This window comes from Mycoplana sp. MJR14 (assembly GCF_029210525.1).
In the GTDB taxonomy this organism is placed as follows: Bacteria; Pseudomonadota; Alphaproteobacteria; order Rhizobiales; family Rhizobiaceae; genus Mycoplana.
In genome coordinates this window covers 55,856-111,668 of the sequence record NZ_JARGEO010000010.1, presented here as the reverse complement: position 1 = coordinate 111,668, position 55,813 = coordinate 55,856, and the positions used below count along the sequence as shown (strand labels likewise).

Here is a 55,813-nt window from a genome sequence, read left to right as displayed (position 1 = left end):
CTGTCGGCCCGCGACCGGGAGAGCGAGAAGATCGCCGCCCTCGACCTCGGGGCCGACGACTATGTCGAAAAACCCTTCGGCATCGGCGAACTCACCGCCCGCATCCGCAACGCGCTGCGCCGCCGCAGCCCGCACGAGCTGCAGCCGCCGCTGATCCAGGCGGACGGGCTGACGATCGACACCGTCCACCGGCTGGTGTCGCGCGGCGAGGAGGCGATCCACCTGACGCCGAAGGAATACGACCTGCTGACGCTGCTCGCGCGGCACGCCGGCCGCGTCGTCACCCACCGCACGCTTTTGACCTCGGTATGGGGACCGGCGCACGGCGAGGACCTGCACTACCTGCGCGTCTTCATCGGCCAGTTGCGGCAGAAGATCGAGCGCGACCCGACGCAGCCGACGATCGTGCGCACGGAACCGGGGGTCGGATACCGGATGCTCGCCGAGCACGACTGAGCGAAGCTCTCCCCCCGCCGCCAAAGCGGCTGCAGTCCTCAGGCCAGTCCGCCCTCGATGGTCAGGAAATCGACAATGCGCTCGACGCCCTCGCCGCGCTTCATGTCGGTGAAGACGAAGGGCTTGTCCTCGCGCATGCGGCCGGCATCGCGCGTCATGACGTCGAGATCGGCGCCGACGAAGGGGGCAAGGTCCTTCTTGTTGATCACCAGCAGGTCGGAACGGGTGATGCCGGGACCGCCCTTGCGCGGGATCTCCTCGCCCTGGCAGGTGGAGATGACATAGATCGTGATGTCGGCGAGATCCGGCGAGAACGTCGCCGCCAGGTTGTCGCCGCCGGATTCGATGAAGACGACGTCGAGATCGGGGAAACGGCGGTTGAGATCGGCGATCGCCTGCAGGTTGATGGTCGCGTCCTCGCGGATCGCCGTATGCGGGCAGCCGCCGGTCTCGACGCCGACGATCCGGTCCGACGACAGCGCCTGCATGCGCACCAGCGCCTCGGCATCCTCGCGGGTGTAGATATCGTTGGTGACGACGGCGACCGAGAAGCGCTCGCGCATCGCCTTGCAGAGCTTCTCCGTCAGCGCCGTCTTGCCCGAGCCCACCGGGCCGCCGATGCCGACGCGCAGGGGACCGTTTGCCGATTTCATGGAATGTCCTTTCGATTTTTCGCATTGCAACAATAGCGTCATGGGGTCGCGGCGCAATGGCGGGCGTGCCGCTTTGTCCTGCGCCCCTCTCAGCGTCGGAGCCCATCATCCGTCCCCTCCGGGCGCCAGCCTCCTGCCCTCACCCTAACCCTCCCCGCAAGCGAGACGAGGGAACCTGCCACGGGCATTGCGTCACGATCCGAATGACGCCCCCGCAAGGTCGCCGCCGTCGCCGGATCCGTCCCTCTCCCCGCCCGCGGGGAGAAGGTGCCGGCAGGCGGACGAGGGGCCGATGCCGTTGCGCCGCCCTACGACCGGAACAGCCGCGAATGCTGCGTCTCGTGCCGGAGCGAGGCGATGTCGGCGCGGACCGCAGCGCCGCCGAGGTCGTCGAGCGTGCCGGCGGCGGCGCGGGCCGAGACTGCGGCGATCGCCTCCTCCAGCCCCGCCAGGATCACCACGCCTTCCGCCTGCCCGCAGACGCCGAGCCGGATGCCGGCGGAGACGGACTGCGACAGGGCGGCATGCAGGTAGGCCGCGAGCGCTTCTTCCACCGGCACGCCATGGGCGGCGGCGATGGCGCCGGCGGCCACCGGATAGGGAACGTCCTGCGGCAGCCGCGCCAGCACGGCCTGCGGCCAGGCGGCGGCGGCGGAGACGAAGGCGCGGCCGAGCGACAGCGTCTCGGCATGACGCTCCGCCGAGCCGGCGAGCGCCAACCCGAGATCGGCCAGATCGGCCAGCCCCGCCTCGTCGTCGACCCGGCGCCAGGCTTCGGCGAAGAGAACCGCATCGTTCCACAGCGCGCCATGCGCGAGCAACGTCGCGAGCCATGCCGAGAGGCCGCCTGCATCCGTCACCATGCGGTCGGCGACCGCCCGCTCCAGCCCGCCGGACCAGGCGAATCCGCCGACGGGAAAGGCCGGCGACAGCCATGCCATCAGCCGCAGCAGCCCGCGGGTATCGATCCCCTCACCCATGCCGGTCAGTCGTGATGATGGTGATCGTCGTGGCCGTGCCCATGGTCGTGCCCGTGGTCATGGCCGCCATGGCCGTGATAGGCGCCGCGCGCCGGCTGGAACGGTGCCTCGACGTCGGCAACCGTCGCCCCAAGCCCCTCCAGCATCGTGCGGATGACGTGGTCACGCGGCACGAGGATGCGCCCTTCCTCGATCTGCGCCGTCAGGTGGCGGTTGCCGAGGTGCCAGGCGAGCTCGATCAGGTGCCGCGTATCGCGGCCCTTGACCTCCAGCAGCTTCTCGGGTGCCGCCTGGATCTCGACGGTGTCGCCGTTGTCCAGCACCAGCCGGTCGCCATGGTGGAACAGCACCGCCTCCTTCAGGTCGAGCATGATCATCTCGCCGTTCGACAGGTGCAGCACCTTGCGGCGCAGATGGCGCAGGTGCGACGGCAGCGTGACGGTGTCGACCGGCGGATCTAAGACCTCGCCGGCCGGGCGGTAGGAATGGACGTGTTGCATGGGATACTCCAGTCAATTGAAAAGTCTGAGCGAGACGGCAAGCGTCTGCGGGAGCGGGTTCCAGAGGCCGGTCCGCAAGCCCGCCGCCCGCAATGCCGCGGCCGTCCAGGTGTTGCAGCCGGCGAAGGCGTTGAAATAGCCGTTCGCCTCGAAGAACCGGTCGTAAGCACCATAGCCTGCATTGGGCACCGCTTCCACCTCGCCGCCGGCGCCTGCGAAACTCGCCTTGATGAACGCCTTCAGGCTCTGGAACTCGGCAGCGTCCAGCTGCAACGGCGTGACCGCCGGATGTGTCTCGTCGATCCGGCCGGCGATGTCGACATGCATCACCGAACGATCGAGGGTCAGGGCGCGCAGGACCGGCAGCGGCTTCAGATCCGCCCAGGTCGGAGTTTCCAGATAGAACGAGCGGCCGCCCCATCCGATCACCAGCCACTCCGCTGCCGAATCCTCCACGGGGATGCCCGACCCGGCCAGAAATGCGAAGGCGGTACGGGTTTCGTCCACCAGCGGAATGGCGATGTCCGTGTGGATGGGATTGGACAGCAACAGGATGCGTGTCGTCGCACCCGGCCCGTCAGTGGACGAAGCAAACAGCGGGCGCGGGACGAATGTCCCGATCGCCGCGGCGGCCGCAACCAGCAGGATCGCAGCAAGCAACCCGTAGGCCGTTTTCTTCATGGCTGTCCAGCCGGCGTCGATGTCAGAACAGGAAATAGCGCTGCGCCATCGGCAGCACCGTCGCCGGCTCGCAGGTGAGTAACTCGCCGTCAGCGCGGACTTCGTAGGTTTCGGGATCGACCTCGATATGCGGGGTCAGGCTGTTGTGGATCATCGAGGCCTTGGAGATGCCGCCGCGGACGTTGCTGACCGCCACCAGCTTCTTGTCAACGCCGAGCCGCTGCGACAGACCGCCGTCGAGCGAGGCCTGGCTGACGAAGGTGACGGAGGAATTGGTGCGCAGCTTGCCATAGGCGGCAAACATCGGCCGGTAATGCATCGGCTGCGGCGTCGGGATCGAGGCGTTCGGATCGCCCATCGGGGCGGCGGCGATCGAGCCGCCGAGCAGCACCATTTCCGGCTTCACGCCGAAGAAGGCCGGGTTCCACAGCACCAGGTCGGCGCGCTTGCCGACTTCCACCGAGCCGATCTCGTGCGAGACGCCATGGGCGATCGCCGGGTTGATCGTGTACTTGGCGATGTAGCGCTTGACGCGGAAATTGTCGTTGTCGCCGGTCTCGTCCTTCAGCTTGCCGCGCTGGCGCTTCATCTTGTCGGCCGTCTGCCAGGTGCGGATCGCCACTTCGCCGACGCGGCCCATCGCCTGGCTGTCAGAAGAAATGATCGAAAACGCGCCGATATCGTGGAGGATGTCTTCCGCCGCGATCGTCTCCTTGCGGATGCGGCTTTCGGCAAACGCGATGTCTTCCGGGATGGACGGCGACAGGTGGTGGCAGACCATCAGCATGTCGAGGTGTTCGGCGAGCGTGTTGACGGTGTAGGGCCGCGTCGGATTGGTGGACGACGGGATGACGTTCGGATTGCCGCAGACCTTGATGATGTCCGGCGCATGGCCGCCGCCCGCCCCTTCGGTGTGGAAGGCGTGGATGGTGCGGCCCCTGATGGCGGCGACGGTGTCCTCGACGAAGCCTGACTCGTTCAGCGTGTCGGTGTGGATCATCACCTGCACGTCGAAGGCGTCGGCCACCGTCAGGCAGTTGTCGATCGCAGCCGGCGTCGTGCCCCAGTCCTCGTGCAGCTTCAGCGACGAGGCGCCGGCGAGGATCATCTCCTCCAGCGGCGCGGGCAGCGAGGCGTTGCCCTTGCCGGCGAGCGCGAGGTTCATCGGGAAGGCGTCGAAGCTCTCGATCATCCGCTCGATGTGCCAGGCGCCGGTGCAGGTGGTGGCGAGCGTGCCATGCGCGGGGCCGGTGCCGCCGCCGAGCATGGTCGTGATGCCGCTCATCAGCGCTTCCTCGATCTGCTGCGGGCAGATGAAATGGATATGCGCATCCATGCCGCCGGCCGTCAGGATCTTGCCCTCGCCGGCGATCGCCTCGGTGGAAGGGCCGACGATGATCGTCACCCCCGGCTGCGTGTCCGGATTGCCGGCCTTGCCGATCGCGTGGATGCGGCCGTCCTTCAGGCCGACGTCCGCCTTGTAGATGCCGCTATGGTCGACGATCAGCGCATTGGTGATGACGGTATCGACCGCGCCTTCGCCGCGCGTCGCCTGGCTCTGGCCCATGCCGTCGCGGATGACTTTGCCGCCGCCGAACTTCACCTCGTCGCCATAGGTCGTGAAATCCTTCTCCACCTCGATGAAGAGCTCGGTATCGGCGAGGCGCACCTTGTCCCCGGTGGTCGGGCCGAACATGGAGGCATAAGCCTTGCGGGACATTGTGTAGGACATGGTTCAGGCTCCTTGGGAGGGAGAGAGCGAGGGAGGAAGCGAAGACGAAGGAGACGCCAGCAGGCGCAGGCGCCCCTCGGCCACGAGGCCGGCGACGAGCCGGCGCTCGGCGGCAAAGGGATGGCCGTCCCAACCCTCGTGGCTGAAGCCGGCGAGCACGATCTCGGCGCCGGCGAAGTCCGGCTCGGACAGGATGTGGACGAGCGTGACGAGCCCGCTGCTCGGGACCACGTAAGGGCCCGGCGCGTGGGCGGCGAGCGCGGCATCGGCGGCCGCATGCACGCGGGCGGGGATGATCCGGTGCCGCTTGCCGTTCTCCGCGGCGAAGCGGGCGAAGTCCGCCGTGCGGTCGTCGCAGAAATCGTCGAGCTCGGGATGGCTGACGGCGAGCTCGGGCCGGAGGCTTGCGAATTTCTCCGGGTCGCGCACCGACCAGATCTCGCGCGCCGCCCGGACCGGGGCGCTTGCACGCCAATCCGGGCCGTCCAGCATCTCGTTGGCGGGCCGGCCGGTGTTGCAGACGGCAACCGCATCGGTGCGGCTGCCGGAAACGTCGGCGTTGCGGCTGAGGTTGAAACGGACGACGAAGTCGGCGGCGTCGATCAGCGCGCCGGCGCCCTCCGCCACTGCCCCGTTGCCAATGATCATGATCCGCTGCGCCATGCCGGTCGTCAGTCCGCGAACTCTTTTGCCAGCTGGCCGAGTTCCTCGGTCCGCTTGCGGGTGAGGTCGGCCAGGCAATTGGAGACGACCAGCGGCTGTATCGATCCGCCCTCGAAGGAGAAGCCGAGCGCCTCGCACTGGCTGTCGCGATAGGCGAGCCAGGCGCGCTGGGCCTTGAGCAGCCGCTCCTCGGCGCCGCGCGCGCGTCCCTCACCCGCGACGACGTCGTCCCAGGCGGTGGCCGCCTTCTTCGTCGCCAGCCACTGCCGGTTCAGCACCTTGTCCGCCGCCTCGTAGTCCTGCGCGGCGCAGATGTTCATGTCGCTCTGCGTCTGCGCATCCTTGCAGTCGACCGACGGCGCCTCCTCGCTGGAGGCGGGCGCATCGACCAGAAGGACGCATCCGCACAGCATCGTCAGAACCACCGCCTTCATCATCGCCCTCTCCCCGGACCCGCTCTCAAGCCGATGCGCCGTCATGGGCATGGGGCGACAGCGCACGCGGGTTCACGCCCTCCAGGCAATTGACGTTGATCGCCACCATCGGCGTGCCGTCCGGTTTCTCGCCGTAGGAGAAACCCTGGATGCCGCGGGTCTTGCAGAACAGATGGCGGAGCTTCATCGTGTTGAAGCGGTATTCGGTGAGGTTGTCCTCGCCGGCGTTCAGGGTGAAAGCCTCGCGCGGGGCGAAGGCCAGCACCGAGCCCAGGCGCTGGCAGCGCGAGCAGTTGCAGGTGATCGTGTGGTCGAGGTCGGTATCGGCCTCGAAGGAGACGGCGCCGCACTGGCAGCTGCCGCGGTAGTGTGCGATCGCCATGTCAGAGCCCTCCCATCACCTTCTGGCGGAAACCGTAGATCTCGCGCTTGCCGGCAAAGGGGATCAGCCGCACCGTGCGCGTCTGGCCCGGCTCGAAGCGCACCGCCGTGCCGGCGGGAATGTCGAGCCGCAGGCCGCGGGCCCTGTCGCGGTCGAAGGACAGGCCGGCATTGGTCTCGTAGAAATGATAATGGCTGCCGACCTGGATCGGCCGGTCGCCGGTGTTGGAGACGTCCAGCTCGATCACCGGCAGGCCGGCGTTCAGTTCGATGTCGCCGTTTGCGGCAATGACTTCACCGGGAATCATCGGCTTTCTCCTCCGTGCCCGTCAGCGGATCGGTTCGTGGACGGTGACGAGCTTGGTGCCGTCCGGGAAGGTCGCCTCGACCTGGATGTCGTGGATCATCTCGGCGATCCCCTCCATCACCTGGTCGCGGGTGACGACATGGGCGCCGGCCTCCATCAGATCGGCGACGGAGCGGCCGTCGCGGGCGCCTTCGACGACGAAGTCGGTGATCAGCGCGATCGCCTCGGGATGGTTCAGCTTGACGCCGCGCTCCAGCCGCCTGCGGGCGACGACGGCCGCCATGGCGATCAGGAGCTTGTCTTTTTCACGAGGTGTCAGGTTCATGGAAGGCCCGTCCGTTGCAACTACAGAGTCCAGACTTTCGGCAGGCTCGCGCCTTTGCGCAAGTGCGAAATGACCGGGATCAGAATTTTCCGCAGGGCGAAGCCGTCCGCCGCGCTCACGCGGGCGACCAGCTTGTCCTGCCAATGGCTTGCGCCGGCCACGGCGTCGCCGAAAAGCGCCCGCATCTGCGGCAGCAGCGCTTCTGCCTGCGGGCCGCAATAGAGGAGCGTGGCGAAGGCGCCGGCACCGGCGAGAACGGCCTGTCGGGCCGTCAGATCGGCGACCTCGCCCTCGAAACGGGCCTCCTCGGCGTGGACCAGCCGGCCCTGCCGCCGGATACGCCAGCGGTCGCGGAACAGCCCCGCCGTCATCGCCTCGCCCATCGCCTTGCGGCCGAACAGCACCGCCTCGACGGCGAGGAACTCGGCGTCTTCGGCGAGCTCGACGTCGAGGCTGCGGGTCAGCGAGGCCCTGTCGAACAGGATCGTCTCCTGCGGCAGCCAGTCGACGCGGGCGCCGGCGGCCACGGTGATCGTCGTCGAGACGGTCGCCGTATCGGCGCTCGCCTTGTAGATCTTCTCGCAGGCCTGGGTGGTGAGCGTCAGGCGCGTGCCCTCGCCGGCGCCGAAGGACCAGTCGACGACATCGCCGCCGGTGAGCCCGCCGGAGGTGTTGATCAGCACCGCCTCCATGCCGGCCTCGAAGGTTTCGGGCAGGCGAATCTTGGCGCAGCCCTCCTGGTAGAAGGTGTCGAGTCGCGTCCGCCCGGCGCTGGCCTTGGTCCGGAGCCGGCCGACGCCGCGGGCGCGCTGGGGGCGGCCTGGCTGCATCTCGGCGATGATTGCTTGCGTCTTCACGTCGGCCTTTCGCTTGGCACCTTCGTTCCCGGCTCCGATCCGGCCCGCTCGACAGGCTGGCGGTGCCGCCACAGGCCGGACCATCGCCGCCGACCGATCACACGGTCAGGTGCCGCCGCGCCTCGGGCGTGTCCAGCGTCTCGGCCGGGCCCTCGTGCACGATCTCGCCACGATCCATGATGTAGACCTGATCGGCAAGCTCCCGGCAGAAGTCAAGGTACTGTTCCACAAGCAGGATCGCCATGCCGGTGGAATCACGCAGGTACTTGATCGCCCGGCCGATGTCCTTGATGATCGACGGCTGGATGCCCTCGGTCGGCTCGTCCAGCACCAGGATCTTCGGCCGCGTCACCAGCGCCCGGCCGATCGCCAGCTGCTGCTGCTGGCCGCCGGAAAGGTCGCCGCCGCGGCGGCCGAGCATCGACTGCAGCACCGGAAACAGGCTGAAGATGTCGTCCGGGATGAACCGCTCGGCCCGCTTCAGCGGCGCGTAGCCGCTTTCCAGGTTCTCCTTCACCGTCAGCAGCGGGAAGATCTCGCGGCCCTGCGGCACGTAGCCGATCCCCTGCTTGGCGCGGCCGTAGGGCGCCATGCCGTTCAGCGCCACGCCGTTGAAGCTGACGGTGCCGGAGGAGAGCGGGTGCTGGCCGGTCACCGCGCGCAACAGGCTCGACTTGCCGACGCCGTTGCGGCCGAGCACGCAGGTGATCTTGCCCATCTCGGCCGAGAGCGAGATGCCGCGCAGCGCCTGGGCGGCGCCGTAGTGGAGACTGGCTTTTTCGACTGTCAGCATGCCCGATCCTCGATGTCGTCCGTCCGGCGGGATGTCCCGCCCCTTTTGCACCTGCCGGCCCTCCTCCCCGCAGTCGGAGAGAAGGGCCGAAACGGCACCGCCGAGAACGCAACGCCGGCAGTGCCTCGTTTGGTCTGTCCCCTCTCCCGCGCGCGGCGGGAGAGGGTCAGGGTGAAGGAGGTCCGTGCCCCCGAACCCTCACCGCCCCAGATAGTTCTCGATCACCTTCTGATCGGCGCTGACGAAATCGATCGAGCCTTCCGCCAGGACCGATCCCTCCGCCAGGCACGTCACCTTGACGCCGAGGTCGCGGATGAAGCCCATGTCATGCTCGACGACGACGACCGAGCGCGTTTTGGCGATCTCCTTCAGGAGGATCGCCGTCTCGGCCGTCTCGGCGTCGGTCATGCCGGCCACCGGCTCGTCGACCAGCAGCAGCTCCGGTTCCTGCGCCAGCAGCATGCCGATCTCCAGCCATTGCTTCTGGCCGTGGCTGAGGCTGGCGGCGAGGTCGTTCCTGCGGTTCGACAGGCGCACGGTGGAGAGGATCTCCTCGATGCGGGCGTTGTCCTCCGCCGTCATCCGGTAGAACAGGGTGGCGAAGACGCCGCGCTTGCGGTTTAGCGCCAGTTCGAGATTGTCCCAGACGGTGTGGCTCTCGAACACCGTCGGCTTCTGGAACTTGCGGCCGATGCCGAGCTGGGCGATTTCCGCCTCATCGCGCTTGGTGAGGTCGATATCGCCCTTGAAGAACACCGCGCCGGTGTCCGGACGGGTCTTGCCGGTGATGATATCCATCATCGTCGTCTTGCCGGCGCCGTTCGGGCCAATGATCGCGCGCAACTCGCCGGGCTCGATGACGAAGGAGAGCGCATTCAGCGCCTTGAAGCCGTCGAAGGAGACGGAGACGCCGTCGAGATAGAGCAGGCTGGTCGGTTTCTTCTCGTTCATGGTCTCACTCCGCCGCCAGGGGTTCGACCGCAGCCATGGCCTTGGCCGCCTCGTCGTCGGCCGCCTTGCGATAGGCCTTGCGCTTCGCCCGCCAGGCTTGCGCCGTGCCGACGATGCCCTTCGGCAGGAACAGGGTGACGAGGACGAACAGGCCGCCGAGCGCGAACAGCCAGAATTCCGGGAAGGCTGCGGTGAAGATGCTTTTCCCGCCGTTGACGAGGATGGCGCCGATGATCGGGCCGATCAGCGTGCCGCGGCCGCCGACCGCCGTCCAGATGACCACCTCGATCGAATTGCCGGGCTCGAACTCGCCGGGATTGATGATACCGACCTGCGGCACGTAGAGCGCGCCGGCCACCCCCGCCATCATCGCCGAGACGGTGAAGGCGAAGAGCTTGAAGTGCTCGACGCGGTAGCCGAGGAAGCGCGTGCGGCTCTCGGCGTCGCGCACGCCGACGAGGATCTTGCCGTATTTGGAGCGGACCATGCCGGACGTCAGGACCAGCGAGAGCGCCAGCGCCACGGCGGACGCCGCAAACAGGGCGGCGCGGGTGCCGTCGGCCTGGATGTTGAAGCCGAGGATGTCCTTGAAATCGGTCAGGCCGTTGTTGCCGCCGAAGCCCATGTCGTTGCGGAAGAAGGCGAGCAGCAGCGCGAACGTCATCGCCTGGGTGATGATCGAGAGATAGACGCCGTTGACGCGCGAGCGAAAGGCGAACCAGCCGAAGACGAAGGCGAGCAGGCCCGGCACCAGCACCACCATCAGCGCGGCGAACCAGAACATGTCGAAGCCGTACCAGAACCAGGGCAGCTCCTTCCAGTTGAGGAAGACCATGAAGTCCGGCAACAGCGGGTTGCCGTAGGAGCCGCGCGCGCCGATCTGGCGCATCAGGTACATGCCCATCGCATAGCCGCCGAGCGCGAAGAAGGCGGCATGGCCGAGCGACAGGATCCCGCAGAAGCCCCAGACGAGATCCAGCGCCAAGGCCAGGAGCGCATAGGTCAGGTACTTGCCGAACAGCGAGACCAGATAGGTCGGCACATGCAGCGGATGATCGGGCGACGTCAGCAGGTTGAGCGCCGGCACCAGCAGGCCGAGACCGAGGATGACGGCGACGGCAATGACGATCGTGCGGTCGAAGGATTTGAGGAGAAACGAGGTGATCATGCTTCCACCGCCCTGCCCTTGAGTGCGAACAGCCCGCGCGGCCGCTTCTGGATGAAGAGGATGATCAGCACGAGGACGAGGATCTTGCCGAGCACGGCCCCCGCATAGGGCTCGAGGAACTTGTTGAGGATGCCGAGGGTGAAGGCGCCGACCAGCGTGCCCCAGAGATTGCCGACGCCGCCGAAGACCACGACCATGAAGCTGTCGATGATGTAGCCCTGGCCGAGGTTCGGCGACACGTTGTCGATCTGCGAGAGCGCCACGCCGGCGATCCCGGCGATGCCGGAGCCGAGCGCGAAGGTGAGCGCGTCCACCCAGGGCGTGCGGATGCCCATCGAGGAGGCCATGCGGCGGTTCTGCGTCACCGCCCGCATCTGCAGCCCCATCGGCGTCTTCTTCAGGAGGAACAGCAGCGCTGCGAAGACGGCGAGCGAAAAGACGATGATCCAGAGCCGGTTCCAGGTGATCGTCAGCCCGCCGAGCTCGAAGGCGCCGGACATCCAGGCGGGGTTGCCGACCTCGCGGTTGGTCGGGCCGAAGATGGTGCGCACGGCCTGCTGCAGGATCAGCGAGATGCCCCAGGTGGCCAGCAGGGTCTCGAGCGGCCGGCCGTAGAGGAAGCGGATGACGCCGCGCTCGATCGCAAGGCCGACGATGCCGGTGACGAGGAAGGCGAGCGGCAGGGCGATTGCGAGCGACCAGTCGAACAGCGCCGGGAACGAGCCGCGGATCACTTCCTGGACGACGAAGGTGGTGTAGGCGCCGAGCATGACCATCTCGCCATGCGCCATGTTGATGATGCCCATGACGCCGAAGGTGATGGCAAGCCCGATCGCGGCCAGCAGCAGCACGGAGCCGAGCGACAGGCCGTACCAGACGTTCTGGCCCGCCGCCCAGAAGGCCTGGCGTTCCTTTATGCTTTCGATCGCGGTCTCGATGTCGGGCCGCAGATTGTCGTCGGCGGACGAAAGGGCGGCCGACAGCAGCGACAGCGCATCCTGGCCGCCGGCATTGCTGATGACGGCGACGGCGGCCTTCTTCTCGTCGTCCGGCCGATCGGAGATAAGCAGCGCTGCGGCGCGCGCGCGCTCCAGCACCGGCTTGACGTCGGCACTGGTCTCTGCGGCAAGCGCCGTCTCGATCTGTTCGAGCGCATCTGCCGAGGGCGTGCGCAGCATGGTCTGGGCCGCCTGCAGGCGGACGCCGGCATCCGGGCTCATCAGCGTCAGGCCGCCGAGTGCGGCGCGGACGGCGCGGCGGAGGCCGTTGTTGACGCGGATCTTGGTGAGCGCGCTGGCGGCTTCCGTGCCGACTTCCTCGCCGGAAAGGGGATCGAGCAGGGTCAGGCTGCCGCCTGTCGATTTCGTCAGGAACACCTGCTTGTCGGACTTGCGCTGATAGAGATCGCCGGCGGCCAGGGCCTCGAGCGCCGGAACGATCTTCGGATCGCCGGTCTTAGCCAGCGCTTCGACCTGCTTGATGGTCTGGGCGAAATTGCCCTCGCCCAGTGCGTTGACCATCGCGCGGAGGTCATCCTGCGCCCTGAGATCGGTCGCAAGGAGCGTGACCAGGAGGCAAAGGGTCACCAGCAGGGACTGGAGCGATCGATAGGCTAGCCGCATCAACATGACATCATCCTCGCCGGGCCGGCTGCAGGCCGGAAGCGGCTTCCGGCGTCGGCATTGAAAGTTCGGAAGCATCCCGCCACCGGAGAATGGCGGGATGCATCCGGCCGGTCACGCAGAACGCGCCCGCGTGCCCGGCCGATCGAATGGTGAGGGATCAGGAGCCCTTGCCGCCGCACTTGCCCGTGGCGACGTTGAAGTTGCCGCACGACATCGGCGCGCGCCAGTCGGAGATCAGGTCCTTGGAGTCCGGCAGGTAGTCGGACCACTCGTCGCCGACCACGAGGCCGGGCGTCTCCCAGACGGTCTCGAACTGGCCGTCGGCCTGGATTTCGCCGATCAGCACCGGCTTGGTGATGTGGTGGTTCGGCATCATCGTCGAGTAGCCGCCCGAAAGGTTCGGGACCGAGATGCCGATCATCGCGTCGAGGACGGCGTCGGTGTCGGTGGTGCCGGCCTTCTCGACCGCCTTCAGCCACATGTTGAAGCCGATGTAGTGCGCTTCCATCGGGTCGTTGGTGACGCGCTTGTCGTTCTTGGTATAGGCCTTCCAGGTCTTGATGAACTCGGCATTGGCCGGGTTGTCGACGGACTGGAAGTAGTTCCAGGCGGCGAGATGACCGACGAGCGGGCCGGTGTCGAGGCCGGCGAGTTCCTCCTCACCGACGGAGAAGGCGACGACCGGGATGTCCTCGGCCTTGATGCCCTGGTTGCCGAGCTCCTTGTAGAAGGGAACGTTGGCGTCGCCGTTGATGGTGGAGACCACGGCCGTCTTCTTGCCGGCGGAGCCGAAGCCCTTGATGTCGGAGACGATCGTCTGCCAGTCGGAATGGCCGAACGGGGTGTAGTTGATCATGATGTCCTCGGGCTTCACACCCTTGGAGATCAGATAGGCCTCGAGGATCTTGTTGGTCGTGCGCGGATAGACGTAATCGGTGCCGGCGAGCACCCAGCGCTCGACGCCCTCGTTCTCCATCAGGTAGTCGACGGCCGGGATCGCCTGCTGGTTCGGCGCAGCACCGGTGTAGAAGACGTTGCGCTGGCTTTCCTCGCCCTCGTACTGGACGGGGTAGAACAGGATCGAGTTCAGCTCCTCGAAGACCGGCAGCACGGACTTGCGCGACACGGAGGTCCAGCAGCCGAACACGGCCGAGACCTTGTCGACGGAGACGAGCTCGCGGGCCTTTTCGGCAAACAGCGGCCAGTCGGACGCGGGGTCGACGACCACGGCTTCGAGTTTCTTGCCGAGCAGGCCGCCCTTCTTGTTCTGCTCCTCGATGAGCATCAGCATGGCATCCTTCAGCGTCGTTTCCGAGATCGCCATGGTGCCGGACAGCGAATGCAGAATGCCGACCTTGATCGTGTCATCGGCCGCGAACGCGCCGTTGAGCGCCGTCGTCGAGAGAACGGCAGCGAGAAATGCGCCGGTCAGGCGTGCCTTGATAGTCATGTGGTGAACCCCTCTAGTTCGCAAGGGCAACGGGCGGTCTGGTTTCTTTAACCGTTGCTTAAGGGATCATCCGACGTTCCCGCTGCAGTGCACATACGTCATTCTACGTAGACGGCGGGGTAAAGAACGGCACCTCTGCCGCGGCGCACCAATTCTCCGCCGCGCCGCGATGTGCTACGAACGGGCCACGGTCCTGCATTTCGCCGCCGTTCAGAAGGAAGCCCATGGCCGCACGCCAGCGCATCATACCGGTCAGGCGCCAGTACAACCGTTGGGTCGCCGACCAGACGCTGGAGGACTATGCGCTGCGGTTCACCGCCAAGAGCGCGCGGCGCTTCTCGTCGGAGCGGATCTCGCAGACGGCGATCGGGGCGATCTCGTTCCTGGCGCTGGAGGCGATCGGCGGCACCATCACCATGTCCTACGGCACGACCAACGCGATCGCCGCGATCGTCGTTGCCAGCCTGATGATCCTGCTCGTCGGCCTGCCGATCAGCCGCTATGCGATCCGCCACGGCGTCGACATCGACCTTCTGACCCGCGGCGCGAGCTTCGGCTACATCGGCTCAACCATCACCTCGCTCATCTATGCGAGCTTCACCTTCATCCTGTTCGCCATCGAAGCCTCGATCATGTCGGGGGCGCTGGAGCTGGCGCTCGGCATCCCGCTGTGGATCGGCTACATCATCAGCGCGGTGGCGGTGATCCCGCTCGTCACCTATGGCGTGCGGCTGATCTCGAAGTTCCAGCTCGTCACCCAGCCGTTCTGGATCGTGCTCAACATCCTGCCCTTCGTCTTCATCGCCTTTGCCGACTGGAACGCCTTCGGCGAATGGCTCGCCTATTCCGGCATCCATCATGCCTCGGGTCCGCCCGGCACGATCGCGCCGTTCCATCTGGTCGAGTTCGGCGCGGCGTCCGCCGTCATCTTCGCGCTGATGGCGCAGATCGGCGAGCAGGTCGACTTCCTGCGCTTTCTGCCGCCCGACGGCCAGCGCAAGCTCAGTCACCGCATCGCCGTCTTCCTCGCAGGCTCCGGCTGGGTCGTGGTCGGCGCACCGAAGCTGCTCGCGGGATCGTTCCTCGTCGTGCTCGTGCTGAACGCCGGCGTGCCCTCGACGCGCGCGGCCGATCCGGCGCAGATGTACCACACCGCCTTCGGCTACATGATCCCGTGGGAGTGGGCGACGCTGCTTCTGATGGTCGCCTTCGTCGTGGTCTCGCAGCTGAAGATCAACGTGATGAACGCCTATGCGGGCTCGCTCGCCTGGTCGAACTTCTTCTCGCGGCTGACCCACAGCCACCCCGGCCGCGTCATCTGGCTGGTGTTCAACGTGGCGATCGCGCTGCTTCTGATGGAGCTCGGCATCTACCGGCTGCTGGAGGAGACGCTCGGCATCTTCTCGATCGTCGCCATGGCCTGGCTCTGCACGATCTCCGCCGATCTCTTCGTCAACAAGCCGCTCGGCCTGTCGCCGCCCGGCATCGAGTTCAAGCGGGCGCACCTCTACGACATCAACCCGGTCGGGCTCGGCGCGATGCTGGTTTCCGCCACCATCGCGCTCGTCGCCCATTTCGGCGCCTTCGGCGACATCGCGGCCTCGCTCGCCCCCTACATCGCCGCGGCCGTCGCCTTCGTCGCCTCGCCGCTGATCGCCTGGAAGACGGACGGCAAGTTCTACCTCGCCCGCAAGCCGCGGCGGAACTGGCACCTGCAGCACACGATCACCTGCTCGATCTGCGAACATCCCTTCGAGCCGGAGGACATGGCCTGGTGCCCGGCCTATGCCGCGCCGATCTGCTCGCTCTGCTGTTCGCTCGACAGCCGCTGCCACGACATGTGCAAGCCGAAGGCGCGCTTCCATGCGCAGGCCGCCCATGTCGCCCGCGCGGTGCTGCCCGATCCGGTGGTCGACAAGCTGAAGACCCGGCTCGGCCGCTACGCGCTCTCCGCCGCGCTGTCGATCGCCTCGATCGGCGTGATCCTCGCGATGATCGCCCACCAGGCCGGCGGCGCCTCGCCGGAGACGGCGGCCGTCGTCGAGGGCACGGTCGCCATCGTCTTTTTCGTGTTCGCCGTCATCGCCGGCGTGGTCTGCTGGTTCTACGTCCTCGCACACGACAGCCGGGTGGTGGCGGAGGAGGAATCCTCGCGGCAGAACACGCTGCTGCTCAAGGAAATCGCGGCGCACAAGAAGACGGACGCGGCCCTGCAGGAGGCCAAAGAGGCGGCAGAGGCGGCCAACCGCGCCAAGAGCCGCTACGTCGTCGGCCTCAGCCACGAGCTGCGCACGCCGCTCAACGCCGTGCTCGGCTATGCCCAGCTCCTGGAGCGCGACGAGACGATTCCCGCGCCGCGGCAGCCGGCGGTGAAGGTGATCCGGCGCAGCGCCGAGCACCTGTCCGGCCTGATCGACGGGCTGCTGGACATTTCCAAGATCGAGGCGGGCAAGCTGCAGGTCTATTCCAACGAGATCAACATCCACGATTTCCTCGACCAGATCGTCGACATGTTCAGGCCGCAGGCGCAGGCCAAGGGCGTCGCTTTCGAGCACCTGCGCAGCCCCTCCCTGCCCCAGTTCGTGCGCACCGACGAGAAGCGGCTGCGGCAGATCCTCGTCAACCTCGTCTCCAACGCGCTGAAATTCACCGACAGCGGCCATATCCGCCTCGAGGTCGGCTATCGCAGCCAGGTGGCGACCTTCACCGTCGAGGACAGCGGCCGCGGCATTGCGGAGAAGGATCTGCCGCGCATCTTCGACCCCTTCCAGCGCGGCGAGGCGGAGCACGTCAATCGCATGCCCGGCCTCGGGCTCGGCCTGACGATCACGCGGCTCCTGACCCAGACGCTCGGCGGCGAGATATCGGTGACGAGCGCCAAGGATCGCGGCACGACGTTCCGGGTGCGGCTGATGCTGTCGGCGGTCGACCGGCCGCAATCGCTGCTGGAGCCCGCGAGCCGCATCCGCGGCTACGCCGGGCGGCGGCGCAGCATCCTCGTCGTCGACGACAACGAGGACCATCGCAAGCTGATGGCCGAGACGCTTTCACCGCTCGGCTTCAACGTCCTGACCGCCGGCGACGGCGGCGAGTGCCTGGCGCTCACCGAGGCGCTGCGGCCGGATCTGTTCCTCGTCGACATCTCCATGCCGGGCATGAGCGGCTGGGAACTCGTCGAACGGCTGCGCCAGGCCGGGCAGACGGCGCCGATCATCATGCTGTCGGCCAATATCGGCGACGGCTCGGCGCACGGGGGAAGCGACGGCCACGACGACGCCATCGCCAAGCCCTTCGACCTCGGCCAGCTCTGCGACAAGCTGGCGCGGCACCTGAAGCTGACGTGGATCACGTCCGACGCCCAGGCGGGCGCTTCGCCACCGGCAACGCTGCAGCGGATCGTCGATCCCGGCCCCGCCCATGTGGCCGAGCTGATCCGGCTCGGCGAGATCGGCTATGTCCGCGGCATCGAGGCCAAGCTCGCCGAGATCGCCCGGCTGCCCGAGCACAGACCGTTCGCCGATGCGCTGAGAGACTACGTGCAGGCCTTCGACCTTTCCGGCTACGATGCCTTCCTGAAAAACCTATCCGAAGAAAGGACGGAACCGCGTGACTGAGATGCCCGGCCCGCGCGACATCGTGCTCCTCGTCGACGACAGCCCCGAGGCGCTCGGTTTCCTGACCGAGGCGCTGGAGCAGTCCGGCTTCTCGGTGCTGATCGCCACCTCCGGCACCTCGGCGCTGGGGATCGTCGAGCGGATCACGCCCGACATCATCCTGCTCGATGCGGTCATGCCCGGGCTGGACGGCTTCGAGACCTGCCTGCGGCTGAAGGCGAACCCGGCCGTCAGCCAGACGCCCGTCGTGTTCATGACCGGGCTCACGGAGACCGAGCACGTGGTCCGCGCGCTGGAGGCCGGCGGCGTCGACTATCTGACGAAGCCGATCAACATCGACGAATTGCGCGCCCGCATCCGCGTCCACCTCAGCAATGCCCGCTCGGCCCAGAGCGCCCGCGTCGCGCTCGACGCCGCCGGCCGTCATCTGCTCGCCGTCCGCGGCGACGGGCGGGTGCGCTGGTCGACACCGCAGGCGACGCGGCTGATCAATGCCGCGACCGGTTCCGACGACGGGCTGGAGGCGCTGACCGGCCATATCGGCCGCTGGATGAAGGAGAGCGAGGCGAGCGGCAAGGACGGCAGCTTCAGCATCCGCGAAAGCGGCCAGGCGATGCTGCAGCTCTCCTATCTCGGCGCGATCGGCGCCGACGAATACCTGTTCCGGCTCAGCGCGGAGAACCGGCTCAGCGACGACGAGATCCTGCGCCAGCATTTCTCGCTGACGCAGCGGGAATCCGAGGTGCTGCTCTGGATCGCCAAGGGCAAGGCCAACCGCGACATCGGCGAGATCCTGGGCCTCAGCGCCCGGACCGTCACCAAGCATCTGGAGCAGATCTACGTGAAGCTCGGCGTGGAGAACCGCGCCTCGGCGGCGGTGAAGGCAACGCACGTGCTGCACGCGGTGTGAGAAACGCGGAAACCATAGATTTCGAAGCGGTTTCCGACTTTCCTCCAGCCGTGCTATCTTCGGCATGGGGAGGAGCTGTGATGGAAAATTTTATCGCGTTGTCCGCCATTGTCCTTGGAACCGCCGTGCTGGGCTTCCTGCTCGCACAGGCGATGCGCCGCCAGCGCGAGCACCGGCGCCCGCACCACCACGACGAGATCACGCCGCCGTTCTGACCGCCCCTTCCTGCCGCGGATCGATCTTGCCAACCGCCGCCGTTCACGCCAAACATGGTGCGTGACGGCCACGAGATCCGTTCCCGATGCCTCCGCGTCCGATGCGGGAGGCATTCCGCAGTCGTCCGAAACAAGGAGGCGGCATGGAAGACGGCGAGAACCACAAGGGCGAACCGGAGATCGGCGTCCTCTTCCGCAACGGCAACCTCACCGTCTTCGGGATCGTGCTCTCCTTCTCGCTCGGCTTCCTCAACACCTGGGCCAGCAATCCCAACGAGTGGCGGCTGACAGACCTGCCGACGCTGGTGATGATCTCCACCGGCATCGTCTTCCAGGCCCGCGCGCTGTGGCGGCTGCTTCGCCCGAACTCGCTGAGGAAGAGCGTCTTCGAGGCCGGCAACCGGCTGTTCGCGCTCGGCCTGCTGCTGACGGCCATCGGCGTCATCCTGTGGATCGCGATCGACCTGGCGCGAATGGCGATCTCCTGACCGCCGGAACGAACGACGGGTACGGGCGTTGCTCCGGTATCCAACGCACTTTCCTGACAACCGCCGACCCTGCTCGACAGCCCCGCCCTGCTATGAGAAACTTCCCGCCATGATCGAAAGCACCGATATCGAACTCGAAGACGAACGCCTCAAGGTCCTTGCCGAGCTGGCGCGTCTGAAGGAGACCACGACGGCCGAGATCTCGACCCGCAATGCGCCGGGAACGCGGTCCTGTCACGAGGCGACGCATACGGCCTCGATCGTCCTCGATCTCGTCGACCAGCACCTGCTGCACCACCCGGCGATCGCGGCGAACCCGGAATGGTTCCGCCACGCATCCAAGGCGAGCGAGGCGCTGTTCAACCTCTACCAGTCGATGGGCGCGGCGCAGCTGGAACACCATGGCGACGGGCTTCGGCCCGAGGAGCTCAACGCCAGCAACGACGATTGACGGGGAGCGCCAGGAAGCGGAGGCTCGCGCTCCGCATCCAACGTCGAGGGCGCACGGCCGCGCCGAGCTGCGATGATCAGACCTGTCCGATGAGCACGGCGGCCGACTATGACGTCGATGCGCGGCGGCGTTCGTTGAGCGCTTCCACCACCCGGTCGCGGCCGACGCGGATGACGTTCTCCATGGCGCGGCGCGCGCCCTCCTCGTCGCGCCGGCGGATCTCCTCGACGATGCGGATATGCGTCGCCGCCACGTCGTCGATCTTGCCGCGGTCGCGGGCCGGCGAGCTCAGGCGGAAGACGCCCACGAGAGCTGCCTCGATCAGGCTGCCGATCGTGCGGAAGAAGGGATTGCGCGAGGCGTCGAGCACGGAGAGGTGAAAGCGCAGGTCGGCCAGCGCCAGCGTCTCGGCCGTATGCTCCGGGTCGCCCATCGCCATCGCCAGCCGCATCATGTGGCTGATGTCGGCATCGGTGGCGAAGCGGGCCGCGAGCACCGCGGCGTGCGGCTCGAAGGCCAGCCGTACCTCGCTGAGATCGAGCAGGAAGACCTCGTCCACGCCCTTGGCCAGCTGCCAGGTGAGGATGTCGCTGTCGAACAGGTTCCACTGCGCGCGCGGCGTGACGCGGGTGCCGATCCGCGCGCGCGGCACGACGAGCCCCTTGGCCGCCAGTGTCTTCATCGATTCCCGCAGCACCGTCCGGGAGACCTTGAAGCGCGCCGCCAGATCGGCATCCCCCGGAAGGGTCGTTCCCACCGGGAACTCGCCCGCGACGATCGCACGTCCGAGCTCGTTCACCACCTGGGCGTGGCTGGTGCGCGTATTGGCGCCGGTAATGACGGTTTCGAGAAGTCCCTTGCGCAATCGAACCCTTCCTCCCCGAACCGGCCCCTCCGGCCGGTTGCATTTCCTTGATCAGGCCAGACGCCTGCCACCCTTCGACAGATAGAGAAATCCTTTCTGCATCAGGATGAAACCGAACAGAAGTAGCCCAATCAGGATCTTCGTCCACCAACTGGAAAGCGAACCGTCGAACGTGATGTAGGTCTGGATCAGCCCCATGATCAGAATGCCGATCAATGTCCCCCCGACAAAGCCGGAGCCGCCGGTGAGCAGCGTCCCGCCAATGACCACGGCCGCGATCGCATCCAGTTCGACGCCGACTGCGGCCAGCGAATAGCCTGCCGAGGTATAGAGGGAGAAGACGATTCCCGAAAGCCCGGCCAAAAGCCCGGAAAAGGCATAGATGGCGATCGTCGTGCGCGCCACCGGAACGCCCATCAGCCGCGCGGTCTGCACGCCGCCGCCGAGCGCATAGACGTTGGCGCCGAAGCGGGTGCGGTGGGCGATCAGGATGCCGGCGGCGAAGACGAGCAGCATCAGGCCGCCGATCAGGGTGATCCGCCCCCCGCCCGGCAGGCGATAGTAGAAGGCCTTCATCGTCGCGTAGAACGGATGCTTCACCGGCACCGAATCGATCGACAGGACGAAGGCCATGCCGCGGGCGAGGAACATGCCGGCGAGCGTGACGATGAAGGGCGGCATTTCGAGGTGATGGATGATCGCCCCCATCAGGGCGCCGAACAGCGTCGCGATCCCGAGCACGAGAACGAAGACGACGAGCGGGTGCAGGCCGGTGTTTTCGAGGACGACGGCGATGAAGACGCCGGTGAAGGCGATGACCGCGCCGATCGACAGGTCGATGCCGCCGGACAGGATGACGAAGGTCATGCCGACGGCGGCGATCCCGAGGAAGGCGTTGTCGGTGAGAAGGTTGCCGATCACCCGCGTCGACAGCATGTTCGGGTACTGCAGGATGCAGAGCGCGTAGGCTGCGACGAAGATCGCGATGGTGGCGGCGAGCGGGACGTAGCGCGGGTTCATTTCGCCTCCTGCTTGACGGGGGCCTCGGCGCTCTCCGAACGGCCGAACAGGGCGGCGAGGTCGCGGATCCGCGGCGACTGGATGACGAGGATCAGAACGATGATCGCCGCCTTGATGATCAGGTTGAACTCCGGCGGGAAGCCGGAGAGCAGGATGCCGGTGTTGATCGACTGGATGATCAGCGCGCCGAGCAATGCCGCGGCGATGCTGAAGCGGCCGCCGAGCAGCGAATTGCCGCCGACGACGACGGCGAGGATGGCGTCCAGCTCCAGCCAGAGTCCGGCATTGTTGGCGTCCGCTCCCTTGATGTCGGCGGCGGCGATGATGCCGGCGATCGCCGCGCACAGGCCGCTCAGCACGTAGGCGGCAACCAGCAGCACCCCGGTGGAGACGCCCGAGAGCGTGCTGGCGCGCCGGTTGATGCCGAGCGCCTCGATCAGCATGCCGAGCGCGGTCCGGCGGACCAGCAGGGTCACCGCGATGCCGAAGACGAGCCAGATGACCACCGGCATCGGCAGGCCGAGGAAGGAGCCGCTGCCGATGAAGATCAGGCCGGGATCGTTGAAGGTGAGGATCGCGCCCTCGGTGATCAGCTGGGCGATGCCGCGGCCGGCGACCATCAGCACCAGCGTGGCGATGATCGGCTGGATGTCGAGGACGGCCACCAGGATGCCGTTCCAAAGCCCGCAGAGCAGGCCGACGGCAAGCGCCAGCGCCAGCGTATAGACCAGCGAATGGCCGGAGGTGATGGACGCGGCCGCGACCGCGCCGCAGATCGCCATGACCGCGCCGACCGACAGGTCGATGCCGCGGGTGGCGATGACGATGGTCATGCCGATCGCCAGGAGCGCCACCGGCGCGCCGCGGTTCAGCACGTCGACGAGGCTGCCGTAGACGCGGCCGTTCTGGATCTGCAATTTCAGGAAATCCGGGAAGGCGAGCGAGATCAGCAGCACGACCGCGACGAGCACGGCGAATTGCGGGGCCAGCCGGATCAGGTGGGGTTTCAGCGCATTCATCGGGACGCCCCCTGCTTCTCGCCGGCGGCGATCGCCTCGACGATGTGGGCGGTCGTCACCGCCTCGCCCACCAGTTCGGACACATGGGTGCGGTCGCGCAGCACGATGACGCGGTGGCTATAGGCGACGAGCTCGTCGAGCTCGGAGGAAATGACGATCAAAGACATGCCCTGTTCGCAGAGATTTTCGATGAGACGGATGATTTCCGCATGCGCGCCGACGTCGATGCCGCGCGTCGGCTCGTCGAGGATAAGGAATTCCGGGTTGGTGGCGAGCCAGCGTGCCAGGATCGCCTTCTGCTGGTTGCCGCCGGAGAGAAGCCGGATCGGCTTTTCCCGGTCGGTGGTGCGGATGTCCAGCGCCTTGATGTACAGGTCGGCCAGCCGTTCCTGCTCGGCGCGCGGGATCGGCCGCGCCCAGCCGCGCCGTGCCTGCAGCGCGAGCGCGATGTTTTCGCGCACCGACAGGTCGCCGACGATGCCGTCGACCTTGCGGTCCTCCGGGCAGAAGCCGAATCTGTGGCGGATGGCGGCGCGCGGCGAGGTCAGCTCGACCGGCTTGCCGTCGATCTCGGCGCTGCCGCTGTCGGACTTCTCGGCACCGAACAGGATCTCGGCGGTCTCGGTACGGCCGGAGCCGAGCAGGCCGGCGATCCCGACCACCTCGCCCTTGCGCACCTCGAGATCGAACGGCTCGATATGTCCCCTGCGGCCGTAGCCGGAAAAGCGGTAGCGGACCGGGCCTTCCTCGGTCTCGGCCTTCGCGACCGTCTTGATCTCGTCGCCGAGTTCGCGGCCGAGCATCATGGCGATCAGTTCCCGGCGCGGGAGTGCGGCCGCCTCGCGGGTGCCGACGAGCTGGCCGTTGCGCAGCACGGTGATGCGGTCGCAGATCGCATAGACCTGTTCGAGGAAATGGGTGATGAAGACGATGCCGAGGCCTTGCGCCTTGAGCCGGCGGACGACGGCAAACAGCATCTCCACCTCGTGCGCGTCGAGGCTCGCGGTCGGCTCGTCGAGGATCAGCACCTTGCCGGAGAGGTCGACGGCGCGGGCGATCGCCACCACCTGCTGCACGGCGACGGAGCAGCTGGAAAGCTCGGCCTTGACGTCGATGTCGAGGTCGTATCCGGCGAGCAGCGTTTCGGCGCGCCGGTTCATCGCGCGTGCATCGACGAGGCCGAAGCGCCGCGGTTGGCGGCCGAGAAACAGGTTTTCGGCGACCGTCAGGTTCGGCAGGAGGTTCACCTCCTGGTAGACCGTGCCGATGCCGAGGCGCTGGGCCTCGAAGGTATCGCGCGGATCAATGTCGACCCCGTCCAGCACCAGCCTGCCGCCGTCGCGGCGATAGGCGCCGGTGATGCACTTGACCAGGGTCGACTTGCCCGCGCCGTTCTCGCCGAGCAGCGCATGCACCTCGCCGCGCCCGAGCTGGAAATTGACCTTGTTCAGAGCCTTGGCGCCGGGAAAGACCTTGTCGATCCCCGTCGCCGAGAGAATGATGTCTTCGCTGCCTAGTATGTTTCCTGGCATTGTCCCTGCCCGAAGTGAATGCCGCATCGGCCAGGCGCCGGGCACGAAACCTCATCCGCCTGCCGAAATCCCCTCCCCGGAAGCAGGGAGAGGACATGCGTGAAAAAGCCCCGCATCCGCATTCGCGCGGAGGCGGGAGCCGGGAGAGATCAGTAGCCGAGGCCCTTCTTTTCCTCGTAGACCTTCATCGGATCGTCCTTCTGGGTGTAGAGCTTCGATTCCGTCTGGATCCACTTCGGCGGCAGCGTGCCGTCCTTCTTGAAGGCGGCGAGCGCGTCGAAGGCCGGGCCGGCCATGTTCGGCGTCAGCTCGACGGTGGCGTTGGCCTCGCCGGCCGCCATGGCCTGGAAGATGTCCGGAACGGCGTCGATGGAGACGACCAGAATGTCGGTGCCCGGCTTCAGGCCCGCTTCCTTGATCGCCTGGATGGCGCCGACGGCCATGTCGTCGTTGTGGGCGTAGAGGGCGCAGATGTTCTTGCCGCCGTCCTCGGCCTTCAGGAAGCTCTCCATGACTTCCTTCCCCTTGGTGCGGGTGAAGTCGCCGGTCTGGCTGCGGATGATCTTGAGGTTGTCATGGCCCGCCAGCGCCTCCTCGAAGCCCTTCTTGCGGTCGATCGCCGGCGAGGAGCCGGTCGTGCCCTGGAGCTCGACGACGTTGCAGGGCTTGCCGGCAACCGCGTCCACCAGCCACTTGCCGGCGACGTTGCCCTCGTGGACGAGGTCGGAGGTGACGGCAGTCATGTAGAGGTCCTCGGACGAATCCACCGTGCGGTCGAGGAGAATGACCGGGATTTCCGCGTCCTTGGCCTCGGTGAGCACGTCGTCCCAACCGGTCGCCACGACCGGCGCGACGAGGATCGCGTCGACGCCCTGGGCGATGAAGGAACGCAGCGCCTTGATCTGGTTTTCCTGCTTCTGCTGGGCATCGGCGAATTTCAGGTCGATGTCGCGGCTTTCGGCCTGCTGCTTGGTCAGCGTCGTCTCAGCGGCGCGCCAGCCGGATTCCGAGCCGATCTGCGAGAAGCCGACGGTCAGATCAGCGGCCTGAGCCGAGCCAAACATGCAGGCAGCCAGAATCGTGGCACTCGCGAGTGCGGTCTTCAATTTCATGATGTCCTCCCAAAGAAAGCTGCTCCTCAGCAGCTGCGGTGAAAACATCATATTGTATTACTATTGTAAACTCAAAACTCCCAGGTTGCACAAAATTCGCAATGCACAAGAACGAGGACCTGAATTGTGCGGCGCAAACAAGCAGCCGACGAGGCGCGCGCGGAAAGCCCGGCGCGTTACGGTGTTGCCGCTCACGAGGCTTCGGAGCGATTTTCCATGGGGCAAATTTTGCTGACGGCGCGAGCACGGCAACGGCGATCCATCGCTCGCCGCCATCGACCGAACGTCGGGCTCAGCCCTTGTCGAGACGCATGAGAGCGGCGACCGCCGCCACGTCGCCCGATCGTGCCTCGCACGAAGGGATGGAGCGGCGGGCCTCTTCGCCAGCCACACCTGCTCCCGGTCAGCAAGAGGGGCGAATTTATCGCCCGTTCGCGGCCTGAAGCGCCGAACTGATGATTTTCGAAATGCGCTCCGCCTCTGCAGGCGGCTCGTAGTCATAGGCGTCCAGCGAACCTTCGTAGCGCCGCGTCAGTTTCAGGGTCGCCTGCAGATCCTGGTGATACTGCTCGAACTTCTGGTATCGCTCGCCGGGCGCCGCGGTCAGATCGAGCGCGTAGACGGGCCGGCCGGTGGACAGCGCCTCGCACGGCATGGTCACGGAGTCCTTGGCGATCAGAAAGGCATCGGCGGCGGCGACATAGTCGATAAAGGGATTGGCGGATATCCGATCCCAGACCGTCACCGAGCCCGAATTCAAAGGCAGTATGGCAGCCAGGGTTTCGGCACTCGAGCGCCGGGACACTGAAATCAGCACCCTCCAGCCCCGACCTGCCAATTCCCTGACGGTGTGGGCGATGTGGCGATGGGAGGCATCGTCATAGACGTAGGCGCCGTTCGAGCCGCCCAGAAAGACGGTGACGACCTTTTCGCCGTTCGGTGCGTAGATCGAGCGCGCCGTGTGTCTGTGACTGTCCCAGAACGCGGCCGAGAACCGGTGCGGGACACCCAGCATCTGATGATAGTTGGGCCTTGCATCGAATTCCGGCCGCCAGCCGTGGCGCGAGACGAACACCAGATCGTAGCCCGGCTTCAGCGGCTCCTGAAGGTGGACCGTGAACGGGCGCGACTTGTAGGTCTGCTTGATCTTCATGACCCGCTTTTCAGCTCTGAAGCCGCAGGAAATAACCAGGTTCGGCTCTTTCTCCCACCTGACGAACAAGGGGCCGTCAAACACCCGGCGCCAGTTGCGATTGGGCTCGAAGGTCTTTTCAGAAGGCTGGGGACTGAGGAATTTTGCAACTGCAAGGCATTGAGACGACGTTCCAATCTTGGATTCGCTAACAGTCCAGACCTTCATATTTTTCTGCTTCCACACTGACCAGTCACTGAAACTTCATCCGGCTGCGATGCGAGCCCGGCGGTTTTCTAGGAGAGAAATCGAGGCTTGAGAAGCGAAATTCCCGGCCAGCAAACAGCTTGCCGCCCGGGCAGAGGCGAATCGGCCACTCCTGACGGCGGCGCACTGCCGCGGATCCACTGTCTCCGGATCCTCTGAAAACCGCGCATACGGCATGGGAGCCACGCTCCCCCTTGCAGGAAACCCCGGAGCGTTTCCGCTTCCGGGGCTTCCGTCTGTCACCATTCGGGCGGATCGATCCCGCGCTGCGACCTTACTGCGGCAGCTTGTCGTCGACGCCGGCGATGTAGAAGTTCATGCCGAGCAGAACGCCGTCCTCGGCCTTCTCGCCGTCCTTCAGCCAGTCGGAGCCGTCCTGCTTCTTGATCGGGCCGGTGAAGGGATGCAGTTCGCCGGAGCGGATCTTCGCCTCGGTCTCCTCGGCCATCTTCTTCACGTCGTCCGGCATGTTGGTATAGGGCGCCATCGTCAGGATACCGTCCTTCAGGCCGTCCCAGATCTGCTCGGACTTCCAGCTGCCGTCCAGCAGTTCCTTGGTGCGCTTGATGTAGTAGGCGCCCCAGGTGTCGACGATCGCCGTCAGCTGCGTTTCCGGGCCGGCCTTGATCATGTCGGAGGCCTGGCCGAAGGCCTTGATGCCGCGTTCGGCGGCGACCTGCATCGGCGCGGTCGTGTCGGTGTGCTGGGTCAGGATGTCGACGCCCTGGTCGATCAGCGCCTTGGCGGCGTCGGCTTCCTTGCCGGGGTCGAACCAGGTGTTGGCCCAGATGACCTTGACCTTGAAGTCCGGATTGACCGACTGGGCGCCGTGGACGAACGAGTTGATGCCCATCACCACTTCCGGAATCGGGAAGGAGGCGATGTAGCCGGCGACACCCTTCTGAGACATCTTCGCGGCGATCTGGCCCTGGATGTAGCGGCCTTCATAGAAGCGCGAGTTGTAGGTGGCGACGTTCGGCGCCGACTTGAAGCCGGTGGCATGCTCGAACTTCACGTCCGGGAACTTCTCGGCGACCTTGATCGTCGCGTCCATGAAGCCGAACGAGGTGGTGAAGATCAGCGCGCAGCCGGACCGGGCCATGCGCTCGATGGCGCGCTCGGCATCCGGGCCTTCCGGAACGTTTTCCAGGAACGGCGTCTCGATCTTGTCGCCGAATTCGGCCTGCAGGGCCTGGCGGCCGATGTCGTGCGCCTGGGTCCAGCCGCCGTCGGTCTTGGAGCCGACATAGATGAAGCAGACCTTGGTCTTGTCCTGGGCGCCGGCGGAGGCGGTAAAGCCCAGCATCGCGGCCGAGGTGGCGAGTGCGAATAGCAGTTTTTTCATTTTGACCCCTGTAGGTTTGAGAGTGGGTTTTCCCGTCGCTTCTTCTTCATCGATCGGGCACGAACGGCTTGCCGAGCGATGCGGGCGTGTTGATCAACGTCGTGCGCCGATTGTGCGATATCAGGACGAGGACGACAACCGTGGCCGCATAGGGAAGCGCCGACAGGAACTGGGAGGGGATGCCGAGGCCGAGTGCCTGGGCATGCAGCTGGCTGATCGACACGGCCCCGAAGAGATAGCCGCCGGCAAGCACCCGCCAGGGGCGCCACGAGGCGAACACCACCAGCGCCAGCGCGATCCAGCCGCGGCCGGCCGACATGTTCTCCACCCATTGCGGCGTGTAGACCAGCGACAGCTGGGCGCCCGCGAGACCGGCGCAGGCGCCGCCGAACATCACGGCGAGGTAGCGGGTGCGGATGACGCCGATGCCGAGCGCGTGCGCGGAGGCATGGTTGTCGCCGATGGCGCGGATCTTCAGCCCGGCGCGGCTCCTGAACAGGAACCAGTTGACGCCGATCACCAGCGCAATCGAGATGTAGAAGATCAGGTCCTGCCGGAACAGCAGCGGCCCGAGATAGGGTATGTCGGACAAGAGCGGGATCGCGATCTGCGGCAGCTTGGTGCCGGACATGCCGACATAGGCCTCGCCGATCTGCCCGGAAATGCCGAGGCCGAGGATCGTCAGCGCCAGGCCGGTCGCCACCTGGTTGGCGACGAGCGTCAGCGTCAGGAAGCCGAACAGGAGCGAGAACAGCGCCCCGCCGCCGATGCCGGCGAGGATGCCGAGATAGGGCGAGCCGGTCGCCTGGGTGGCGGCGAAGGCCAGCACCGCGCCCATGATCATCATGCCCTCGACGCCGAGGTTGAGCACGCCGGCGCGCTCGGTGACGAGTTCGCCGAGGGCTGCCAGCACCAACGGGGTCGCGGCGGTGATGACGGTCAGGAGGATCGCTTCGACGATGCCCATCATTCGGCTCCCTGCTGCGCGGCCGGCACCGCAGCGCCCGCAAAGACGAACCTGATCCGGTAGAGGATCAGCGTGTCGCAGGAGAGCACGAAGAAGAGCAGCAGCCCCTGGAAGACGCGCGTCACCTTGTCGGAGACACTGAGCGTCAGTTGCACCGCCTCGCCGCCGACATAGGTCAGCGCCAGGAACAGGCCGGCCAAGATGATGCCGAGCGGGTTCAGCCGGCCGAGGAAGGCGACGATGATGGCGGTGAAGCCGTAGCCCGGCGAAATGATCGGCTGCAGCTTGCCGATGTTTCCGCTGACCTCGGAAATGCCGGCGAGCCCGGCGAGCGCGCCGGACAGGAGCATCGAGAACCAGATCATCCGCCGCGACGAGAAGCCGGCGAACCGCCCTGCCCGCTCCGACTGGCCGAGCACCGTCACCTCGAAGCCCTTCAGCGTGTAGCGCATCATGAACCAGAGCAGCACCGCGGCCGCAAGGGCGAAGACGAAGCCGAGATTGGTGCGGCCGGACTCGAGGATCTCCGGCAGCACGGCCTCAGCCGAAAAATCGCGGGTCACGGGGAAGTTGTAGGCATCCGGGCTGCGCCAGGGGCCGCGCACCATCCAGTCGAGGAAGAGCTGGGCGATATAGACCAGCATCAGGCTCGACAGGATCTCGTTGGTGTTCATGTTCGCCTTGAGGAAGGCGGGGATCGCCGCATAGAGCGCGCCGCCGATCATGCCGAAGACGAGCATCAGCGGCAGCACCAGCGGCGAATGCCACTCGTGGAAGACGACCGGCACGATCGCGCCCGCGATCGCGCCCATGATGAACTGGCCCTCGGCGCCGATGTTCCAGTTGTTGGAGCGGTAGCAGACCGACAGGCCGACGCCGATCAGGATCAGGGGGGCGGCCTTGATCGCGATCTCGTGCAGCGACCAGACGTCGAGCAGCGGCTCGACGAAGAAGCTGTAGAGGGCTGCGACCGGATCCTTGCCGAGCAGGAAGAACATGACGCCGCCGGCGATCACCGTCAGAAGCAGCGCGATGAACGGCGACAGCACGGCATAGAAGGCCGAGGCCCGCGGGCGCTTCTCCAGTTCAATGCGCATGCGCGGCCTCCGTCATCGGCTCGGCCCGGCCGTAGAGACCGCCCATCAAGAGGCCGATCTTCTCGCGCGAAAGCTCGCCTGCCGGGTAGATGTCGGAAAGCCGCCCCTCGCTGATGACGGCGATCTCGGTCGCAACCTCGAAGATCTCGTCGAGGTCCTGGCTGATGACGAGCACGGCCGAGCCGGATTTGGCGAGATCGACGAGCGCCTGGCGGATGCGGCTCGCAGCACCCGCATCGACGCCCCAGGTCGGCTGGTTGACGACGAGGACGGACGGCTGCCGGTCGAGCTCGCGGCCGACGATGAATTTCTGCAGGTTGCCGCCGGAGAGCGAGCCGGCCGGCGGATCCTCGCCGTTCTTGCGCACGTCCATCGCCTCGGAGATGCGCCTTGCGGCCATCCGCACGGCCGTGGACTTGATGATGCCGAGCACGCCGCCGCCGAGAAACGCCTGGCGGTCCGACTGGTTGCGGGCGAGCACGAGATTGTCGGAGAGCGACATGCCGGTCACGGCTGCATGGCCATGGCGTTCCTCCGGCACGAAGCCCGCGCCGAGCAGTCGCCGCGCGGTGATGCCCCGCGTACCGACAGGTCGCTGGCGGATATGGACCGCATCCGGCTCCGCTGTCGGATATTCGCCCGAAAGCGCATCGAACAGCTCGCCCTGCCCGTTGCCGGCGACGCCGGCGATTGCCAGCACCTCGCCGGCATGGACCTTGAGACAGACGTTCTTGAGCGCGACGGCGAAGGGCGTGCGCGCCGGCACGCTGAGATGACGCGCCTCGAGCAGCACCTCGCCCTTGGCGCTCGTTCCGGCCGCGCTGACATGCGGCACGTCGGCGCCGACCATCATCCGCGCCAGCGACGCCGCGGTCTCCTTCTTCGGATCGCAGGCACCCGTCACCTTGCCGTGGCGCAGCACGGTGGCGCGGTCGCAGATGCGCTGCACCTCTTCCAGGCGATGGCTGATGTAGAGGACGGAGCGTCCCTCGGCACGCAGCTTGAACAGCGTCTCGAACAGCCGGTCCGCCTCCTGCGGCGTCAGGACGGAGGTGGGCTCGTCGAGGATGATCAGCTGCGGGTTCTGCAGGAGCGCACGGACGATCTCGATGCGCTGGCGCTCGCCGACCGAGAGATCGGCGACATGCGCCTTCGGATCGAGCGGAAGACCATAGGCGTGCGACAGCTCCGAGGCGCGCTCGGCCACGCGGGCGAGCGGGATCGTGCCATCAAGCGACAGTGCGATGTTCTCGGCCACCGTCAGCGCCTCGAACAGCGAGAAGTGCTGGAAGACCATGCCGATGCCGAGGCGGCGGGCTGCGCCGGGGCTTGCGATCGAGACCGGCGCGCCCTGCCAGAGGACCTCGCCGGCGGTCGGCGCGAGCACGCCGAACAGCATCTTCACCAGCGTCGACTTGCCGGCGCCGTTCTCGCCGAGGAGCGCATGGATCTCGCCCGGCTGGACGTCGAGGTCGATGCCGTTGCAGGCCGCGAAGGTGCCGAAAAGCTTCGTCAGGTTGCGTACAGCCAGCAACGGGCTGCCCGCGGACGCTCCTGCGACTGACACTATGCCCCTCTCTTCTCGCGGCCCTCCCCGATCCTTCATCGTCAGGGGATGAGCAGCGTCGCTCCGCTTGTTTTTCTTGTTTCCAGATCCGTGTGCGCGCGCCCCGCTTCCGCCAACGGATAGGTCTGGTTGACATTGATACGCACTTTGCTGCTGCGCACAACATCAAACAGCGAGTTTGCACACGCATCCAGTTCGGGCCGGGTGGCGATATACTGGAACAGCGTCGGGCGCGTCGCATAGAGCGAGCCCTTCTGGGCGAGCAGGCCGAGGCTGAAGGCATCGACCGGGCCGGAGGAATTGCCGAACGAGACGAACATGCCGCGCGTCTTCAGGCAGTCCAGCGATTTCGGGAACGTGTCCTTGCCGACGGAATCGTAGACGACGTCGCACTTCTTGCCGCCCGTCAGCTCCAGCACGCGGGCGACGAAATCCTCCCGGCTGTAGTCGATGACGTGGTCGTAGCCGTGCGCCAGCGCCAGCTCGACCTTTTCCTTCGACCCGGCCGTGCCGATCACGGTCGCCCCCAGCGCCTTAGCCCACTGTCCGGCAATCAGCCCGACGCCGCCGGCTGCGGCATGGAACAGGATCGTCATGCCGGGCTTCACCGGAAAGGTCTGCAAGAGCAGATACTGCGCCGTCATGCCCTTCAGCATCATCGCCGCCGCCGTCTCCAGCGGGATTTCGTCCGGCACCTTGACCAGGTGGGCGGTGCCGATGTTGCGTTCGGCCGCATAGGCCCCTTCCGCCGACGCATAGGCGACCCGGTCGCCGACGGCGAAGCCGGTCACGCCCTCGCCGAGCGCCGTCACGGTGCCGGCGCCTTCCTTGCCGGGAATGAACGGCAGCTCCGTCTTGTAGAGGCCGGTGCGGAAATAGACGTCGATGAAGTTCAGCCCGATCGCCGCCTGCTTGATGCGCACCTCGCCCGGACCGGGCGGGGCGAGCGCGACCTCCTCGATCTTGAGAACTTCCGGGCCGCCGAGCGAGCGGACGACGATGGCCTGTGTCATGTCATGTCTCCAGGATCAGTGCTTGCCCAGGCGCGGAAACATCTGAAGGATCGCGCCGATGAGATAGAGATAGAGGCCCGTGCCGACCACGCCGAGGACCACCCATTGCGGCGTCTCGAAATGCAGGAGCAGCGCATAGCCACCGAGTGCGGCCCAGGCGAAGAAGACGCCCAGGTTCAGCGGACGCAGGCGCTCCACGCGCACCGGATGCAGGAAGTTGATCGGCATGAAGGTCAGGAATACCGAGACGAAGACGACGATCGATGCCGTCAGTTCGCTCGCCTTGATGACGAACAGGGTGAAGACGACCATGTTCCAGACGACGGGAAAGCCCGAGAAGAAGTACTCCTCCGTCTTCATCCCCATGTCGGCATAGTAGATGGCGCTGGAGACGACGATGGCGCCGGCGGCGACGAAAGACCACGGCTCGCCGATCATGCCGCTCTGGTAGAGCGCGAATGCCGGCAACAGCACGTAGGTGACGTAGTCGATGACGTTGTCGAGCGTGTCGCCGGACCAGTTGGGCAGCACCTCCTTCACCCGCACCTTGCGGGCGATCGGCCCGTCGATGCCGTCGACGAGCAGCGCCAGGCCGAGCCACCAGAACATGTCGACGAAGCGGTGCTCGGCGGCGGCGACGACGCCGAGAAAGGCCAGGAACGAGCCCGACGCCGTCAGGATATGGACGGAGAAGGCACGAATTTCCGCGTAGGGAACGCGCCTGTAATTGAAGAACTTCATCGCTTGCCCTTGTTCTCTCCCAAGCGCCCCGGCCGCTGCGCCGCATGGCAAGACCCGCTGACATAGCAGGATTTTGCCCGGTAATATGCACCGATTGGCGGCCGCTTCCAGCGGAAATCCGGATGCGCGTCCGGAACTGCGGCCAACTGCCGTCGTCGCCGGGCGCTCCAACCCATGGATTTTGGCCGATTCCGGGCGTAGTTTGCGGCCAGAAGCCTGCAGGGCATTTCTGTGGGAAAGCATGAACGGAAAGAAACACCTCGCATGGAAGCCTTTGATATCGCTATCGTCGGAGCCGGGCTCGCCGGCAACATCGCCGCTCTCGCGCTGGCCGATTCGGGGCGGCGCGTGGCGCTGGTGGCGCCTTCGGCCCGCCACACCGACGGGCGCACGACGGCGCTGATGGCGCAATCGATGGACTTCATCCGCGACCTCGGGCTCTTCGAGGATATCGCCAGGGTCGCCGCGCCGCTGGAGACGATGCGCATCCTCGACGGCACCGGGCGGCTCTTCCGGGCCCCGCCGGTCAGCTTCCGCTCCAGCGAGGTCGGCCTGCCGGCCTTCGGCTACAACATTCCGAACGCCCCCTTCCTGGAAGAGCTGGAGACGCGGATTTCCGCGCAGCAGGCGATCACCCGCTTCGACACCAAGCTCGACCGGCTCGTCCTGACCGAGGCAGCCGCCGAACTGCATCTGGCCGACGGACGAACGCTCGCAGCCGGGCTGGTGGCCGGCGCCGACGGGCGGCAATCCGAGGTGCGGCGCCAGAGCGGCATCGCGGTCCGGAACTGGACCTACCCGCAGACCGCACTGGTGCTGAACTTCACCCACGAACTGCCGCATGCGAACATGTCGACGGAGTTCCACACCGAGCACGGCCCGTTCACGCAGGTGCCGCTGCCGGGCCGCCGGTCGAGCCTCGTCTGGGTGCTGTCGCCGAGGGAGGCCGAAGCCACACAGGCCCTGCCGCTCGAGGCGCTCAGCCGCGCGGTCGAGGACCGGATGCAGTCGGTGCTCGGCAAAGTGACGGTCGAAGCCGCGCCGCAGGCCTTCCCGCTTTCCGGCATGCAGGCGGACCGCTTCGGCAAGGGGCGCGTGGTCCTGCTCGGCGAGGCGGCGCACGCCTTCCCGCCGATCGGGGCGCAAGGCCTCAATCTCAGCCTGCGCGACGTGATGGCGCTGCGCGACCTGCTCTCCGCCCCCGCCCTGTCCGCTGCCACGATCGGCGAGGCCTTCGACCGCAGCCGGCGCGCCGACATCCAGAGCCGCACCCTCAGCGTTGACCTGCTCAACCGCTCGCTGCTGTCCGGCTTCCTGCCGGTGCAGATCCTGCGGACCGCCGGCCTGCACATGCTGTCGGCCATCGGGCCGCTGCGCAGCGTCGTCATGCGCGAGGGCGTCGAGCCGGGCGGCTCGTGGAAGGCCGTCCGCGAGACTTTAAGGGAAAGGGTCTCCCGGAAGCAGGCCTGACTTGATCGCATAGAGCAGGATCGTGACGGTCGCGACCGACAGCACGGTGGTGATCAGGATCGTCGCCGAGGCGCGTTCCGGCCAGACGCCGTATTGCGCGCCGATGACGAAGACGTTCGTCGCCGTCGGCAGCGCCGCCAGGAGCACGGCGGTGTAGACCCAGACCGGATCGAAATTGCCGGCCGCACCCAGGAGCAGGTACATCGTCAGCGGCAGCAGGAGCAGCTTCGCCGGCACGATGTAGCCGATCTCCGCCGGTACCCGCTTCAGCGGTCTCAGCGCCAGCGTCACGCCCATGGCAAAGAGGGCGCAGGGCGCTGCCGCCTGCGCCAGATAGTCGATCAGCCGCTGCATCGGCGCCGGCGCCTCGAAATGCAGGAAGGCGGCGACGAAACCCACCGCCGTCGACAGGATGAACGGATGGGTGACGATGCGGCGGACGACGTCCCGGACGATCGCCGCGGTGGGCCGCCTGTCGCCGCCGGAGAACGACATCAGCGCCGGCGCGACCATGAAATGCAGCATGTTCTCGAAGCAGAACACCAGCGCCACGGGGACCGCCGCCGGCTCCCCGAAGGCCAGCAGCGCCAGGCCCGGGCCCATGAAACCGATATTGCCGTAGGCCGCGGCAAGGCCCTGCATGGTGGCCTCGGCGGTCGTCGCACGCCGCAGGAGGATGCCGACCGCAAAGATCAGGCCGAACACCAGATAGGTCGCGCTGACATTGGCGAGGATAAAATCCACGCGGGTCAACTGCTCCACCGGCGTCTTCGACACGAGCTTGAAGAACAGCGCCGGCAGGGCGATGAAGATGATGAACGTGTTGAGCCAGCCGAGCGCTGCGGCGGGTTGGCGCGTGATCTTCGCCGCGAGGTAGCCGATCAGGATCATGCCGAAGAACGGCAGGACCAGTCCCATTATTTCCGCCATGCCGCCCGCCGATGCACGTCCTCTTCAAGTCTCCGACCGGCTCTACAGCAACTTGGCGCCCTGCGGAACCGGAGCGCGGAAAAAAGGTCGGGCGCCCGTCAGCCGATCTGCGAGAGGATCGGGAAGGTCTGCTGGAACCAGATCGCCACCGAACTGATATAGCCGAGCATGAAGGCGAGGCCGGTGAGGACGAGCAGCACGCCCATGATGCGCTCCACCGTACCGAGGTGTTTGCGGAAGCGCATCAGGAACCGCATGAAGGCGCCGGAAAAGCCGGCGGCGATCCAGAACGGGACGGCGAGCCCCAGCGAATAGACGGCCAGGAGGACGGCGCCCTCGCCCACCGTCTCGCGGGCGGCGGCGACGCCGAGGATCGCGCCCAGCACGGGGCCGATGCACGGCGTCCAGCCGAAGGCGAAGGCGAGCCCCATCACATAGGCGCCGGACAGCGTGGCCGGCTTGCCGCCGCCCTGGAAGCGCGCCTCGCGGGCGAAGAGGCCGATCCGGAGCACGCCGAGAAAATGCAGTCCCATCAGGATGATGACGGCGCCGCCCAGCTGCGCCAGGATATCCAGATGACGCCTGAGCGCCATGCCGATCGTGGAGGCGCCGGCCCCGAGCGCCACGAAGACGGTCGCAAAACCGAGGGTGAAGAACAGCGCGGAGAACATCACCGCCCGGCGGGCGCGGCCGTCGTCGACGGCGACCGTGCCGCTGCGGAACTGCTCGACGGAAATGCCCGCCATGTAGCACAGATAGGGCGGCACCAGCGGCAGCACGCAGGGCGACAGGAACGACAGGGTTCCGGCCAGAAGCGCGCTCAGGAGGGAAATTTCGGCAATCGACAACTGCTTCTCCGCGGCAGGGCCACGTCCGCCAGGGGGCGGACCCCGCCTCTTCTCGATTTCATCCGGACACCACTACCACCATTCTGCGCCGCCGGCGCTGACCTGTTCCGTCGCCGGTGTCCATGGCTTGCATAGCCGCCCGGCCGGGCCGCGCCAAGCGCGTTTCGACGGCCGCGGCGAAATGCAGCAAAACCCGGATTCGACGCGATTTTACGGGTTGACCGGAAAAAGACGCCTGCTATATGTCCGCCCACTTCCAGGGCCTTCCGCCCGCTTTCGGGAGCGCGTAGCTCAGCCGGTAGAGCAACTGACTTTTAATCAGTAGGTCCAGGGTTCGAATCCCTGCGCGCTCACCATATAAATCATGCCTTTCGACGCGAAACCTCAAGCTTTACTTAAGGTTTTGCAGCAAACCTTCCGGCGGACCGGGCGTCATTCTTCGCGCAACTGCGTGAACGGGCGTTGAGCAATTCCGCGACCACCGCGCCGCGGCCGTCGGCGGAGCATGCCCTTGAAAATTTTGATGCGCTTGCCGGCGGGGCGTGCCAAAAAGACCTGCCCGCAGGCCGTTCGCCTGCCGGCGCCGGTCGCATCGGCCGGTCGGGCAGGAAGGCAGAAGCGCAGAAGATGAGCCGCAAGATTCGATCGCTATCGTTCGTCGCCTCGCAGGCACCGGAGGCGGAGCAGGCCCGCGGCGAGCTCGTCGAACGCTACGGCGACGCCTCGCCGGATGAAGCCGACGTGATCGTCGCGCTCGGCGGCGACGGCTTCATGCTGCAGACCCTGCATACGACCATGAATTCCGGGAAGATGGTCTACGGCATGAACCGCGGCTCGATCGGCTTCCTGATGAACCGCTTCAGCCTGGCGGATCTGCCCGCCCGCATCGAAAGGGCGGTGGCCAATATCTGCCGGCCGCTGGAAATGCGCACCGTCGACGCCGACGGCCATGTCAGCGAGGCGCTGGCGATCAACGAGGTCTACCTCTTCCGACAGTCCTACCAGGCGGCCAAGCTGCGCGTCGACATCGACGGCCGGACGCGGCTGCCGGAACTGATCTGCGACGGCCTGCTGCTGGCGACGCCCGCGGGGTCCACCGCCTACAATCTTTCGGCGCACGGGCCGATCCTGCCGCTCGAGGCGCCGCTCCTGGCCTTGACGCCGGTCAGCCCGTTCCGGCCGCGGCGATGGCGCGGCGCGCTCCTGCCGAACCATGTGACCGTCGATATCGAGATCCTCGAACCCGAGAAGCGGCCGGTCAACGCCGTCGCCGACTACACCGAGATCAAATCGGTCCACTCGGTGCGGATCGCTCAGTCGGAAAGCTCGACGGCGATCATCCTGTCCGATCCGGACCACTCCTGGTCCGAGCGCATCCTGTCCGAGCAGTTCCAGTACTAGCGCGGACCGTCTGTCCCAGAAGCGCCCGACGCGAAAGGAGCAACCGATGTCCTATCCCTCATCCGCCGCCGTCGCGCTGCTCGCTCTGCTCATCGTCGCGCCGGCCGCTGCCGCACAGGAGCCCTCGCCCCTGCCCGCGAACGTGACCTTCGCCGTCAGCACCGGCTACTGGGAGGAACAGCCGGCCGCCGATGGCGATCCGGCCGCCTCCGGCGCTGCGGCAGCTGATGCGTCGGCGGTCCGGCGGGGCTACTACAAGCTGTTTTCGCTGCGCCAGCCGGACGGCACCGCGCAGATCCACCTGCAACGGATCGCCGCCACCGCGGAGGGCCCGGCGATCGCCTCTTCGACGGAGCTCGAGGAATTCTCGACGATGAAGGCCTATGTCACCGACATCCGGCCCGAGAGTTCCGACGGGATGAAGGCGCAACCGGGCATGTTCGCCACCGTCTACCTGAAGACGGATCCGCAGGCGACGGAATCGACCGCCTGGACGGTGCTGATCGACGATCTCGGCGAACTGAAGATCGAGAAGGCGAGCAACTGAGACGATCGGCAGGGCCTCAGGGCCGGCGTCGCCGTCAGCGGAATTGGCAGTCCGGCCTTCTCCGGAACGGTTGCGGCCCCCGAAGGGGCCGCCATGAACCATTGAAGGATCGATCCGTCGGGTAAGCCGTCAGGCCAGATCTTCGACGACCGCGTCGGCGCCGCCGCTGACCCGGTGGGCAAGGGCCGCTTCCATGAACTCGTTGAGTTCGCCGTCCAGGACGTCGGAGGGCGACGTGCTCTCGACGCCGGTGCGAAGGTCCTTCACCAACTGGTAGGGCTGCAGCACGTAGGAGCGGATCTGGTGGCCCCAGCCGATGTCGGTCTTCGACGCAGCCTCGGCGTTGGCCGCCTCCTCGCGCTTCTTCAGCTCGGCCTCGTAGAGGCGGGCGCGCAGCATGTCCCAGGCCTTCGCCCGGTTCTTGTGCTGCGAGCGTTCCTGCTGGCAGGCCACCACGATACCGGACGGCATGTGGGTGATGCGGACGGCCGAATCGGTGGTGTTGACGTGCTGGCCGCCGGCGCCGGACGACCGGTAGGTGTCGATGCGGCAATCGCTCTCGTTGATCTCGATGTTGATCGAGTCGTCGACGACCGGATAGACCCAGATCGAGGAGAACGACGTGTGGCGGCGGGCGTTGCTGTCATAGGGGGAGATGCGCACCAGCCGGTGGACGCCCGACTCGGTCTTCATCCAGCCATAGGCATTGTGGCCCTTGACGAGAATCGTCGCCGACTTGATGCCGGCCTCTTCGCCGTCGTGGATCTCGAGCAGCTCGACCTTGAAGCCCTGGCGTTCGGCCCAGCGGGTGTACATGCGCAGCAGCATGTTCGCCCAGTCCTGGCTCTCGGTGCCGCCGGCGCCGGAATGGACTTCGACATAGGTGTCGTTGCTGTCGGCCTCGCCGGACAGCATGGCTTCCACCTGGCGGCGGTTGGCCTCCGTGCGCAGCTCCTTGAGCGCGTTCTCGGCATCCTTGACGATGTCGGCGTCGCCCTCTTCCTCACCGAGCTCGATGAGTTCGATGTTGTCCTTCAGCTGCTGCTCGAGGCCGCGCAGGCCGTTGATGCCGTCGTCGAGCTGCTGGCGCTCGCGCATCAGCTTCTGGGCTTCCGAGGCATCGTTCCAGAGGTTGGGATCCTCTGCCTTGTTGTTCAACCAGTCCAGTCGTCTTACCGCCTGATCCCAGTCAAAGATGCCTCCTCAGCAGGCTTATGGCCTGCTTGATTTCGTCGACTACTTTCTCGATTTCCGCGCGCATATCCGTCTTCTTCGGTTGTTTGCGAGTTGGCCCGTGAGATAGTCACATGGCCGGAGGATGTAAAGGCGGGCGCTTGCGAACGCCCGCCTTTTTAATACCGATCGGATCACAGCTGAGAAAGGGCCCGGTCAGAACAGGCCGCTCTGGCCACCGGTCACCGCCTGGTTGGCCTGCGGCGAGTTGCGCAGGATCTCCTCCGGCTCCATGAATTCCTCGCCGCCGATGACCGAGAAGACGTCGGCGGGCCCGGTGCCGGGCTTGAAGGCTTCCATGATCGTGTCCGGATCGCCCTCGACGGCGGCCATGCCGGTCTTGCGGTCGACCGCGATCATCTGCATGCCTTCCGGCACGAGGAACTTGGTGGGCTGGGTGCCCTCGGTCGCCGCCTGCATGAAGTCGTTGAAGAGCGGTGCGGACAGCGAACCGCCGGTCGCGCCGCGGCCGAGCGGGGCGGGATTGTCGAAGCCGATATAGAGGCCGGCGACGAGATCCGGCGTATAGCCGACGAACCAGGCGTCCTTCTCGTCGTTGGTCGTCCCGGTCTTGCCGGCGACCTGGCGGTCGAGCTTGATCTTGCCGGCGGCGGTGCCGCGCGTGACGACGCCTTCCATCATCGAGGTGATCTGGTAGGCGGTCATCGGATCGAGCACCTGCTCGCGATTGTCGATGACGGTCGGCTCCTCCTGGTTCTCCCAGTCGGCCGCATTGCAGCCCTCGCAGGTGCGCTCCTCGTGGCTATAGATCGTCTTGCCGTAGCGGTCCTGGATCCGGTCGATCAGCGACGGCTTGATCTGCTTGCCGCCGTTGGCGAGCACGGAATAGGCCGAGACCATGCGCAGCACCGTGGTCTCGCCCGAGCCGAGCGACATGGCCAGCACCGGGTTCATCTTGTCGTAGACGCCGAAGCGCTCGGCGTACTCGGCCACGAGGTTCATGCCCATGTCCTGGGCCAGGCGGACCGTCATCAGGTTGCGCGACTTCTCGATGCCGAGCCGCAGGGTCGAGGGACCGGCCGCGCCGCCGCCATAGTTCTGCGGGCGCCAGACCTCGCCGCCGGCGACGATCTCGATCGGCGCGTCCATGATCACGGAAGCGGGCGTGTAGCCGTTGTCCAGCGCTGCGGCGTAGACGAAAGGCTTGAAGGAGGAGCCCGGCTGTCGCATCGCCTGCGTGGCGCGGTTGAACTCCGACTGTCCGTAGGAGAAGCCGCCGACCATGGCGAGCACGCGGCCGGTATGGGGGTCCATCGCGACCAGGCCGCCCTGCACGCGCGGCGGCTGGCGAAGGCGGTAGCTGCCTTCGGTCTCGGTCGGCTCGACATAGACCACGTCGCCCGGCGACAGCACGCCCTCCGGCGAACGGGCCGACTTGCGGTCGCCCCTTGCCGAGCGGTAGGCCCACTTCATCGCCTCGGCCGGGATGCGGCCGGTGACGCGCTCCTCGGCCACCTTGCCGGACGGCTCCTTGCGCGGCTGCAGGCCGATGTCGGCGCCGTCCGCGTCGGTCGCGAGCACGACGGCGAGCTTCCATTCGGGCACGTCGCTGAAGGCGGGCACCTTGCTCAGTTCGATCCCCCAGTCGCTGCCGATCTCGACGGTCTTGATCGGGCCATGGAAGCCGCGGCGTTCGTCGTAGCTGATCAGGCCGCCCTGCAGCACCTTGCGGGCGATGACCTGCAGGCGCGGGTCGAGAGAGGTGCGCACGGACAGGCCACCTTCGTAGAGCGCATTGTCCCCGTAGCGCTCGATGATCTGCCGGCGCACCTCCTCGGCAAAATAGTCGGAGGCGAAGAGATAGGAGCCGCGGTTGCGCGGCGTCACACCGAGCGGCTGCTTCTTGGCTTCCTCGCCCTCGCTGCGGGTGACGTAGCCGTTCTCGACCATGCGATCGATCACCCAGTTGCGCCGCTCGACCGCAGCCTCGGTGCGGCGGAAGGGATGGTAGTTGTTCGGCCCCTTCGGCAGGGCCGCGAGATAGGCCGTCTCGGCGACCGTCAGCTCGGTCACCGACTTGTCGAAATAGGTCAGCGCCGCGCCGGCGATGCCGTAGGAGTTCATCCCGAAGAAGATCTCGTTGAGATAGAGCTCGAGGATGCGGTCCTTGGAATAGGCCTGCTCGATGCGGAAGGAGAGGATCGCCTCCTTCACCTTGCGGTCGATGGTCTGGTCGGAGGAGAGGAGGAAGTTCTTGGCGACCTGCTGGGTGATGGTCGACGCGCCGACCGGACGGCGTCCCGAGCCCATCTGCTGCAGGTTGGTGACGATCGCGCGGAACAGGCCGGTCACGTCGACGCCGGGGTGGTTGTAGAAGTTCTTGTCCTCGGCCGACAGGAAGGCCGCCTTCACCCGATCCGGAATGGCCTGGATCGGCAGGTAGAGCCGCCGCTCACGCGCGTACTCCGCCATCAGCGCGCCGTTCGCGGCGTGCACGCGCGTCGTCACCGGCGGGGCATAGCTGTTCAATACCTCGTAATCGGGCAGATCCTTCGAGACGTTGGCGAGATAGACCGCGACGATCGCGGCCACACCGAGAAAGAAGACGGTGCCAATCCCGAAAAAATATCCAATCAATCTGATCATTTGCCGTTACCGGTATCCTATCATTGCATCAGCCGGGACGATGGAGACGCGCCGCGTCGAAAGCGGCTGCTGGCGATCTCGGCCATCGCGGCAGGCGACCCACAGAATTCGCCATCGAGTCACCCGAATATATGACCCCGACTAGAGCCCCGAATGTGAGGAAAATAGGGCTTACTGCAAACAACGCGCGAAGGCCACGAAACAATTGCCCGTATTGTCACTTTTTCGGCACATGCGGGCCTGCATGAGGCGCGGCCGCGGCCGCCCCTCCCTGCCCCGTCAGCCGCCGTTGGCCATGACGGACGAGCGGTAGCGCTGCACCGCCTCGGCGATCAGGCCGGCCACCTTCTTCTGCCAGGCGGGGTCGAGCAGAAGCTGCTCGTCGTCCTTGTTGGACAGGAAGCCGAGCTCGAGGAGGACGGAGGGGACGTCCGGCGCGGTCAGCACGCGGAAGCCGGCGTGGCGATGCGGGTTGTTGATCAGCTTCACCTCGCCCTCGAAGGCACCGACCACCTCGTTTGCGAGGTTGATCGAGAAGGCCTGCGTCTCGCGGCGGGTGAGGTCGATCAGGATGTCGGCCACCTCGGCGGGCTCGTCCTGGAACGGCATGCCTGCGATCTCGTCGGAGAGGTTTTCGCGGGCGGCGAGGTTGGCGGCGAGGCTGTCGGAGGCCTTGTCGGAGATGGTGTAGACGGTGGCGCCGCGGATGTCCTTCTGCCGCAGCGTGTCGGCATGGATCGAAATGAGAAGGTTGGCGCCCTGGTTGCGGGCGAGCTGGACGCGCTGCGACAGGGAGAGAAACTCGTCCTTGTCACGGGTCAGGACCGCCTTGGTCGTCGGTCCGGCGTTGAGGGCGGCGGTCAGCTCCCGGGCGAAGGCGAGCGTCACCGCCTTCTCGTGGGTCCCCGTCGTCGCCCCTTGCGCGCCGTTGTCGATGCCGCCGTGGCCGGCATCGACCGCGATTACGAACGATCCGTCATCGTCGGCGGCCGCCCCCGGCAGCACGGGACCGCCGGCCGTCTCGGTCACGGCGGCGGCATCCTTCCAGGTCTGGCCGCTGATGAGCTTGGAGAAGGCGTCCTCCGTCACGATCGCGGTATCGACCACCAGCCGGTAGCTGCCGCCCTCCTCCTTGCGCACCTCGGAGGCGACGACGCTCGCGGGCCGGTCGGCGGTGAGGACGATGCGGGACTTGCCGGCAGCCATGCCGCCGTAGCGAATGTCGGAGAACAGGCCGCGCGCGGCGATCTCGTCCTTCTTCAGCGCAAACACCGTGTCGGGCAGATCGATCAGGATGCGGTAGGGATTGGCGACGTAGTGGACCGAAATCTCCGGCCGCCTGTCGAAGTCGAGGATCAGGCGCGTGCGGGCGTCGTCGCCGGCGATCCGCCCGGAATAGGCCACGAGCGGCGAGACGTCGGCCGGGATGGAGGCCGTCGCCACGTCCGTCTCGGCCGCACCGGCGGGCGCCGGCGCCAGGGCGAGCATGCCGGCAAGAAGCCACGCGGCACCGGCCAGCCGATGCATCGCAGAACGCCGCCTTGCCGCTTCGACCTTCACCCGGTCACTCCCCCGTCAAAAAATCTGCACCGTCTCTGAGCCGTTTTGGCGCCGGGATATGACCGCGATTCGGCCCTGCGCGCCAGTTGCGACACGGGGTCGCCCGCGCACCAACTTGCCTTCGCAGGGTTAACCAAAACTTACCACCCGCCCGCACTCCACGCCGGACCGGGCTAACTCCATCCGGTCGGATTCGATCATAATTGTGACGGTCCGGGCTTTTTCCTTGCCATTGTGACATATTGAACATAAAAGCGATTTCAGGGAAAAGTACAGACGGGATAGAAGCCGCAGGCGGGCAGCCAACCACTTGGATTTGGCGCCGAAACTGGCCTTCATCCGCCGTCGCAATGCTTCTTCCCAGCATATGGAATCGCGGTAATCCGGCGGTGGCCGGACCATTTCAACGGTGGATATCCACCATGGGCATTCACGCCCGCTTCATCGGACCCCCTGGGTCTATGGCATTGGCATTCTCGTTTGGACGTTGATGTTGTCGCTGCGGTATTTGTCAGAGGTTAACAGGCTCCGGTGCGTGTTCGTACCAGCCGTTGTCTGGCCGCAGCCCGCTCATCCAGCCCCGACGGGGAATCACTTATCCGGCGCAGCGCTCCCATCCTCCGGTCCCCCGCCTTTCGGCGGGCGGTCGCCAGACAGGCCTGGCCTGCGCCGAGGAGCAGAACTTTCATGGCAGACAAAATGCTTATCGATGCGTCTCATGCAGAGGAGACGCGCGTCGTTGTCGTACGCGGCAACCGCATAGAAGAATTCGATTTCGAATCTCAGCACAAGAAACAGATCCGCGGCAACATCTACCTTGCCAAGGTGACACGCGTCGAACCGTCGCTGCAGGCGGCGTTCGTCGACTACGGCGGCAACCGGCACGGCTTTCTGGCCTTCGCCGAAATCCACCCCGACTACTACCAGATCCCGCTGGCCGACCGGCAGGCGCTTCTGCGCGCCGAGGCCGAGGAGGCCCGCCGCGACGACGACATCGAGCATGTCGAGACCGCACCGGTCCCCGCCCAGCCGGTGAAGATCAAGCAGGAGGCTCCGGTCGAGGTTGAGGCCGAAGCCGTGACCCCGGTCGAGGCCGTCGAGGCGGAGCCGGCGGCGGAAGCGGCCGCAGAGGTCGAGGCTGCGCCCGTCGAGGAAGAAGCCAAGCCGAAGGCGAAAAAGCCGCGCAAGCCGCGCGCCAAGAAGGCCGCCGCCAAGGACGAGGCCGCAGAAGGCGCCGCTGCCGACGACGAGGACGGCAAGACGCCCTCCGGCGACATGGCCGCCGCCGTCGATACCGACGTGATCTCCGAGGAAGTGCGCAAGCGCCCGGGCGACGACGAGGATGACGACGACGATCACCACGAAGAAAAGGAAGTGATCGAATCGGTCGGCGCCGAAGACGCGATGGAAGAAGTTCCCGACCGCGCCGCCCGCCGCCCGCGCAAGCAGTACCGCATCCAGGAAGTGATCAAGCGCCGGCAGATCCTGCTGGTGCAGGTCGCCAAGGAAGAGCGCGGCAACAAGGGTGCCGCACTCACCACCTACCTCTCGCTCGCCGGCCGCTACTCGGTGCTGATGCCCAACACCGCCCGCGGCGGCGGCATCTCCCGCAAGATCACCAACCCGCAGGACCGCAAGCGCCTGAAGGAGATCGCCCGCGATCTCGAGGTGCCGCAGGGCATGGGCGTGATCCTGCGCACCGCCGGCGCCAACCGCACCAAGGTCGAGGTCAAGCGCGACTTCGAATACCTGATGCGCCTGTGGGAGAACGTGCGCACGCTGACGCTGAACTCGACGGCGCCCTGCCTCGTCTACGAGGAAGGCTCGCTGATCAAGCGCTCGATCCGCGACCTCTACAACAAGGACATCAGCGAGATCGTCGTGGCCGGCGAGGAAGGCTACAAGGAAGCCAAGGCTTTCATGAAGATGCTGATGCCGAGCCACGCCAAGGTGGTTCAGCCCTATCGCGACATCCACCCGATCTTCTCGCGCTCGGGCATCGAGGCGCAGCTCGACCGGATGCTGCAGCCGCAGGTGACGCTGAAGTCCGGCGGCTACATCATCATCAACCAGACCGAGGCGCTGGTCTCGATCGACGTCAACTCCGGCCGCTCCACCCGCGAGCATTCGATCGAGGAGACGGCGCTGCAGACGAACCTCGAGGCAGCCGAGGAAGTGGCGCGGCAGCTGCGCCTGCGCGACCTTGCCGGCCTCGTCGTCATCGACTTCATCGACATGGAGGAGAAGCGCAACAACCGCGCCGTCGAGAAGCGTCTCAAGGACCATCTGAAGAACGACCGCGCCCGCATCCAGGTCGGACGCATCTCGCATTTCGGCCTGCTCGAGATGTCGCGCCAGCGCATCCGCGCCTCGGTGCTCGAAAGCACGATGCAGACCTGCCCGCACTGCAACGGCACGGGCCATGTCCGCTCGCAATCCTCCGTGGCGCTGCACGTCCTGCGCGGCATCGAGGAATACCTGCTGAAGAACACCACGCACAACATCACCGTACGGACGACCCCGGACATCGCGCTCTACCTGCTCAACCACAAGCGCGGCACGATCGGCGACTACGAGGCCCGCTTCGGGGTCCACATCGTCATCGACGCCGATGCCCATGTCGGTGCGCAGCACTTCGCGATCGACCGCGGCGAGCCGGTGGAGAACCCGGTCAAGATCGACCAGTTCGTCCAGTTCGTGCCCGAGCCCGATGAAGACGACGACATCGTCATCGAGGAAGAGATCGACGAGGAAGCCGAGGCCGCGAAGCCGGCCGCAGCGGCTGCCGCAGCCACCGCCGACGACCAGGCCGGCCGCAAGCGCAAGCGGCGTCGCCGCCGCCGCGGCCGTGGCGGCCAGGAAGCGGCCGAAGGCAGCGACACCGCCTCCTTCGGCGGCGAGCAGCCGGGCGACGAGGATGAGGACGGCGACGAGGGCAAAGGCGAAGCCGCGGGCGAGACCGAGACCGTCTCCGTTGCCGCCGACGGCGACCAGCAGAAGCGCAAGCGCCGCCGTCGCGGCAAGCGTGGCGGCCGCCGCAACCGCGGTGAAGAGGGCGAGGCTCTGGCCGGTGCCGGAGACGACGCAGGTGACGAGGACGAAGCCGAAGGCACGGTCGAGGTGGCTGTTGCCGCGGACGTGAACCTCGACGCTGCAGCGGAAGCGGCCATCGAGGGCCAGCCCGTCCCCGGCGAGGCCGAAGTCGTGGCCGAGGTGACGGCGGAACCCGCACCGAAGGCACGCCGCACCCGCAAGGCCAAGGCGAAGACCGCCGACGAGCCCGAAGTCGCAGAGGCAGCCGCAGCACCCGACGCCGCAGCCCAGGCCGCGGTCGAGGAGCAGGCGCCGGCCGAAGCGGCCAGCGAACCCGCGGTCGAGGCGGCCTCCGCCGATCTGGACGCGCCGGCCAAGCCGGTCCGCGCCAACCGCGACCTCTCCAAGATCGCCTCGGAGCCGGTGGTGAAGTCTTCGACGACGAAGGAAGCGACGCCGGAAGACGAACCGGAAAAGCCCAAGAAGGGCGGCTGGTGGCAGCGCCGCGGCTTCTTCTGAGCCGTCCCAGATAGAGAACTCGAAAGGCCCGGTCTCCGCCGGGCCTTTTTCGTCGAGCAAGGGAATCGGGTGGTTCCCGCCCCGGGCTTCTGCGACACCAGGCCCCGCAGAAACCATCCAGGGAGAACCCCATGTCCCGTCTCGACAACAAGGTGGCCATCATCACCGGCGCGAGCTCCGGCATCGGCCGCGCCGCCGCCCTTCTCTTCGCCCGACAGGGTGCCAGGCTCGTGCTTTCCGCCCGCGGGCGTGAACGGCTCGACGCCGTCGCAGCCGACGTCCGCGCGGCCGGCGGCGCGGCGATCGCCGTGCCCGGCAACGTCAGCGACGAGGCCCATCACCGGGCGCTGGTCGATGCGGCGCAGGCGGAGTTCGGCGGCCTCGACATCGCCTTCAACAATGCCGGCACCACCGGCCCGATCGGCCCCCTGCCCGCTCTTGCCGCAGCGGATTGGCAGGCGGTGCTCGACGTGAACCTCACCAGCGCCTTCCTCGCCGCGAAATATCAATTGCCGGCCCTGGAGGCGCGCGGCGGCGGCGCCGTGGTGTTCACGTCGACCTTCGTCGGCTACACGGCCGGTTTTCCGGGGCTTGCGGCCTATGCCGCCTCGAAATCCGGCCTGATCGGCCTCGTGCAGGTGCTCGCCTCCGAATACGGCCAAAGGGGCGTTCGCGTGAACGCGCTGCTGCCGGGTGCGACGGACACGCCAATGGGGCGAGCGGTAGCGAACACGCCGGAGGCACGCGAATTCATCGCCGGACTCAACGCCTTCAAACGCATCGCAGCACCGGAGGAGATCGCGCAGGCAGCGCTGTTCCTCTGCTCGGACGCTTCCAGCTTCACCACCGGCACGGCGATGCTGGCCGATGGCGGCGTCTCCATCAACCGCGTCTGAGGGCCCCTGAAGATCGGTGACGGCCCGGCAGCAAGCTGACGAGGCGACACCGGGTTCGCCCGATCAGGCCAGCCAGCGCGCGAGACGAACGACCGCCTCGCCCATCTCGTCAAAGGAGCCCGCATAGGAAAAGCGCATCGTGTGATGGCCGTCCACCGGGTCGAAATCCGCGCCGGGCGTCGCCGCGACGTCGGTCTCCGCCAGCATGCGGCGGGCGAACGCCATGCTGTCATTGGTGAAGCGGCTGACGTCGACATAGGCATAGAAGGCGCCGTCCATCGGCGAGGCGATGGAAAAGCCGATCTCGGGCAGCCGGGTCGCGAGCAGGTCGCGGTTGCGGCGATAGGCCTCGCGGTGCACGTCGAGCTCCTCGCGGGCACCGAGGGCCGCCAGCGCGGCCAGCTGGGATAATTCGGGTGCGGAGATGTAGAGGCTCTGCGACAGGCGCTCGATCGGGCGCACGACGCTCTCCGGCAGCACCATCCAGCCGATCCGCCAGCCGGTCATGCAGTAGTATTTCGAGAACGAGTTGATCACGACCACCTCGTCGGTGATCTCCAGCGCGCTGGTCTCCTCGCCGGAGAAGGTCAGGCCGTGATAGATCTCGTCGGAGATGAAGGCGATGCCGCGTTCGGCGCAATAGTCCGCAAGCGCCTTCAGATGGGCGCGGTTGGTCACGGTGCCGGTCGGGTTGGCCGGGCTTGCGAGCAGGATGCCGGAAAGCTTGCCGAAGACGCTCTGGGCCGCCTCGAGGCTTTCCGGCGTGATGGTGAAGTCGTTCTCGGCGCTCACCCCGATCTCGATCGTCTCGATGCCGAGGGCGGCCAGGATGTTGCGGTAGGCCGGATAGCCCGGCCGCGCGATCGCCACCCGGTCGCCGGGGTCGAACAGCGTCAGGAAGGCGAGGTTGAAGCCCGCCGACGATCCGGTGGTCACGGCGATGCGGGCAGGATCGATCTCGACGCGGTGATGGCGGCGATAGTAGTCGGCGATGCCGCGGCGCAGGTCGGCGAGCCCGAGCGCCTCCGTATAGCCGATCCTTCCGTCGGCAAGCGCGCCCCTGGCCGCATCGAGCGCCGCGCGCGGCGCCGGATAGGCCGGCTGGCCGACGGCCATCGAGATGACCGGACGCCCCTGCGCGCGCCGGCGCGTGGCCTCGGCCAGCACGTCCATGGCATGGAAGGGTTCGACTGCGCTTCGTCTGGAGACTTTCATCCTGGCTTCTGTCCTTGCGCTGGCGCGGGAGGGCGTCCGCCGGCGACAAGACCGTGCGGGCGGCATTTCGATGCCATATGCACTAGCCGTAAAAAAGGCCTGTTCACAATCCCGGCACGACCGGATTTTCGCCGTCTTTGCGGTTTCGTTTGCGGCAACCGCGCCCTAAACTGGCTGCGATGCGCCGCATATGGCGCGAGGGACAACGGCCGCGGCATCCGCCTCACGGCACCACGAGGACAAGATGTTTCGTACCAAAGCCAAATCGCTCGCCGCCGCACTCGCACTGACGGGCGCCGTCTTCCTGCCGCTTCAGGCGCAGGCACTCGACGACAAGCAGAAGGAAGAGTTCGGCGCCTACATCAAGGAATACCTGCTCGCCAATCCGGAAATCCTGATGGACATGCAGGAGGCCCTTCAGCAGAAGCAGATGCAGGCGCAGCAGGAGCAGGCGAAGGCGGCGATCACGGAAAACCAGGCCGCCATCTTCAACGGCAAGGACGACATCTCGCTCGGCAATCCCAATGGCGACGTCACGATCGTGGAGTTCTTCGACTACAATTGCGGCTACTGCAAGCGCGCGCTTTCCGACATGGACGCGATGCTGGAATCAGACAAGAACGTGCGCTTCGTCCTGAAGGAGCTGCCGATCCTCGGCCCGGATTCGCTTGCCGCCCACAAGGTGAGCGCCGCCTTCCGCGATCTCGCGCCGGAGAAATATCCCGCGTTCCACCGCGCCCTGCTCGGCGGCGAGGAGCGGGCGACGGAGGAGACGGCGATCGCCGTCGCCACCGGGCTCGGCGTCAGCGAGGCCGACATCCGCAAGCAGATGGAGGCGAAGCCGCACGACGATGCGGTGCGCGAGACCTATTCGCTCGCCCAGAGCCTCGGCATCACCGGCACGCCGTCCTACGTCATCTCGAACGAGGCCGTCTTCGGGGCGGTCGGCATCGACGAGTTGAACGAGAAGGTCGCCAACGTCCGGGCCTGCGGCAAGGCGGTGTGCTGAGGCAGGCACACCGCTGATCAAAGAGGCCGGCCCGGTCCTGAACGACGGCAACCCTGCAGGATCGGCCGTCCCCGCCATCTTTCCGCCATTCCCTTGCGCTTCAGCCTTCTTGGTTGTGGACAAGACGCGCGTGATTCCTTGGGGCTTTTCCTTGGGGAACCGGCGGTCTATAGGTAACCCACGATCCAGCAAGCGGAAATCCGAATGGCATCCACGATCTTCGTCCTGAACGGCCCGAACCTCAACGCGCTCGGCAAGCGCGAGCCCGGAATCTATGGCGGGCATACGCTGGCCGACATCGAGGTGCTGTGCCGCGCCGAAGGCGAACGGCTCGGCTTCGCCATCGATTTCCGCCAGTCGAACCACGAGGGCACGCTCGTCGACTGGATCCACGAGGCGGGCGACACGGCCGCGGGCATTGCCATCAATGCCGGCGCCTACACGCACACCTCGCTTGCGCTGCACGACGCCATCAAGGCCATCCGCATCCCGGTCGTCGAGCTGCACATTTCCAACGTCCATGCCCGCGAGGAATTCCGCCACAAGTCCATGATCGCACCGGCGGTCAAGGGCGTGATCTGCGGGTTCGGCGAGCAGAGCTACATCCTGGCGCTCCATGCGCTGAAATCCATCACGACATAAGAAGAGAATAAGAGGCTCAATCCCATGGCTGACAAGAAGCAGGGCATCGATCAGGTACTGATCCGCGATCTCGCCAACATCCTCAACGAGACGGATCTGACCGAGATCGAGGTGGAGCAGGACGACCTGCGCATCCGCGTCTCCCGCGCCGGCACGCCGCAGTATGTCTCCGCCCCTGTTCCCGCACCGGTCGCAGCCGTGGCCGCGCCGGTCGCAGCGGCAGCCGCCCCGGCCGCAGCCGTCCGCGACAACAAGAACGCGGTCACCGCGCCGATGGTCGGCACCGCCTATCTGGCGCCGGCACCGGGCGCCCGCCCCTTCGTCGAGGTCGGCTCGAACGTCCAGGAAGGCCAGACCATCCTCATCATCGAGGCGATGAAGACGATGAACCAGATCCCGGCACCTCGCTCCGGCAAGGTCACCGAAATTCTCGTGGCAGACGCCGCGCCGGTCGAATATGGCGAACCGCTGATCGTCATCGAGTAAGGTCAGCCCGATGATCTCCAAAGTCCTCATAGCCAACCGCGGCGAGATCGCGCTCCGCGTCCTGCGCGCCTGCAAGGAACTCGGCATCGCGACCGTTGCCGTGCATTCGACGGCCGATGCCGACGCCATGCACGTCCGCCTCGCCGACGAGAGCGTGTGCATCGGCCCGCCGCCGTCGCGCGAAAGCTACCTCAACATCCACCAGATCGTCGCCGCCTGCGAGATCACCGGCGCCGACGCCGTGCATCCGGGCTACGGCTTCCTGTCGGAGAACGCCAAGTTCGCCGAGATCCTCGACGCGCACGGCATCACCTTCATCGGCCCGACCGCCGAGCACATCCGCCTGATGGGCGACAAGATCACCGCCAAGCAGACGGCGCAGGAACTCGGCATCCCCGTAGTGCCCGGCTCCGACGGCGAGGTGAAGCCGGAGAACGCGCTGGAGGTCGCCCGCAAGATCGGCTTTCCCGTCCTCATCAAGGCGACCGCCGGCGGCGGCGGCCGCGGCATGAAGGTGGCCAGGACCGAGGCCGACCTCGACGAAGCCATCAACACCGCCCGCTCGGAGGCCGCAGCCGCCTTCGGCAACGACGCCGTCTACATGGAGAAGTACCTCGGCCATCCGCGCCATATCGAGGTGCAGATCGTCGGCGACGGCATGGGCAACGCCATCCATCTCGGCGAGCGCGACTGCTCGCTGCAGCGCCGCCACCAGAAGGTCTGGGAAGAGGCGAACTCCCCTGCCCTCAACGTCGAGCAGCGCATGAAGATCGGCCAGATCTGCGCCGACGCGATGAAGAAGATGAAGTACCGCGGCGCCGGCACGATCGAGTTCCTCTACGAGGACGGCGAGTTCTACTTCATCGAGATGAACACCCGCCTGCAGGTGGAACACCCGATCACCGAGGCGATCACCGGCATCGACCTCGTGCACGAGCAGATCCGCGTCGCTTCCGGCGCCGGGCTGTCGGTCACGCAGGAGGAGATCGAGTTCTCCGGGCATGCGATCGAGTGCCGCATCAACGCCGAGGATCCGCGCACCTTCGTGCCCTCGCCGGGCACGATCACGCATTTCCACGCACCGGGCGGTCTCGGCGTCCGCGTCGATTCCGGCGCCTACCAGGGCTACCGGATCCCGCCCTACTACGACAGCCTGATCGGCAAGCTGATCGTGCACGGGCGGACCCGCGTCGAATGCATGATGCGGCTTCGCCGCGTCCTCGACGAATTCGTGATCGACGGCATCAAGACGACGCTTCCCTTGTTCCAGGATTTGATTTCCAATCAGGATATCGCAAATGGCGACTATGATATCCACTGGCTGGAAAACTATCTGGCCAAGTCCAAGGGGTAGCGAATGGCAGGGCGTCGCGGCAGGTCTCCGGAGGTTACACCGGATCTCTTGCTGCGCGCCTATTCCATCGGCCTGTTTCCGATGGCCGATTCGGCCGACGACCCGGAGCTGTTCTGGGTCGAGCCCGACATGCGCGGCGTCATTCCGCTGGACCAGTTCCACGTCTCGCGCAGCCTCGCCAAAAAGATCCGCCAGAAACCCTTCGACATCCGCGTCGACACCGCCTTCGAGGCGGTGATCGCGGCCTGCGCCGAAGCCGCGCCCGACCGCCCGTCGACCTGGATCAACGCCAAGATCCGCACGCTCTACGCCACCCTGCACCGGATGGGCCACGCCCACAGCGTCGAGGCCTGGGAAGGCGACGAACTGGTCGGCGGCCTCTACGGCGTCTCGCTGGGGGCGGCCTTCTTCGGCGAAAGCATGTTCTCGCGACGCACCGACGCCTCGAAGATCTGTCTCGTGCATCTCGTCGAACGGCTGAAGGCGCGCGGCTTCCGCCTGCTCGACACGCAGTTCACCACCGAGCACCTGAAGACCTTCGGCGCGATCGACGTGCCGAAGGCCGACTACGAGTGCCTGCTCGCCAAGGCGCTGGCTTCGCCCAATCTACCGTTCTGAGCGCGCCACACGGTCCTGAGCGCCTGTGCCGCATGCGGACTTCACGCCAGGACGCTCCTGAGGATGGCCGCCGAAACGATCGAGATGATTACCGTCGGAAGGATCGGCATGCGGGTCGCCGCCAGCGTTGTCAGTGCGAGCGCCATCAGATCGGCCGGGTGCCCGGTGACGAAGTCGGGCGCGATCACCGTGATCAGGACGCATCCCGGCGCACATTCCATGACCGCCTTGGTCCGTGCGCTGACGGTTCTGTTGCGGAGAAGCAGATAGCCGCCGATGCGCGTCATGTAGGTGGTGAGCGCCATCAGCACGATCGTGAGAGCGTGAAGCGGATCGATCATGCCGGCCTCGCCCACACGTAGGCCGCAACGACGCCGGAGAATGCTCCGGCCGGGACGTACCAGGCGCCGTCCGGCAACAGCAGGTGCGTCGCGCCCGCGACGACGAGACTGACGAGCCACGGGCGGGCGGCAGCGGGACCGCGCCACATGCCGGCAAGCATGACCAGGAACACGGCGGGAAATGCCATGTCGAAGCCGAAGCGCGTCACGTCGCCGAGGACGGGGCCGACGAGCGCGCCGATCGTGGTGAAGGCGATCCAGCAACCGTAGAGCCCGAGCGCGACGCCGAAGAAGTACCCGAGGCGAAGCCCGCTCGCCGACAGGCGTGCATCGGCAAGGCCCATGGCCCAGCTCTCGTCGCACATGAAGAACAGGACCGCAAATGCCTGTCGCCGCGACAGGTTTCGCATGAGGGGCGCAAGGGCGGCCCCCATCAGCAGATGGCGGCTGTTGACGAGGAAGGTGATGGCGACGATCAGAAGGACGTGCGGCGGCGAGGTCCAGAGCTCCACCGCGGCGAACTCCGACCCGCCGCCGAAATTCAGGCCCGTCATCATCGGAACCTCGATGACCGAAAACCCCTTCTGGACCGCCTGTGCGCCCAGCACCAGGGCGAAGGGGACGAACCCCAGCATGACGGGCCATGCATCCCGCAATCCATGCCAGACCTGGTGTCGCCGCATGTCGGCAACGACGTCACTTTGCACATCGAGTTCGCTCATGTTGCTTTCCCACAGATCCCATCTGCCGGCCGAGGCATGGCCGCCATCCGCTTTCCGGCATTTTTACCGCGGGGCCGGTGGCATTTGGTTGCGAATATGATGCGCTTTGCCGGCAATTTGGCATACAATGCCACGATCGGCATAAATCATGGATTCTGACGCCAATGCAGTTCGACTCGATCGACCGCGCCATCCTGCGGGTTCTCCAGCAGGACGGAAAAATCCCGAACACGGACCTGGCTTCGAGGGTCGGCCTTTCACCGTCGCCCTGCCTCAGGCGGGTCAAGCTCCTGGAGGAAGCCGGCATCATTGAGCGATATGTCGCTCTGGTCGACGCGGCGAAGCTCGGAATGGGCTTTACCGTGTTCGCGCGCGTCTGGCTGACTGGTCAGGACGAGGAAACTGTGGTGCCATTCGTCGAGGCCATCCGAAGACTTCCCCAGGTCGTCGAGTGCCACCTCATGGCCGGAGACTGCGACTTCATCCTGCGCGTGGTCGCCGCCGATCTCGACGGCTACCGGAGGTTCCAGATCGAACATCTCGGCCGCATCAAGGGGGTCAGGAACATCAAGTCGGAGATCCCCATGCAGAGGGTCAAGCAATCCACCGAGATCCCTGTCTGAGACGTGATTGGACGCAAGGAAAAAGGTCGCCATCCCCGCAAGACCGGATGGTCCGGCCGAACAGATGAGGTCAACGCCATGCACAAGTTCACCGTCATCCTCACGAGAACGTTCGAGGCAGACACTGCCGAGGAGGCTGCCTTGCTGATGTACCAGGCGCTCACCAGGGCGCCGGCGCCCCTGCAATATCTGGTCAGGGACGAGTCCATGGTTGCGACCGATCTGACGCTCGATCGGGAAAAGGCGGATGAATTTGCCGAGATCGACCACACGGCCGATCCCGGCAATTGGTGACATCCCGAGGGGCCACCGGCGGGTGGCGTTGCGGGCGGCCTAAGCCAGCCGCGCCTTCGCATGGTTCTGCGCCCGATAGGCCGCGACGAGCCTGTCGAGGAATTCGAACAGCTTTGCGTTCATCTCGTGCCAATCGTTCCGGCGCAACGCCTCC

Annotated in this window: 55 protein-coding genes and 1 tRNA gene (2 of these 56 cut by a window edge); 19 read left to right on the top strand and 37 right to left on the bottom strand. The window is 66.4% G+C overall.

What is annotated here, in order from left to right; genetic code table 11:
* Positions 1-456, top strand: partial view of a response regulator gene (locus P0086_RS20425; RefSeq protein WP_148150011.1) — the 3' portion only. Its footprint begins 237 nt before the window's first position; 456 of the gene's 693 nt are visible here — the last part of the coding sequence; its start codon lies beyond the left edge, outside the window; its stop codon occupies positions 454-456.
* Positions 457-494: 38 nt separating this feature from the next.
* On the opposite strand, the gene ureG is transcribed toward P0086_RS20425, so the two are convergent.
* From ureG to urtA, 16 genes are all read right to left on the bottom strand, one after another.
* Complete coding sequence (ureG, locus tag P0086_RS20420) at positions 495-1,109, bottom strand: urease accessory protein UreG (protein ID WP_112599709.1); 615 nt, start codon at positions 1,107-1,109, stop codon at positions 495-497.
* A 308-nt stretch (positions 1,110-1,417) separates the two neighbouring features.
* Positions 1,418-2,089 carry an urease accessory protein UreF gene (locus P0086_RS20415; RefSeq protein ID WP_275788936.1) on the bottom strand — a complete coding sequence of 224 codons (672 nt, stop codon included), beginning with the start codon at positions 2,087-2,089 and terminating at the stop codon, positions 1,418-1,420.
* Between the two features lie 5 nt (positions 2,090-2,094).
* Positions 2,095-2,589: an urease accessory protein UreE gene (gene ureE, locus P0086_RS20410; RefSeq protein WP_275788933.1), complete on the bottom strand. Its 495-nt coding sequence runs from the start codon at positions 2,587-2,589 to the stop codon at positions 2,095-2,097.
* A 12-nt stretch (positions 2,590-2,601) separates the two neighbouring features.
* Entirely contained in the window at positions 2,602-3,270 is a 669-nt protein-coding gene (locus tag P0086_RS20405; protein ID WP_275788930.1) for a TIGR02117 family protein, read from the bottom strand.
* Positions 3,271-3,292: 22 nt separating this feature from the next.
* Positions 3,293-5,002, bottom strand: a complete 1,710-nt coding sequence (gene ureC, locus P0086_RS20400) for an urease subunit alpha (protein ID WP_275788928.1) — start codon at positions 5,000-5,002, stop codon at positions 3,293-3,295.
* Between the two features lie 3 nt (positions 5,003-5,005).
* Positions 5,006-5,650: a Urease operon accessory protein gene (locus P0086_RS20395; RefSeq protein ID WP_275788925.1), complete on the bottom strand. Its 645-nt coding sequence runs from the start codon at positions 5,648-5,650 to the stop codon at positions 5,006-5,008.
* A gap of 23 nt (positions 5,651-5,673) precedes the next feature.
* Positions 5,674-6,102, bottom strand: coding sequence for a lysozyme inhibitor LprI family protein (locus P0086_RS20390; protein WP_112599704.1), 429 nt, complete (start codon positions 6,100-6,102; stop codon positions 5,674-5,676).
* Positions 6,103-6,124: 22 nt separating this feature from the next.
* Positions 6,125-6,481 (bottom strand): GFA family protein, encoded by a 357-nt coding sequence (locus tag P0086_RS20385; protein ID WP_275788922.1) that lies wholly within the window; start codon positions 6,479-6,481, stop codon positions 6,125-6,127.
* A 1-nt stretch (position 6,482) separates the two neighbouring features.
* The gene (locus P0086_RS20380) at positions 6,483-6,788 is read right to left on the bottom strand and encodes an urease subunit beta (protein ID WP_275788920.1); all 306 of its coding nucleotides are present in this window, start codon (positions 6,786-6,788) and stop codon (positions 6,483-6,485) included.
* Positions 6,789-6,809: 21 nt separating this feature from the next.
* On the bottom strand, positions 6,810-7,112 hold the full coding sequence (locus tag P0086_RS20375) for an urease subunit gamma (RefSeq protein WP_148189901.1): 303 nt from the start codon (positions 7,110-7,112) through the stop codon (positions 6,810-6,812).
* A 20-nt stretch (positions 7,113-7,132) separates the two neighbouring features.
* Entirely contained in the window at positions 7,133-7,942 is an 810-nt protein-coding gene (locus P0086_RS20370; protein WP_275789533.1) for an urease accessory protein UreD, read from the bottom strand.
* A 124-nt stretch (positions 7,943-8,066) separates the two neighbouring features.
* Positions 8,067-8,762, bottom strand: coding sequence for an urea ABC transporter ATP-binding subunit UrtE (urtE, locus tag P0086_RS20365; protein ID WP_112599699.1), 696 nt, complete (start codon positions 8,760-8,762; stop codon positions 8,067-8,069).
* A gap of 198 nt (positions 8,763-8,960) precedes the next feature.
* Positions 8,961-9,713 (bottom strand): urea ABC transporter ATP-binding protein UrtD, encoded by a 753-nt coding sequence (gene urtD / locus P0086_RS20360; RefSeq protein WP_275788916.1) that lies wholly within the window; start codon positions 9,711-9,713, stop codon positions 8,961-8,963.
* Between the two features lie 4 nt (positions 9,714-9,717).
* Positions 9,718-10,881: an urea ABC transporter permease subunit UrtC gene (gene urtC / locus P0086_RS20355; RefSeq protein ID WP_275788914.1), complete on the bottom strand. Its 1,164-nt coding sequence runs from the start codon at positions 10,879-10,881 to the stop codon at positions 9,718-9,720.
* Positions 10,878-12,509, bottom strand: coding sequence for an urea ABC transporter permease subunit UrtB (gene urtB / locus P0086_RS20350; protein ID WP_275788912.1), 1,632 nt, complete (start codon positions 12,507-12,509; stop codon positions 10,878-10,880). Before urtB ends, urtC begins: the two co-directional genes overlap by 4 nt.
* 154 nt (positions 12,510-12,663) lie before the next feature.
* Entirely contained in the window at positions 12,664-13,956 is a 1,293-nt protein-coding gene (urtA, locus tag P0086_RS20345) for an urea ABC transporter substrate-binding protein (protein WP_112599696.1), read from the bottom strand.
* Positions 13,957-14,180: 224 nt separating this feature from the next.
* On the opposite strand from urtA, the gene P0086_RS20340 reads away from it, so the two are divergent.
* The 5 genes from P0086_RS20340 (at position 14,181) to P0086_RS20320 (ending at position 19,634) form a co-directional block, all read left to right on the top strand.
* A complete protein-coding gene (locus P0086_RS20340) occupies positions 14,181-17,570 on the top strand; it encodes an ATP-binding protein (protein WP_275788908.1) in 3,390 nt (1,129 codons plus the stop codon).
* Position 17,571: 1 nt separating this feature from the next.
* Positions 17,572-18,480, top strand: a complete 909-nt coding sequence (locus P0086_RS20335) for a response regulator (protein WP_275789530.1) — start codon at positions 17,572-17,574, stop codon at positions 18,478-18,480.
* 80 nt (positions 18,481-18,560) lie between these two features.
* Positions 18,561-18,695 carry a hypothetical protein gene (locus tag P0086_RS20330; RefSeq protein ID WP_275788905.1) on the top strand — a complete coding sequence of 45 codons (135 nt, stop codon included), beginning with the start codon at positions 18,561-18,563 and terminating at the stop codon, positions 18,693-18,695.
* Positions 18,696-18,838: 143 nt separating this feature from the next.
* Positions 18,839-19,183 carry a hypothetical protein gene (locus P0086_RS20325; protein ID WP_275788902.1) on the top strand — a complete coding sequence of 115 codons (345 nt, stop codon included), beginning with the start codon at positions 18,839-18,841 and terminating at the stop codon, positions 19,181-19,183.
* Between the two features lie 109 nt (positions 19,184-19,292).
* Positions 19,293-19,634, top strand: coding sequence for a hypothetical protein (locus P0086_RS20320; RefSeq protein ID WP_112599692.1), 342 nt, complete (start codon positions 19,293-19,295; stop codon positions 19,632-19,634).
* A 106-nt stretch (positions 19,635-19,740) separates the two neighbouring features.
* Here P0086_RS20320 and P0086_RS20315 read toward each other — a convergent pair whose 3' ends face one another.
* The 12 genes from P0086_RS20315 to pcsA form a co-directional block, all read right to left on the bottom strand.
* The gene (locus P0086_RS20315) at positions 19,741-20,499 is read right to left on the bottom strand and encodes a FadR/GntR family transcriptional regulator (protein ID WP_112599691.1); all 759 of its coding nucleotides are present in this window, start codon (positions 20,497-20,499) and stop codon (positions 19,741-19,743) included.
* Positions 20,500-20,550: 51 nt separating this feature from the next.
* Positions 20,551-21,519, bottom strand: a complete 969-nt coding sequence (gene yjfF, locus P0086_RS20310) for a galactofuranose ABC transporter, permease protein YjfF (protein ID WP_112611666.1) — start codon at positions 21,517-21,519, stop codon at positions 20,551-20,553.
* On the bottom strand, positions 21,516-22,538 hold the full coding sequence (locus P0086_RS20305) for an ABC transporter permease (protein WP_275788896.1): 1,023 nt from the start codon (positions 22,536-22,538) through the stop codon (positions 21,516-21,518). The genes yjfF and P0086_RS20305 overlap by 4 nt, the downstream gene beginning before the upstream one ends.
* Positions 22,535-24,070, bottom strand: a complete 1,536-nt coding sequence (ytfR, locus tag P0086_RS20300; RefSeq protein WP_275788894.1) for a galactofuranose ABC transporter, ATP-binding protein YtfR — start codon at positions 24,068-24,070, stop codon at positions 22,535-22,537. The genes P0086_RS20305 and ytfR overlap by 4 nt, the downstream gene beginning before the upstream one ends.
* A gap of 149 nt (positions 24,071-24,219) precedes the next feature.
* Positions 24,220-25,182, bottom strand: coding sequence for a galactofuranose ABC transporter, galactofuranose-binding protein YtfQ (gene ytfQ, locus P0086_RS20295; protein ID WP_275788891.1), 963 nt, complete (start codon positions 25,180-25,182; stop codon positions 24,220-24,222).
* A gap of 421 nt (positions 25,183-25,603) precedes the next feature.
* The gene (locus P0086_RS20290; RefSeq protein WP_275788888.1) at positions 25,604-26,542 is read right to left on the bottom strand and encodes an ELM1/GtrOC1 family putative glycosyltransferase; all 939 of its coding nucleotides are present in this window, start codon (positions 26,540-26,542) and stop codon (positions 25,604-25,606) included.
* A 313-nt stretch (positions 26,543-26,855) separates the two neighbouring features.
* Positions 26,856-27,926, bottom strand: a complete 1,071-nt coding sequence (locus P0086_RS20285) for a BMP family ABC transporter substrate-binding protein (RefSeq protein WP_112599686.1) — start codon at positions 27,924-27,926, stop codon at positions 26,856-26,858.
* A 46-nt stretch (positions 27,927-27,972) separates the two neighbouring features.
* Positions 27,973-28,893, bottom strand: a complete 921-nt coding sequence (locus tag P0086_RS20280; protein WP_112599685.1) for an ABC transporter permease — start codon at positions 28,891-28,893, stop codon at positions 27,973-27,975.
* Complete coding sequence (locus P0086_RS20275; protein ID WP_275788883.1) at positions 28,893-29,990, bottom strand: ABC transporter permease; 1,098 nt, start codon at positions 29,988-29,990, stop codon at positions 28,893-28,895. Before P0086_RS20275 ends, P0086_RS20280 begins: the two co-directional genes overlap by 1 nt.
* The gene (locus P0086_RS20270; RefSeq protein WP_275788881.1) at positions 29,980-31,524 is read right to left on the bottom strand and encodes an ABC transporter ATP-binding protein; all 1,545 of its coding nucleotides are present in this window, start codon (positions 31,522-31,524) and stop codon (positions 29,980-29,982) included. Before P0086_RS20270 ends, P0086_RS20275 begins: the two co-directional genes overlap by 11 nt.
* 74 nt (positions 31,525-31,598) lie before the next feature.
* Entirely contained in the window at positions 31,599-32,570 is a 972-nt protein-coding gene (locus P0086_RS20265) for a quinone oxidoreductase (RefSeq protein WP_112599683.1), read from the bottom strand.
* Positions 32,571-32,585: 15 nt separating this feature from the next.
* Positions 32,586-33,311 (bottom strand): phosphatidylcholine synthase, encoded by a 726-nt coding sequence (pcsA, locus tag P0086_RS20260; RefSeq protein ID WP_112599682.1) that lies wholly within the window; start codon positions 33,309-33,311, stop codon positions 32,586-32,588.
* Between the two features lie 264 nt (positions 33,312-33,575).
* Here pcsA and P0086_RS20255 point away from each other — a divergent pair, with 264 nt between their 5' ends.
* Positions 33,576-34,781 (top strand): UbiH/UbiF family hydroxylase, encoded by a 1,206-nt coding sequence (locus P0086_RS20255; protein ID WP_275788876.1) that lies wholly within the window; start codon positions 33,576-33,578, stop codon positions 34,779-34,781.
* Here the strand turns inward: P0086_RS20255 and P0086_RS20250 are convergent.
* Entirely contained in the window at positions 34,749-35,711 is a 963-nt protein-coding gene (locus P0086_RS20250) for an AEC family transporter (protein WP_275788873.1), read from the bottom strand. The genes P0086_RS20255 and P0086_RS20250 overlap by 33 nt on opposite strands.
* A gap of 98 nt (positions 35,712-35,809) precedes the next feature.
* A complete protein-coding gene (locus P0086_RS20245; protein WP_112599679.1) occupies positions 35,810-36,559 on the bottom strand; it encodes a cytochrome c biogenesis CcdA family protein in 750 nt (249 codons plus the stop codon).
* 280 nt (positions 36,560-36,839) lie between these two features.
* Here P0086_RS20245 and P0086_RS20240 point away from each other — a divergent pair.
* The 3 genes from P0086_RS20240 (at position 36,840) to P0086_RS20230 (ending at position 38,507) form a co-directional block, all read left to right on the top strand.
* Positions 36,840-36,915: transfer RNA gene (locus P0086_RS20240), tRNA-Lys, on the top strand.
* 271 nt (positions 36,916-37,186) lie between these two features.
* A complete protein-coding gene (locus P0086_RS20235) occupies positions 37,187-37,960 on the top strand; it encodes an NAD kinase (protein ID WP_112599725.1) in 774 nt (257 codons plus the stop codon).
* 46 nt (positions 37,961-38,006) lie between these two features.
* Complete coding sequence (locus P0086_RS20230) at positions 38,007-38,507, top strand: hypothetical protein (protein WP_275788869.1); 501 nt, start codon at positions 38,007-38,009, stop codon at positions 38,505-38,507.
* Between the two features lie 129 nt (positions 38,508-38,636).
* Here P0086_RS20230 and prfB read toward each other — a convergent pair.
* The 3 genes from prfB to P0086_RS20215 all read right to left on the bottom strand — a co-directional run bounded on the left by prfB (position 38,637) and on the right by P0086_RS20215 (position 43,874).
* A protein-coding gene (gene prfB / locus P0086_RS20225; protein ID WP_275788866.1) for a peptide chain release factor 2 occupies positions 38,637-39,768 on the bottom strand; the annotation gives its coding sequence in 2 pieces (ribosomal slippage) (positions 38,637-39,698 and positions 39,700-39,768; 1,131 coding nt in all).
* Between the two features lie 128 nt (positions 39,769-39,896).
* On the bottom strand, positions 39,897-42,347 hold the full coding sequence (locus P0086_RS20220) for a penicillin-binding protein 1A (protein ID WP_112599677.1): 2,451 nt from the start codon (positions 42,345-42,347) through the stop codon (positions 39,897-39,899).
* 279 nt (positions 42,348-42,626) lie between these two features.
* Complete coding sequence (locus P0086_RS20215; protein WP_275788862.1) at positions 42,627-43,874, bottom strand: N-acetylmuramoyl-L-alanine amidase; 1,248 nt, start codon at positions 43,872-43,874, stop codon at positions 42,627-42,629.
* Positions 43,875-44,594: 720 nt separating this feature from the next.
* Between P0086_RS20215 and P0086_RS20210 the strand changes: the two genes are divergently transcribed.
* Both P0086_RS20210 and P0086_RS20205 read left to right on the top strand, forming a co-directional pair.
* Positions 44,595-47,459 carry a ribonuclease E/G gene (locus tag P0086_RS20210; RefSeq protein WP_275788860.1) on the top strand — a complete coding sequence of 955 codons (2,865 nt, stop codon included), beginning with the start codon at positions 44,595-44,597 and terminating at the stop codon, positions 47,457-47,459.
* 131 nt (positions 47,460-47,590) lie between these two features.
* Positions 47,591-48,355 carry an SDR family oxidoreductase gene (locus P0086_RS20205; protein ID WP_275788855.1) on the top strand — a complete coding sequence of 255 codons (765 nt, stop codon included), beginning with the start codon at positions 47,591-47,593 and terminating at the stop codon, positions 48,353-48,355.
* 63 nt (positions 48,356-48,418) lie between these two features.
* On the opposite strand, the gene P0086_RS20200 is transcribed toward P0086_RS20205, so the two are convergent.
* Complete coding sequence (locus P0086_RS20200; protein WP_275788853.1) at positions 48,419-49,570, bottom strand: aminotransferase class I/II-fold pyridoxal phosphate-dependent enzyme; 1,152 nt, start codon at positions 49,568-49,570, stop codon at positions 48,419-48,421.
* 244 nt (positions 49,571-49,814) lie between these two features.
* On the opposite strand from P0086_RS20200, the gene P0086_RS20195 reads away from it, so the two are divergent.
* From P0086_RS20195 to aat, 5 genes are all read left to right on the top strand, one after another.
* Positions 49,815-50,579, top strand: a complete 765-nt coding sequence (locus tag P0086_RS20195) for a DsbA family protein (RefSeq protein ID WP_112613790.1) — start codon at positions 49,815-49,817, stop codon at positions 50,577-50,579.
* Positions 50,580-50,783: 204 nt separating this feature from the next.
* Positions 50,784-51,221 carry a type II 3-dehydroquinate dehydratase gene (gene aroQ, locus P0086_RS20190; RefSeq protein ID WP_112599672.1) on the top strand — a complete coding sequence of 146 codons (438 nt, stop codon included), beginning with the start codon at positions 50,784-50,786 and terminating at the stop codon, positions 51,219-51,221.
* Between the two features lie 24 nt (positions 51,222-51,245).
* On the top strand, positions 51,246-51,707 hold the full coding sequence (gene accB / locus P0086_RS20185; RefSeq protein ID WP_112599671.1) for an acetyl-CoA carboxylase biotin carboxyl carrier protein: 462 nt from the start codon (positions 51,246-51,248) through the stop codon (positions 51,705-51,707).
* 10 nt (positions 51,708-51,717) lie between these two features.
* Positions 51,718-53,061 carry an acetyl-CoA carboxylase biotin carboxylase subunit gene (accC, locus tag P0086_RS20180; RefSeq protein ID WP_112599670.1) on the top strand — a complete coding sequence of 448 codons (1,344 nt, stop codon included), beginning with the start codon at positions 51,718-51,720 and terminating at the stop codon, positions 53,059-53,061.
* A gap of 3 nt (positions 53,062-53,064) precedes the next feature.
* Positions 53,065-53,679 carry a leucyl/phenylalanyl-tRNA--protein transferase gene (gene aat, locus P0086_RS20175; RefSeq protein ID WP_112611681.1) on the top strand — a complete coding sequence of 205 codons (615 nt, stop codon included), beginning with the start codon at positions 53,065-53,067 and terminating at the stop codon, positions 53,677-53,679.
* Between the two features lie 41 nt (positions 53,680-53,720).
* Here the strand turns inward: aat and P0086_RS20170 are convergent, their stop codons facing one another.
* Both P0086_RS20170 and P0086_RS20165 read right to left on the bottom strand, forming a co-directional pair.
* On the bottom strand, positions 53,721-54,020 hold the full coding sequence (locus P0086_RS20170) for an AzlD family protein (RefSeq protein WP_275788848.1): 300 nt from the start codon (positions 54,018-54,020) through the stop codon (positions 53,721-53,723).
* Positions 54,017-54,703, bottom strand: coding sequence for an AzlC family ABC transporter permease (locus P0086_RS20165; protein WP_345799321.1), 687 nt, complete (start codon positions 54,701-54,703; stop codon positions 54,017-54,019). Before P0086_RS20165 ends, P0086_RS20170 begins: the two co-directional genes overlap by 4 nt.
* Positions 54,704-54,906: 203 nt before the next feature.
* On the opposite strand from P0086_RS20165, the gene P0086_RS20160 reads away from it, so the two are divergent.
* Both P0086_RS20160 and P0086_RS20155 read left to right on the top strand, forming a co-directional pair.
* Entirely contained in the window at positions 54,907-55,365 is a 459-nt protein-coding gene (locus tag P0086_RS20160; protein WP_275788845.1) for an Lrp/AsnC family transcriptional regulator, read from the top strand.
* Positions 55,366-55,443: 78 nt separating this feature from the next.
* Positions 55,444-55,659: a hypothetical protein gene (locus P0086_RS20155; RefSeq protein WP_275788842.1), complete on the top strand. Its 216-nt coding sequence runs from the start codon at positions 55,444-55,446 to the stop codon at positions 55,657-55,659.
* Between the two features lie 39 nt (positions 55,660-55,698).
* Here P0086_RS20155 and P0086_RS20150 read toward each other — a convergent pair whose 3' ends face one another.
* A protein-coding gene (locus P0086_RS20150; RefSeq protein WP_275788840.1) for a type 1 glutamine amidotransferase crosses the window boundary here: on the bottom strand, positions 55,699-55,813 show its 3' portion. Its footprint extends 629 nt past the window's final position; only the last 115 of its 744 coding nucleotides appear in the window; its start codon lies off the right edge, out of view; the stop codon is at positions 55,699-55,701.

What these genes read in the sequence shown, in the direction of transcription:
- ureG (WP_112599709.1), bottom strand. Translation starts at nt 1,109, where the DNA reads ATGAAATCGGCAAACGGTCCCCTGCGCGTCGGCATCGGCGGCCCGGTG.
- P0086_RS20415 (WP_275788936.1), bottom strand. Translation starts at nt 2,089, where the DNA reads ATGGGTGAGGGGATCGATACCCGCGGGCTGCTGCGGCTGATGGCATGG.
- ureE (WP_275788933.1), bottom strand. Translation starts at nt 2,589, where the DNA reads ATGCAACACGTCCATTCCTACCGCCCGGCCGGCGAGGTCTTAGATCCG.
- P0086_RS20405 (WP_275788930.1), bottom strand. Translation starts at nt 3,270, where the DNA reads ATGAAGAAAACGGCCTACGGGTTGCTTGCTGCGATCCTGCTGGTTGCG.
- ureC (WP_275788928.1), bottom strand. Translation starts at nt 5,002, where the DNA reads ATGTCCTACACAATGTCCCGCAAGGCTTATGCCTCCATGTTCGGCCCG.
- P0086_RS20395 (WP_275788925.1), bottom strand. Translation starts at nt 5,650, where the DNA reads ATGATCATTGGCAACGGGGCAGTGGCGGAGGGCGCCGGCGCGCTGATC.
- P0086_RS20390 (WP_112599704.1), bottom strand. Translation starts at nt 6,102, where the DNA reads ATGATGAAGGCGGTGGTTCTGACGATGCTGTGCGGATGCGTCCTTCTG.
- P0086_RS20385 (WP_275788922.1), bottom strand. Translation starts at nt 6,481, where the DNA reads ATGGCGATCGCACACTACCGCGGCAGCTGCCAGTGCGGCGCCGTCTCC.
- P0086_RS20380 (WP_275788920.1), bottom strand. Translation starts at nt 6,788, where the DNA reads ATGATTCCCGGTGAAGTCATTGCCGCAAACGGCGACATCGAACTGAAC.
- P0086_RS20375 (WP_148189901.1), bottom strand. Translation starts at nt 7,112, where the DNA reads ATGAACCTGACACCTCGTGAAAAAGACAAGCTCCTGATCGCCATGGCG.
- P0086_RS20370 (WP_275789533.1), bottom strand. Translation starts at nt 7,942, where the DNA reads ATGCAGCCAGGCCGCCCCCAGCGCGCCCGCGGCGTCGGCCGGCTCCGG.
- urtE (WP_112599699.1), bottom strand. Translation starts at nt 8,762, where the DNA reads ATGCTGACAGTCGAAAAAGCCAGTCTCCACTACGGCGCCGCCCAGGCG.
- urtD (WP_275788916.1), bottom strand. Translation starts at nt 9,713, where the DNA reads ATGAACGAGAAGAAACCGACCAGCCTGCTCTATCTCGACGGCGTCTCC.
- urtC (WP_275788914.1), bottom strand. Translation starts at nt 10,881, where the DNA reads ATGATCACCTCGTTTCTCCTCAAATCCTTCGACCGCACGATCGTCATT.
- urtB (WP_275788912.1), bottom strand. Translation starts at nt 12,509, where the DNA reads ATGTTGATGCGGCTAGCCTATCGATCGCTCCAGTCCCTGCTGGTGACC.
- urtA (WP_112599696.1), bottom strand. Translation starts at nt 13,956, where the DNA reads ATGACTATCAAGGCACGCCTGACCGGCGCATTTCTCGCTGCCGTTCTC.
- P0086_RS20340 (WP_275788908.1), top strand. Translation starts at nt 14,181, where the DNA reads ATGGCCGCACGCCAGCGCATCATACCGGTCAGGCGCCAGTACAACCGT.
- P0086_RS20335 (WP_275789530.1), top strand. Translation starts at nt 17,572, where the DNA reads ATGCCCGGCCCGCGCGACATCGTGCTCCTCGTCGACGACAGCCCCGAG.
- P0086_RS20330 (WP_275788905.1), top strand. Translation starts at nt 18,561, where the DNA reads ATGGAAAATTTTATCGCGTTGTCCGCCATTGTCCTTGGAACCGCCGTG.
- P0086_RS20325 (WP_275788902.1), top strand. Translation starts at nt 18,839, where the DNA reads ATGGAAGACGGCGAGAACCACAAGGGCGAACCGGAGATCGGCGTCCTC.
- P0086_RS20320 (WP_112599692.1), top strand. Translation starts at nt 19,293, where the DNA reads ATGATCGAAAGCACCGATATCGAACTCGAAGACGAACGCCTCAAGGTC.
- yjfF (WP_112611666.1), bottom strand. Translation starts at nt 21,519, where the DNA reads ATGAACCCGCGCTACGTCCCGCTCGCCGCCACCATCGCGATCTTCGTC.
- P0086_RS20305 (WP_275788896.1), bottom strand. Translation starts at nt 22,538, where the DNA reads ATGAATGCGCTGAAACCCCACCTGATCCGGCTGGCCCCGCAATTCGCC.
- ytfR (WP_275788894.1), bottom strand. Translation starts at nt 24,070, where the DNA reads ATGCCAGGAAACATACTAGGCAGCGAAGACATCATTCTCTCGGCGACG.
- ytfQ (WP_275788891.1), bottom strand. Translation starts at nt 25,182, where the DNA reads ATGAAATTGAAGACCGCACTCGCGAGTGCCACGATTCTGGCTGCCTGC.
- P0086_RS20290 (WP_275788888.1), bottom strand. Translation starts at nt 26,542, where the DNA reads ATGAAGGTCTGGACTGTTAGCGAATCCAAGATTGGAACGTCGTCTCAA.
- P0086_RS20285 (WP_112599686.1), bottom strand. Translation starts at nt 27,926, where the DNA reads ATGAAAAAACTGCTATTCGCACTCGCCACCTCGGCCGCGATGCTGGGC.
- P0086_RS20280 (WP_112599685.1), bottom strand. Translation starts at nt 28,893, where the DNA reads ATGGGCATCGTCGAAGCGATCCTCCTGACCGTCATCACCGCCGCGACC.
- P0086_RS20275 (WP_275788883.1), bottom strand. Translation starts at nt 29,990, where the DNA reads ATGCGCATTGAACTGGAGAAGCGCCCGCGGGCCTCGGCCTTCTATGCC.
- P0086_RS20265 (WP_112599683.1), bottom strand. Translation starts at nt 32,570, where the DNA reads ATGACACAGGCCATCGTCGTCCGCTCGCTCGGCGGCCCGGAAGTTCTC.
- pcsA (WP_112599682.1), bottom strand. Translation starts at nt 33,311, where the DNA reads ATGAAGTTCTTCAATTACAGGCGCGTTCCCTACGCGGAAATTCGTGCC.
- P0086_RS20255 (WP_275788876.1), top strand. Translation starts at nt 33,576, where the DNA reads ATGGAAGCCTTTGATATCGCTATCGTCGGAGCCGGGCTCGCCGGCAAC.
- P0086_RS20250 (WP_275788873.1), bottom strand. Translation starts at nt 35,711, where the DNA reads ATGGCGGAAATAATGGGACTGGTCCTGCCGTTCTTCGGCATGATCCTG.
- P0086_RS20235 (WP_112599725.1), top strand. Translation starts at nt 37,187, where the DNA reads ATGAGCCGCAAGATTCGATCGCTATCGTTCGTCGCCTCGCAGGCACCG.
- P0086_RS20230 (WP_275788869.1), top strand. Translation starts at nt 38,007, where the DNA reads ATGTCCTATCCCTCATCCGCCGCCGTCGCGCTGCTCGCTCTGCTCATC.
- P0086_RS20220 (WP_112599677.1), bottom strand. Translation starts at nt 42,347, where the DNA reads ATGATCAGATTGATTGGATATTTTTTCGGGATTGGCACCGTCTTCTTT.
- P0086_RS20215 (WP_275788862.1), bottom strand. Translation starts at nt 43,874, where the DNA reads ATGCATCGGCTGGCCGGTGCCGCGTGGCTTCTTGCCGGCATGCTCGCC.
- P0086_RS20210 (WP_275788860.1), top strand. Translation starts at nt 44,595, where the DNA reads ATGGCAGACAAAATGCTTATCGATGCGTCTCATGCAGAGGAGACGCGC.
- P0086_RS20205 (WP_275788855.1), top strand. Translation starts at nt 47,591, where the DNA reads ATGTCCCGTCTCGACAACAAGGTGGCCATCATCACCGGCGCGAGCTCC.
- P0086_RS20200 (WP_275788853.1), bottom strand. Translation starts at nt 49,570, where the DNA reads ATGAAAGTCTCCAGACGAAGCGCAGTCGAACCCTTCCATGCCATGGAC.
- P0086_RS20195 (WP_112613790.1), top strand. Translation starts at nt 49,815, where the DNA reads ATGTTTCGTACCAAAGCCAAATCGCTCGCCGCCGCACTCGCACTGACG.
- aroQ (WP_112599672.1), top strand. Translation starts at nt 50,784, where the DNA reads ATGGCATCCACGATCTTCGTCCTGAACGGCCCGAACCTCAACGCGCTC.
- accB (WP_112599671.1), top strand. Translation starts at nt 51,246, where the DNA reads ATGGCTGACAAGAAGCAGGGCATCGATCAGGTACTGATCCGCGATCTC.
- accC (WP_112599670.1), top strand. Translation starts at nt 51,718, where the DNA reads ATGATCTCCAAAGTCCTCATAGCCAACCGCGGCGAGATCGCGCTCCGC.
- aat (WP_112611681.1), top strand. Translation starts at nt 53,065, where the DNA reads ATGGCAGGGCGTCGCGGCAGGTCTCCGGAGGTTACACCGGATCTCTTG.
- P0086_RS20170 (WP_275788848.1), bottom strand. Translation starts at nt 54,020, where the DNA reads ATGATCGATCCGCTTCACGCTCTCACGATCGTGCTGATGGCGCTCACC.
- P0086_RS20165 (WP_345799321.1), bottom strand. Translation starts at nt 54,703, where the DNA reads ATGCGGCGACACCAGGTCTGGCATGGATTGCGGGATGCATGGCCCGTC.
- P0086_RS20160 (WP_275788845.1), top strand. Translation starts at nt 54,907, where the DNA reads ATGCAGTTCGACTCGATCGACCGCGCCATCCTGCGGGTTCTCCAGCAG.
- P0086_RS20155 (WP_275788842.1), top strand. Translation starts at nt 55,444, where the DNA reads ATGCACAAGTTCACCGTCATCCTCACGAGAACGTTCGAGGCAGACACT.